Annotated in this window: 53 protein-coding genes and 2 tRNA genes; 28 read left to right on the top strand and 27 right to left on the bottom strand. The window is 72.9% G+C overall.

The features are described 5' to 3' along the window. The coding region (locus tag ABD671_RS12305; RefSeq protein WP_344733675.1) for a hypothetical protein at positions 1–373 on the bottom strand (373 nt) is incomplete at its 3' end. Positions 374–1565: 1192 nt separating this feature from the next. Here ABD671_RS12305 and ABD671_RS12310 point away from each other — a divergent pair. Together ABD671_RS12310 and ABD671_RS12315 are read left to right on the top strand one after the other, a co-directional pair. Further along, positions 1566–3899, top strand: a complete 2334-nt coding sequence (locus ABD671_RS12310) for a molybdopterin cofactor-binding domain-containing protein (protein ID WP_344733676.1) — start codon at positions 1566–1568, stop codon at positions 3897–3899. 13 nt (positions 3900–3912) lie between these two features. Continuing rightward, entirely contained in the window at positions 3913–4392 is a 480-nt protein-coding gene (locus ABD671_RS12315; RefSeq protein WP_344733677.1) for a (2Fe-2S)-binding protein, read from the top strand. An 85-nt stretch (positions 4393–4477) separates the two neighbouring features. Here ABD671_RS12315 and ABD671_RS12320 read toward each other — a convergent pair whose 3' ends face one another. Then, positions 4478–5332: a hypothetical protein gene (locus ABD671_RS12320; RefSeq protein WP_344733678.1), complete on the bottom strand. Its 855-nt coding sequence runs from the start codon at positions 5330–5332 to the stop codon at positions 4478–4480. Positions 5333–5486: 154 nt separating this feature from the next. On the opposite strand from ABD671_RS12320, the gene ABD671_RS12325 reads away from it, so the two are divergent. From ABD671_RS12325 to ABD671_RS12335, 3 genes are all read left to right on the top strand, one after another. Then, positions 5487–6221 (top strand): lysoplasmalogenase, encoded by a 735-nt coding sequence (locus ABD671_RS12325; RefSeq protein ID WP_344733679.1) that lies wholly within the window; start codon positions 5487–5489, stop codon positions 6219–6221. A 153-nt stretch (positions 6222–6374) separates the two neighbouring features. Next, the gene (locus ABD671_RS12330) at positions 6375–7898 is read left to right on the top strand and encodes a DEAD/DEAH box helicase (protein WP_344733680.1); all 1524 of its coding nucleotides are present in this window, start codon (positions 6375–6377) and stop codon (positions 7896–7898) included. Positions 7899–8028: 130 nt separating this feature from the next. Further along, positions 8029–9057, top strand: coding sequence for an intradiol ring-cleavage dioxygenase (locus tag ABD671_RS12335; RefSeq protein WP_344733681.1), 1029 nt, complete (start codon positions 8029–8031; stop codon positions 9055–9057). A 27-nt stretch (positions 9058–9084) separates the two neighbouring features. Here ABD671_RS12335 and ABD671_RS12340 read toward each other — a convergent pair whose 3' ends face one another. Continuing rightward, positions 9085–10335 (bottom strand): PucR family transcriptional regulator, encoded by a 1251-nt coding sequence (locus ABD671_RS12340; protein WP_344733682.1) that lies wholly within the window; start codon positions 10333–10335, stop codon positions 9085–9087. 245 nt (positions 10336–10580) lie between these two features. Between ABD671_RS12340 and ABD671_RS12345 the strand changes: the two genes are divergently transcribed. Genes ABD671_RS12345 through ABD671_RS12370 form a run of 6 tightly spaced genes read left to right on the top strand, consistent with a single transcriptional unit; the run spans position 10581 to position 17162 of the window. After that, entirely contained in the window at positions 10581–12116 is a 1536-nt protein-coding gene (locus ABD671_RS12345) for an AMP-binding protein (RefSeq protein WP_344733683.1), read from the top strand. Further along, positions 12113–12925 carry an ABC transporter ATP-binding protein gene (locus ABD671_RS12350; RefSeq protein WP_344733684.1) on the top strand — a complete coding sequence of 271 codons (813 nt, stop codon included), beginning with the start codon at positions 12113–12115 and terminating at the stop codon, positions 12923–12925. Before ABD671_RS12345 ends, ABD671_RS12350 begins: the two co-directional genes overlap by 4 nt. Next, entirely contained in the window at positions 12922–13788 is an 867-nt protein-coding gene (locus ABD671_RS12355) for an ABC transporter ATP-binding protein (protein ID WP_344733902.1), read from the top strand. Before ABD671_RS12350 ends, ABD671_RS12355 begins: the two co-directional genes overlap by 4 nt. Further along, a complete protein-coding gene (locus ABD671_RS12360) occupies positions 13785–14675 on the top strand; it encodes a branched-chain amino acid ABC transporter permease (RefSeq protein ID WP_344733685.1) in 891 nt (296 codons plus the stop codon). Before ABD671_RS12355 ends, ABD671_RS12360 begins: the two co-directional genes overlap by 4 nt. Continuing rightward, the gene (locus ABD671_RS12365; protein ID WP_344733686.1) at positions 14668–15927 is read left to right on the top strand and encodes a branched-chain amino acid ABC transporter permease; all 1260 of its coding nucleotides are present in this window, start codon (positions 14668–14670) and stop codon (positions 15925–15927) included. Before ABD671_RS12360 ends, ABD671_RS12365 begins: the two co-directional genes overlap by 8 nt. Beyond that, positions 15924–17162 (top strand): ABC transporter substrate-binding protein, encoded by a 1239-nt coding sequence (locus tag ABD671_RS12370; RefSeq protein WP_344733687.1) that lies wholly within the window; start codon positions 15924–15926, stop codon positions 17160–17162. The genes ABD671_RS12365 and ABD671_RS12370 overlap by 4 nt, the downstream gene beginning before the upstream one ends. Positions 17163–17257: 95 nt before the next feature. Here the strand turns inward: ABD671_RS12370 and ABD671_RS12375 are convergent, their stop codons facing one another. From ABD671_RS12375 to ABD671_RS12400, 6 genes are all read right to left on the bottom strand, one after another. Continuing rightward, positions 17258–17797: a VOC family protein gene (locus tag ABD671_RS12375; RefSeq protein WP_344733688.1), complete on the bottom strand. Its 540-nt coding sequence runs from the start codon at positions 17795–17797 to the stop codon at positions 17258–17260. Next, positions 17794–18408, bottom strand: coding sequence for a hypothetical protein (locus tag ABD671_RS12380; protein ID WP_344733689.1), 615 nt, complete (start codon positions 18406–18408; stop codon positions 17794–17796). Before ABD671_RS12380 ends, ABD671_RS12375 begins: the two co-directional genes overlap by 4 nt. Positions 18409–18527: 119 nt before the next feature. Next, the gene (locus ABD671_RS12385; RefSeq protein ID WP_344733690.1) at positions 18528–19370 is read right to left on the bottom strand and encodes a helix-turn-helix transcriptional regulator; all 843 of its coding nucleotides are present in this window, start codon (positions 19368–19370) and stop codon (positions 18528–18530) included. Between the two features lie 98 nt (positions 19371–19468). After that, positions 19469–19594 (bottom strand): hypothetical protein, encoded by a 126-nt coding sequence (locus tag ABD671_RS12390; RefSeq protein WP_344733691.1) that lies wholly within the window; start codon positions 19592–19594, stop codon positions 19469–19471. 1 nt (position 19595) lies between these two features. Then, positions 19596–20201 (bottom strand): hypothetical protein, encoded by a 606-nt coding sequence (locus ABD671_RS12395; protein WP_344733692.1) that lies wholly within the window; start codon positions 20199–20201, stop codon positions 19596–19598. Next, positions 20198–21517 carry a glycosyltransferase gene (locus tag ABD671_RS12400; protein ID WP_344733693.1) on the bottom strand — a complete coding sequence of 440 codons (1320 nt, stop codon included), beginning with the start codon at positions 21515–21517 and terminating at the stop codon, positions 20198–20200. The genes ABD671_RS12395 and ABD671_RS12400 overlap by 4 nt, the downstream gene beginning before the upstream one ends. 20 nt (positions 21518–21537) lie before the next feature. Between ABD671_RS12400 and ABD671_RS12405 the strand changes: the two genes are divergently transcribed. Then, positions 21538–22053, top strand: a complete 516-nt coding sequence (locus ABD671_RS12405; RefSeq protein ID WP_344733694.1) for a MarR family winged helix-turn-helix transcriptional regulator — start codon at positions 21538–21540, stop codon at positions 22051–22053. 42 nt (positions 22054–22095) lie between these two features. Here ABD671_RS12405 and ABD671_RS12410 read toward each other — a convergent pair whose 3' ends face one another. The 9 genes from ABD671_RS12410 to ABD671_RS12450 all read right to left on the bottom strand — a co-directional run bounded on the left by ABD671_RS12410 (position 22096) and on the right by ABD671_RS12450 (position 29399). Next, a complete protein-coding gene (locus ABD671_RS12410) occupies positions 22096–23487 on the bottom strand; it encodes an HNH endonuclease signature motif containing protein (RefSeq protein ID WP_344733695.1) in 1392 nt (463 codons plus the stop codon). Between the two features lie 62 nt (positions 23488–23549). Next, complete coding sequence (locus tag ABD671_RS12415) at positions 23550–23777, bottom strand: hypothetical protein (protein ID WP_344733696.1); 228 nt, start codon at positions 23775–23777, stop codon at positions 23550–23552. A gap of 245 nt (positions 23778–24022) precedes the next feature. Further along, positions 24023–24098, bottom strand: a tRNA-Ala gene (locus tag ABD671_RS12420). 73 nt (positions 24099–24171) lie between these two features. Continuing rightward, complete coding sequence (sepX, locus tag ABD671_RS12425; RefSeq protein WP_344733697.1) at positions 24172–25044, bottom strand: divisome protein SepX/GlpR; 873 nt, start codon at positions 25042–25044, stop codon at positions 24172–24174. An 88-nt stretch (positions 25045–25132) separates the two neighbouring features. Further along, positions 25133–25801 carry a GNAT family N-acetyltransferase gene (locus ABD671_RS12430; protein ID WP_344733698.1) on the bottom strand — a complete coding sequence of 223 codons (669 nt, stop codon included), beginning with the start codon at positions 25799–25801 and terminating at the stop codon, positions 25133–25135. Continuing rightward, positions 25798–26268, bottom strand: a complete 471-nt coding sequence (locus ABD671_RS12435; protein ID WP_344733903.1) for a MogA/MoaB family molybdenum cofactor biosynthesis protein — start codon at positions 26266–26268, stop codon at positions 25798–25800. The genes ABD671_RS12430 and ABD671_RS12435 overlap by 4 nt, the downstream gene beginning before the upstream one ends. A gap of 5 nt (positions 26269–26273) precedes the next feature. After that, positions 26274–26756, bottom strand: a complete 483-nt coding sequence (moaC, locus tag ABD671_RS12440) for a cyclic pyranopterin monophosphate synthase MoaC (RefSeq protein WP_344733699.1) — start codon at positions 26754–26756, stop codon at positions 26274–26276. Next, positions 26753–28018, bottom strand: coding sequence for a molybdotransferase-like divisome protein Glp (gene glp / locus ABD671_RS12445; RefSeq protein ID WP_344733700.1), 1266 nt, complete (start codon positions 28016–28018; stop codon positions 26753–26755). The genes moaC and glp overlap by 4 nt, the downstream gene beginning before the upstream one ends. Continuing rightward, positions 28011–29399, bottom strand: a complete 1389-nt coding sequence (locus tag ABD671_RS12450) for a UTP--glucose-1-phosphate uridylyltransferase (RefSeq protein WP_344733701.1) — start codon at positions 29397–29399, stop codon at positions 28011–28013. The genes glp and ABD671_RS12450 overlap by 8 nt, the downstream gene beginning before the upstream one ends. Before the next feature lie 23 nt (positions 29400–29422). Here ABD671_RS12450 and ABD671_RS12455 point away from each other — a divergent pair, with 23 nt between their 5' ends. Beyond that, the gene (locus ABD671_RS12455) at positions 29423–30028 is read left to right on the top strand and encodes a 5-formyltetrahydrofolate cyclo-ligase (protein ID WP_344733702.1); all 606 of its coding nucleotides are present in this window, start codon (positions 29423–29425) and stop codon (positions 30026–30028) included. Here the strand turns inward: ABD671_RS12455 and ABD671_RS12460 are convergent. After that, positions 29991–32723, bottom strand: coding sequence for a penicillin acylase family protein (locus ABD671_RS12460; protein WP_344733703.1), 2733 nt, complete (start codon positions 32721–32723; stop codon positions 29991–29993). The genes ABD671_RS12455 and ABD671_RS12460 overlap by 38 nt on opposite strands. Positions 32724–32871: 148 nt before the next feature. Between ABD671_RS12460 and ABD671_RS12465 the strand changes: the two genes are divergently transcribed. From ABD671_RS12465 to ABD671_RS12475, 3 genes are all read left to right on the top strand, one after another. Beyond that, positions 32872–33204, top strand: a complete 333-nt coding sequence (locus ABD671_RS12465) for an FmdB family zinc ribbon protein (RefSeq protein ID WP_344733704.1) — start codon at positions 32872–32874, stop codon at positions 33202–33204. 297 nt (positions 33205–33501) lie between these two features. Beyond that, entirely contained in the window at positions 33502–34143 is a 642-nt protein-coding gene (locus ABD671_RS12470; protein ID WP_344733705.1) for an SAF domain-containing protein, read from the top strand. A 51-nt stretch (positions 34144–34194) separates the two neighbouring features. After that, positions 34195–34548 (top strand): large conductance mechanosensitive channel protein MscL, encoded by a 354-nt coding sequence (locus tag ABD671_RS12475; RefSeq protein WP_344733706.1) that lies wholly within the window; start codon positions 34195–34197, stop codon positions 34546–34548. Positions 34549–34569: 21 nt separating this feature from the next. Here ABD671_RS12475 and ABD671_RS12480 read toward each other — a convergent pair whose 3' ends face one another. The 4 genes from ABD671_RS12480 to ABD671_RS12495 form a co-directional block, all read right to left on the bottom strand. Continuing rightward, entirely contained in the window at positions 34570–34788 is a 219-nt protein-coding gene (locus ABD671_RS12480) for a hypothetical protein (RefSeq protein ID WP_344733707.1), read from the bottom strand. Then, positions 34785–35951: an LCP family protein gene (locus tag ABD671_RS12485; RefSeq protein ID WP_344733708.1), complete on the bottom strand. Its 1167-nt coding sequence runs from the start codon at positions 35949–35951 to the stop codon at positions 34785–34787. Before ABD671_RS12485 ends, ABD671_RS12480 begins: the two co-directional genes overlap by 4 nt. Positions 35952–36191: 240 nt before the next feature. Then, the gene (locus ABD671_RS12490; protein WP_344733904.1) at positions 36192–36383 is read right to left on the bottom strand and encodes a ferredoxin; all 192 of its coding nucleotides are present in this window, start codon (positions 36381–36383) and stop codon (positions 36192–36194) included. A 5-nt stretch (positions 36384–36388) separates the two neighbouring features. Next, positions 36389–37714: a cytochrome P450 gene (locus ABD671_RS12495; protein ID WP_344733710.1), complete on the bottom strand. Its 1326-nt coding sequence runs from the start codon at positions 37712–37714 to the stop codon at positions 36389–36391. A 114-nt stretch (positions 37715–37828) separates the two neighbouring features. On the opposite strand from ABD671_RS12495, the gene ABD671_RS12500 reads away from it, so the two are divergent. Further along, entirely contained in the window at positions 37829–38431 is a 603-nt protein-coding gene (locus ABD671_RS12500) for a TetR/AcrR family transcriptional regulator (RefSeq protein ID WP_344733711.1), read from the top strand. Between the two features lie 81 nt (positions 38432–38512). Here the strand turns inward: ABD671_RS12500 and ABD671_RS12505 are convergent, their stop codons facing one another. After that, the gene (locus tag ABD671_RS12505; protein WP_344733712.1) at positions 38513–40693 is read right to left on the bottom strand and encodes an alpha/beta hydrolase-fold protein; all 2181 of its coding nucleotides are present in this window, start codon (positions 40691–40693) and stop codon (positions 38513–38515) included. A 145-nt stretch (positions 40694–40838) separates the two neighbouring features. Here ABD671_RS12505 and ABD671_RS12510 point away from each other — a divergent pair, with 145 nt between their 5' ends. The 6 genes from ABD671_RS12510 (at position 40839) to ABD671_RS12535 (ending at position 45238) form a co-directional block, all read left to right on the top strand. Then, on the top strand, positions 40839–42026 hold the full coding sequence (locus tag ABD671_RS12510) for an ROK family transcriptional regulator (RefSeq protein WP_344733713.1): 1188 nt from the start codon (positions 40839–40841) through the stop codon (positions 42024–42026). Next, on the top strand, positions 42010–42885 hold the full coding sequence (locus tag ABD671_RS12515) for a helix-turn-helix transcriptional regulator (RefSeq protein ID WP_344733714.1): 876 nt from the start codon (positions 42010–42012) through the stop codon (positions 42883–42885). Before ABD671_RS12510 ends, ABD671_RS12515 begins: the two co-directional genes overlap by 17 nt. A gap of 35 nt (positions 42886–42920) precedes the next feature. After that, positions 42921–42993: transfer RNA gene (locus ABD671_RS12520), tRNA-Arg, on the top strand. 1 nt (position 42994) lies between these two features. Continuing rightward, positions 42995–44041, top strand: coding sequence for a hypothetical protein (locus tag ABD671_RS12525; RefSeq protein WP_344733715.1), 1047 nt, complete (start codon positions 42995–42997; stop codon positions 44039–44041). A gap of 22 nt (positions 44042–44063) precedes the next feature. Next, complete coding sequence (locus ABD671_RS12530) at positions 44064–44705, top strand: DedA family protein (protein ID WP_344733716.1); 642 nt, start codon at positions 44064–44066, stop codon at positions 44703–44705. Between the two features lie 89 nt (positions 44706–44794). Beyond that, positions 44795–45238, top strand: coding sequence for an NUDIX domain-containing protein (locus ABD671_RS12535; protein WP_344733717.1), 444 nt, complete (start codon positions 44795–44797; stop codon positions 45236–45238). A 4-nt stretch (positions 45239–45242) separates the two neighbouring features. Here the strand turns inward: ABD671_RS12535 and ABD671_RS12540 are convergent, their stop codons facing one another. Continuing rightward, positions 45243–46226: a glycosyltransferase family 2 protein gene (locus ABD671_RS12540; RefSeq protein ID WP_344733718.1), complete on the bottom strand. Its 984-nt coding sequence runs from the start codon at positions 46224–46226 to the stop codon at positions 45243–45245. A gap of 193 nt (positions 46227–46419) precedes the next feature. Between ABD671_RS12540 and ABD671_RS12545 the strand changes: the two genes are divergently transcribed. After that, complete coding sequence (locus tag ABD671_RS12545; protein WP_344733719.1) at positions 46420–47592, top strand: sulfotransferase family protein; 1173 nt, start codon at positions 46420–46422, stop codon at positions 47590–47592. After that, entirely contained in the window at positions 47589–48542 is a 954-nt protein-coding gene (locus ABD671_RS12550; RefSeq protein WP_344733721.1) for a glycosyltransferase family 2 protein, read from the top strand. Before ABD671_RS12545 ends, ABD671_RS12550 begins: the two co-directional genes overlap by 4 nt. Here the strand turns inward: ABD671_RS12550 and ABD671_RS12555 are convergent. After that, the gene (locus tag ABD671_RS12555) at positions 48499–49380 is read right to left on the bottom strand and encodes a sulfotransferase domain-containing protein (protein ID WP_344733722.1); all 882 of its coding nucleotides are present in this window, start codon (positions 49378–49380) and stop codon (positions 48499–48501) included. The two genes, ABD671_RS12550 and ABD671_RS12555, sit on opposite strands and share 44 nt — an antisense overlap. 213 nt (positions 49381–49593) lie before the next feature. On the opposite strand from ABD671_RS12555, the gene ABD671_RS12560 reads away from it, so the two are divergent. Together ABD671_RS12560 and ABD671_RS12565 are read left to right on the top strand one after the other, a co-directional pair. Continuing rightward, positions 49594–50328, top strand: a complete 735-nt coding sequence (locus tag ABD671_RS12560; protein ID WP_344733723.1) for a M15 family metallopeptidase — start codon at positions 49594–49596, stop codon at positions 50326–50328. Positions 50329–50353: 25 nt separating this feature from the next. After that, positions 50354–50818 (top strand): phage tail protein, encoded by a 465-nt coding sequence (locus tag ABD671_RS12565; RefSeq protein WP_344733724.1) that lies wholly within the window; start codon positions 50354–50356, stop codon positions 50816–50818. Here the strand turns inward: ABD671_RS12565 and ABD671_RS12570 are convergent. Then, positions 50802–51947, bottom strand: coding sequence for an ROK family protein (locus tag ABD671_RS12570; RefSeq protein ID WP_344733725.1), 1146 nt, complete (start codon positions 51945–51947; stop codon positions 50802–50804). The two genes, ABD671_RS12565 and ABD671_RS12570, sit on opposite strands and share 17 nt — an antisense overlap. A gap of 131 nt (positions 51948–52078) precedes the next feature. Between ABD671_RS12570 and ABD671_RS12575 the strand changes: the two genes are divergently transcribed. Continuing rightward, positions 52079–53200, top strand: a 1122-nt coding sequence (locus tag ABD671_RS12575; RefSeq protein ID WP_344733726.1) for a glycoside hydrolase family 3 protein, incomplete at its 3' end; no start/stop codon positions are given.

A 53200-nucleotide genomic window follows, 5' to 3' on the forward strand; every position in this document is an offset into this window, starting at 1 on the left:
GCGTCAACCCCGCCGAGACCAGCTGCACCTCCTGCGCGGCCTTGGCCACCGTGATCGTCTGCGTCGCGGTCTTCGCCGCCGCGTAGCCGTCGCCACCCGCCTGGTTCGCACTGATCACACACGACCCCGCATGCGCGAACGTCACCCGCGACCCCGAGATCGTGCACACCCCCGCCGGCGAGCCGCCCACCGAGAACACCACCGGATTACCAGAGCCACCGCCCGTCGCCGACACGTCGTACGTCGACCCCAACCCAGGCGACGACGGCGCCGTGGAGGTGAACGACACCGCCTGCGCCGTCAACGACTGATACGTGAGGACGATCCGACCGTCGCCCACCTGCACACCGGCCGCACCCGACACGTTCTGCACCGAGGGAGCCGCATAACCGGAGCCGCCGCCTCCGCCGCCCGCGTACGGCCCACCGTCCACGCCCACCGAGATGACCGCGTTGGAGCCACCTCCCCCGCCGCCCGCGCGGTAGCCGCCTCCGCCTCCGCCGCCGCCCCTGCTGGAGGTGGTCGCGCAGGGCTGCGGGGAGCAGGGCAGATCACCGTCTCCCCCTCGACCCCCGGTCGGCACGGACAACCCTCCTCCCAGGACGACGCTGCCGGACCCCGCGGTGGCGCCAGCGGCTCCTGCGGCGCCGTGCGAAGTCGCGGTCGCGGCGCCTCCCCCGGGGCGGTAACCCGATCCGCCGGGGGTGGCGGGCGCATCGCCACCCGCGCCACCTCCTGCTCCGCCGGTCACCGGGTAGTAGCTGAATCCTCCTGGGCGTCCCGCGCCTCCGCTCCCTCCGGCAACCAGCATGAGCGTGTCGCCGACTGCGAGAAAGCTTCCGCCGCTGCCGGAGGACGAGGCCGTCAGGACGCCTGACCCGCCTGACCCGCCCCCACCGAACCCGCCGGCACCACCGACCAGCACCGTGACGGTCTGCCCCGGCGATACCGGCACCGTCCCACTGCTCCGCCCGCCGCCACCGCCCGTGTTCACCGCGAAGGGCCCGTTGTACACGACGGATGCCGTCCCGGCTCCCAGAACAACGGCATCGACCGAGGTGACCCTCGCCGGCACCGTCCAGGTTTCGACCGCACCGGTGTAACCGAAGGTCACCGTGCACTGACCGTTCGCGTCGCACACCGGCGTCGGTGCTGCCGACGCCGGCTGGGCGCTCGCCCCGACCAGGACGACGGCCAGGCCCGAGGAGGTCAGGGCAGCGGAGAGGAGGGTGCCGAGCAGGGAACGCGTACGAGGCATGGGGAGCTCCGGGAGGAGTGAGGGGAGGGGAGTGAGGGGTACGACCGGCCCCGATGCCGTTTCGCACGATAGGCCCGCGACGGGGCCGGTGAACAGGATTTCGGCGGAGTCGTGAAACACCGATTCCGGACGCCGACGCGGCCGCCGTCCGCTCGGGACATTTGGCGTCACCGACAGCGATCCACCCGGAGCGTTGTGGAGCCCCACATAGAGCGCGTTATGTGGCGTGTGCCACAGTGCCCGGAGGTCGTGGTGCTCCTGTGCGGGGAGCGGCGCGGCGCCATGGGGAACCGATCAGGAGATTGCGATGACGACACCGACCGTCGAGTCCGCTGCACAGGAGCAGGAGCCGGGAGGTGTGCCCCGCCGCCGCTTCATCGGCTACGTGCTGGCCGGCACCACGCTCGCCGTGGCCGCCGACCTCAGCCTCGGGGAGTCGCGGGCACTCGCCGCGATCCCGTCGGGCCCGCAGATCGCCGACGCCTACGACCTCGAGGACCTCCAGACCGACGCGGCGCTGCCGACGGCGCAGCTGATCTCCATCACGATCACCAAGAAGGGGATCGCGGAGTTCGAGTTCCCGCGCGCCGAGGTGGGCCAGGGCATCATCACCTCGACGACGATGATCATCGCCGAGGAGCTCGACCTCCCGATGCGGCGTGTCAAGGTCACCCTCGCCCCGGCCCGCCCCGAGCTGCTGCTCAACCAGCTCACCGGCGGCTCGAACACCACGTTCTCCACCTACACGCCCATCCGCGTGGCCGCCGCGATCGCCCGCCAGCAGTTGCTGGAGGCCGCGGCGATCGAGTTCGGCACCACGGCCGACCGCCTCGTCACCGTCGCCGGCGTCGTCCGCGACCCGCTGACCGGCCAGAGCCGCAGCTACGGCGACCTCGCCGTCGGCGCGGCCAGCCAGGTCGTGAAGGCCGTCGAGGTCGCGCTGCGCCCGGAGAAGAAGTTCAAGGTCATCGGCAAGCCGCACAGCCGTCTCGACGCCGAGGACGCCGTCACCGGCAAGAAGCGGTTCACCACCGACCTCCAGGTGCCCGGCGCCCTGCCGACGATGGTGTGCCGCGCGCCCCAGCACCAGGGCACGCCGAAGAAGCTGCGCAACAAGGCGAAGATCCTCAAGATGCCCGGCGTCACCCACGTCGCCCAGGTGCCCACCGGTATCGCCGTGAGGGCCAAGACGTTCGGGCAGTGCATCGACGCCGTCCGCGCGATGGACGTCGAGTGGAACGCCGGTCCGGCCGACGGCGAGTCCGACAAGACGGTGCTGGCGAAGCTGCGCGCCGCGGAGTTCCCGCTCGCCGTGCCGGCCACCCCGCTGACCCAGACCGTCGACGTCGACGTCGCGTTCGCGTTCCGCTCCAGCGCCGCGCTGGAGACCTACAGCGCGATCGCCGACGTGCGTGCCGACTCCGCGGAGATCTGGGCCGGTCTCAAGGTGCCGATCCTCGCCCAGCAGAACATCGCCCAGATGGCCGGCCTCCAGCAGGACCAGGTCAAGGTGCACGTCATCACCAGCGGCGGCTCGTTCGGCCACAAGCTCTTCAGCGACCACGCGCTCGAGGCCGCGACCATCTCCAAGGCGATGGGCGTGCCGGTCAAGCTCATGTGGCACCGCGCCGACGAGCCGCGCCAGGGTCGTCTGCACCCGATGGCGACGTCCCGGGTGCGCGCCTCGATCCTGGCCGGTCAGGTCATCAGCTTCGAGCAGCGCCACACCAGCGTGGTCACCGACTTCAGCCACGGTCTCGGCGAGATCCTCACCTCAACCGCCGACTCGCTGCCGACCGGTCTGGGCGGCTACGGCTTCTCCCAGTCGATCTTCCTGCTGACCCAGCAGCTGCCCTACAACTTCGGCGTCGTCACGCAGCTGCTCAACGAGACCGACTCGAACTACCGCACCGGCTCGATGCGCAACATCTACTCCCCCGACGTCGCCGTGGCCGCCGAGCTGGCGATCGACCAGATCGCCGAGAAGCTGAAGGTCGACCCCGTCCAGTTCCGGCTCGACCACCTCAAGGACGAGCGGGTCAAGAAGGTGCTCCAGACCGTCGCCAAGAAGGGCCGCTGGGGCCGCAAGCTGCCGAAGGGCATGGCACAGGGCATCGCGGTGCACAAGGAGTACAAGGGCTGCAGCGCGGTGCTCGTCGAGATCGACTGCCGACCGCAGACCGTGAAGCGCGATCTCGGCCCCGAGACCGTCACCGGCCCCCGCGTCACCAAGGCGCACATCGCCATCGACCCCGGCCTGGTCATCAACCCGCGGGGCCTGGAGGCCCAGATGCAGGGCGGCTTCATGGACGGCCTCGCCCTCACCCTCACCAGCAGCTGCCACCTGCGCGACGGCAAGTTCCTCGAGGCCAGCTGGGACAACTACTTCTACACCCGCCAGTGGAACGTGCCGCCGGAGGTCAAGGTGCACATCGTCGACTCCGGCAGCTCCACGCCCGGTGGCGCCGGCGAGGCGGCGGTGGGCACCACGGCGGCCGCGGTCGCCTGCGCCTACGCCCGGGCCACCGGCTCGATCCCGGAGATGTTCCCCATCAACCACGACCACATCTCCTTCAAGCCCAAGACCTTCATCCCCCCGATCCCGCAGTCGCCGACCAACGGCCTCAAGACCGCGCGCTGAGCAGGAGAACGACATGCCCAAGCAGACATTCATCCTCAACGGCGAGAAGGTCACCATCGACGTCGAGGACGACGTCCGACTCCTGTGGGTCCTGCGCGACCTGCTCGGCGTCACCGGCCCCAAGTACGGCTGCGGCATCAACGTGTGCAAGGCCTGCACGAGCCACATCAACGGCAAGGCGTTCAACCCGTGCGCGACCCCGGTCGGCGACTTGAAGGCCGACGACGAGGTCACCACCATCGAGGGCCTCGCCGACACCGCGCCCGGCCCCGGGCTGCACCCGATGCAGAAGGCGTGGATCGACCGCGACGTCGCCCAGTGCGGCTACTGCCAGCCCGGGCAGATCATGGAGGCCGTGGCGCTGGTGCGGCGCCTGAAGAAGGAGGGTCGCGCCCTGCGCGACTCCGACTTCGACACGATCCGCAACATCTGCCGGTGCGGCACCTACACCCGCATCCGCGAGGCGATCGAGCAGGGCGCGAAGAACATGTGAGTCCGGCTCACTGAACGACACGAGGCCCGACCCCGGCATCCCGGGGTCGGGCCTCGTCGTGTTCGCGGGCGGTGGGCGCCGGCGGTCAGCGCAGCAGACCGCCGCCCAGTCCGGCACCGAGGCCGCCACCGACCAGACCGGTGAGGACGCCGTCGACGGCGTCGGTCACGGTGTCGACCAGGCTGACGACCGGCTGGGTCACCGGCTCGGTGGCACCGCCCGTGGCGGAGTCGACGGCGTCGGTCACGGTGACGACGATCGGGTCGACCAGCGCGGAGACCGGACCCTCGCCGGTGGAACCGCCGCCGTCGCCGCCACCGTTCGAGCCGCCGCCGTTCGAGCCACCACCGTTCGAGCCGCCGCCGCTGGAGCCGCCGTCGCCGTCCGCGGGACCGTTCTGGTCACCCGAGCCCTTGCCGCCGGTGCGCGGCGGGCGGGCCTCGATGACGGCGCCGGAGACGACGGTGGAGACCACCGGCGCGGTGGTCGGCTCATCATCGTCGAAGGTCAGGCCGTCGAACGGGTTGTCACCGTCGTCGGTCGGGGCGGCCGTGTCGTCGGGTGCGGGGGCGGTCGGCGCCGCGGCGGGCGAGTCCTTCTCGTCGTCGGGGAGCTCGGCCACGATCGCGGCCGCACCGGCGAGCAGCGTGACCGCAGCCAGCACCAGCAGACCCTTGCGGCGCCGGGGCGGCGGGGTGGCACCGACGACGGTGACGGACGGTCCGGCAGCCTCCGCGCCCGCGGCACCCGCGGCGACGGCTCCCGCGGCGACGGCAGCACCACCGCCCTCAGCGGCCGCCTCGCCCCCGGCCTCGGCGCCGGACTCGGCGCCGGCAGCGGCCGCGGCTGCCGCGGCTGCGGCGGCGCCCTCCTCGTCGCCGACCTGCGCGAGGTAGGCCGCGGCGTCGAAGGCGCCGTCGTTCTTCTTCTTGCCGAACATCGGTACTCCTGGGGGAAAGGGGGAGGCGGGGACGGTTACCCGTCGGGGCATTCAGTGCCCATGCTGGCGCAGATCGACCCCGGCGCGCCGGGGTTCTCGCGCGTTGGTGCTGTGACCGCTCTCTCCCGGGCCCGCGACCCGCCATGATGCGCCCATGACGTCCCGCTCCGGCAGCACCTCGACCGACCTGCGCCGCGCCCGCCTCGCCGGCCTCGCCTACGTGGCTCTCGCCGGTCTCGACACCGCGCTCGCCGGCTCCGCATCCGCCTCCCGGCGGCGCGCCCGCGTCCTGGTCAAGCCGCTGCTCATGCCGGCCCTGGCCGCCTCGTTCGCGGCGGCCACGCACGGACGCGCCGACACCCCCGCCCGGCGGGCGACGCTGGCCGCCCATGGCCTGAGCTGGGCGGGCGACGTCGCCCTGCTCGAGCCGGGCGAGACCCGCTTCCTGGCGGGCGTCGGCGGGTTCCTGGGCGCCCACCTGGCCTACCTGCGGGTCTTCGGCGAGCACGGTCGGCCGCTGGGCGATCCGGCCGGACGCCGTGGCCCCCTGGCCGCCGCCGCACTGTGGTCGGTGGCCGCGCCCGTGATGGCGCGCGGCGCCGGCCGCACCGCGCCCGCACTGCGGCTGCCGGTCATGGGCTACATCGGCGTCCTGCTGGCGATGGGGGCCGCCAGCACCCGTCTCGCGGACGACGTCGACCCCCGCGCCGCGGCCACGATCCGGGCCGGCGCGGCGCTCTTCCTGACCTCCGACACCGTCATCGGCACCCGCGAGTTCCTGCTCACCGATCCGGGCCCCCGATCGGACGCCGTCGTGATGGCCACCTACACCGCGGGCCAGGGCCTCATCGCCCTCGGCATCGCGCGGATGCTGGAGAAGCATCGGTGATGGGTTAGCCTGCTGATGCAGGATCGATCCGTTCCGCCCGGTCCTCAGGCGTGTTGCAGCCCCCACGGTTCCACGTCGACACCGATGTCTCTCGGCGGGATCGCCTGAACAGATCGAGAACCCATGTCTGCGCCTACCTTCCGTGATGCCGGCGTGCCCGCATCCCTCGTCCGCGTGCTCGCCGATCGCGGCATCACCACGCCCAGCCCCATCCAGGCCGCCACGCTGCCCGACTCCCTTGCCGGCCGCGACCTGCTCGGCCGCGGTCGCACCGGCTCGGGCAAGACCTACGCCTTCCTGCTGCCGCTGGTGGCCCGCCTCGAGGCGTCCGGACGCCGTCCGGCCGCGAAGCGTCCGCGCGCGGTGATCCTGGCCCCCACCCGCGAGCTGGTCACCCAGATCGAGGAGTCCCTCGCCCCGCTGGCCGGCGCCACGGGCCTGAAGGTCCGCACGGTCTTCGGCGGCGTCGGTCAGACCCCGCAGGTCAAGGCGCTCGCTGCTGGCGTCGATATCGTCATCGCCTGCCCGGGCCGCCTCGAGGACCTCATGAAGCAGGGCGCCTGCGTGCTCGACCGGGTCGAGATCACCGTGCTCGACGAGGCCGACCACATGGCCGACCTCGGCTTCCTGCCCGGCGTGCGCCGCATCCTGGACGCCACTCCTGCCGACGCGCAGCGGATGTTCTTCTCCGCCACCCTCGACAACGCCGTCGGCGTGCTGGTGAAGCGGTTCATGACGAACCCGGTCACCCACGAGGCCGACCCGGCCACCTCGCCGGTCGCCACCATGGACCACCACGTGCTGCGCCTCCAGCGCGAGCACAAGCTCCCGGTGCTCGTCGACCTCGCCAGCGCGCCGGGCCGCACGGTCATCTTCACCCGCACCAAGCACGGCGCGAAGGCGCTGAGCCGCAAGCTCAACGAGAACGGCGTGCCGACCGTCGAGCTGCACGGCAACCTCGCCCAGAACGCCCGCACCCGCAACATGGACGCCTTCCACTCCGGCAAGGCGACGACGCTGGTGGCCACCGACATCGCCGCCCGCGGCATCCACGTCGACGACGTCACCCTCGTGGTGCACGCCGACCCGCCGGCCGAGCACAAGGCCTACCTGCACCGCTCGGGCCGTACCGCCCGCGCGGGATCGGCCGGTCTGGTCATCACGCTGATGACCCCCGACCAGGTCGGCGACGTCCGCGCCCTCACCCGGGCCGCCGGCATCAAGCCGACCACCACGAGCCTCGCCGGCCCGCAGGACGCCGTCCTCGCCGAGCTGGTGCCCGGCGAGCGGGTGCGGCGCACGGTCGAGGAGCTCCGCGTCGCGGTCGCGCCGGCCCGACCGGAGACCTCCGGCGGCACCGGTCGTGGCGGCAACGGCGGCGGCGCCGGCAACGGCGGGAGCCGTCGTCGGCGCAGCGGCCGCGGACGCGGCACCGGCTCGGCTGCAGGCTCGGCTGCGGGCTCGGCCGCGGGCTCTGCTGCGGGCTCCGGCGGCCAGCGCACCGGCGGCCAGGGGTCGGGCGGCCAGGGGTCGGGCGGCACGGGTGGTCAGCGCTCGGGTGGTCAGCGCTCGGGCGGCCAGCGCTCGGCCCAGGGCGGCGCGCGGACGACGTCCGGCAGCTCCTCCTCGCACAGCGCCGCGTCCTTCAGCGGCGGCGGGCGACGCCGAGGTCGCTGACCGCGATCGGAGCGGCCGAGCGTGCCGGAGGCGGCTCCGAGGCGGCTCGCACGCTGCGCACAGGGTTCGCACAGGCTCCCTGGACACGGTGGGTCCCGACCACGACGGACCACTCCCCAGGAGCGCCACGATGACCACCATCCCCGATCCCGACCAGACCCCCGAGGGCCCCGCCTACGAGGGGCGTCTGCTCGCCCGTCCCGCGGACGAGGTGGTCGACCAGGGCGTCGGCTTCGACCTCGGCACCCTGGCCAGCCGCCGCAACGTGCTCGCCTTCCTCGGCCTGGGCGTCGGCTCCCTCGCCCTCGCGGCCTGCGGCGGCGACTCCAGCGGCAGCACCACCGTCAGCACCGGGACGGCGTCCACCGGCACGGCCACGACCGCGACCGGCGAGATCCCGCAGGAGACCAACGGCCCCTACCCGGCCGACGGCACCAACGGCCAGAACGTGCTCTCCGACTCCGGCATCGTGCGCCGCGACATCACCGCGAGCCTGGACGGCGGGACGGTCGCCGAGGGCGTGCCGCTGGAGTTCACCTTCACCCTCACCGACGGCGAGAAGCCCTTCGAGGGCGCGGCCGTCTACATCTGGCAGTGCAACGCCACGGGCGGCTACTCGATGTACACCGCGGGCCTGGAGAACGAGACCTACCTGCGCGGCGTGCAGGTGGCCGACGCCGACGGCACGGTCACCTTCACCACCATCGTGCCCGGCTGCTACCTCGGCCGCTGGACCCACATCCACTTCGAGGTCTATCCCGACGTCGACTCGGCCACCAACGCCGAGAACGCCATCGCCACCTCGCAGGTCGCGTTCCCGGAGAAGATGCTCGACGCGGTCTACGCCCTCGACACCTACACCGGCTCGGCCGACAACCTGGCCCAGATCACGCTGGCCACCGACAACGTCTTCAGCGACGGCTACGACCTCCAGATGGGCACCTTCACCGGCAGCCCGACGAAGGGCTACCGGGGGTCGCTGGCGGTGGCCATCGACACCTCCACCTCGCCGTCGGTGCCCGCTGCGGGCGGCGCGAGCCGCGACCGGCAGCCGGGCGGGACTCCCCCGTCGGGCGGCCCCGGTGGCCCCGGTGGCACCCCGCCCAGCGGCGCCCCGACCGGCACCCCGCCGAGCGGCGCCCCGACCACCTCGTCCTGAGTACGGGCCCCGGGGTCGCCCCGGGAATCACCCGGCGTCGAGCTGCAGCCGCTGCGCCTCGGCCGCCAGGAACAGATGGACGACGTCGAGGGGTCGCTTGAGATCGCGTCCGACCAGCGAGGTCAGCTTCGTGAGCCGGTAGCGCACGGTGTTGGGGTGGCAGTGCAGGAGCCGCCCGGCACCCTCGGCCGACCCCTCGGCGTCCAGCCAGGCGCGGAAGGTCTCGAGCAGGCGCTCGACCTCGCCGTCCGGCAGCTCGCCGAGCGCCCCGAGGACGTCGCGGCGCAGGTCGTCGGCCAGCACCGGCGATCCGAGCAGCAGCCCCGGCACGCGGGCGTCGTCGAAATGGGTGAGCGCACCGGCGCCGGGCACCGAGGCCTCCCGCGCGAGCCGCGCCTGCGCGACCGCGGCGGGGGTCTCGGTGAGACCGGTGTAGACCCGGCTGACCCCGATCCGCCCCAGCGTCAGCGAGGCGAGGTGCGCGGCCAGCCGGTCGAGGCGGTAGGTGGGCGTGAGCATGGCGAGCCCGATCTCGACGTCGACCTCCGAGCGCCAGGCCGACCGCACGCCCAGGGCCGCCAGCGTCTTCTCCACCGACGGCGCGCTGCCGCTCACCTCGGGACCCTCGGCCACCTGCACGCCGCGCGGCCCCTGCTCCTCGCCCCCCTCGGACTCGGCGGACTCGGCCGACTCGGCCGGCTCGCAGACGATGACGACGAACTGGCCGGTGGCCGGCAGCCGCAGCACATCGGCCATCTCGGCCAGCGTGCGGCCCTGCGGCGCGATGCCGCTGAAGATCGCCGCGAGAGCGGCTTCGCGCAGTCGCGCATCGCGCAGCAGCTGCTCGGTCTCGACGTCGCGGTAGGCGGCGGCGAGCTCCTGGGAGTAGACGTCGAGCGCGGTCCACAGCTTCTGCGCGGAGGCGAGCAGGGCCCGTGACGCCTCCGGGTCGGGGCTGCACAGCTCGACGAGGTCGCTCCAGATCGTGATCACGCCGAGCCGGTAGGCGTGCAGCACCGGCGGCAGCGGGACGCCCTGCCCCGCCCGGGTGCGGCCGGTGCGACGGGGCGCCGCGACCGACGCCGTCTCCTCCATCATCAGCGACTGGAGCAGGCCCACCAGGTTGGGGCGCACGGACTCGATGAGCTGCTCCCAGGTGACGGTGGTCAGGTAGATCGGCTCGGCCTCGCGGATCTGATGGGAGACCCGTTCGGTGAGCCCGTCGATGTCCTCGAGGATCCGCTCGCAGGCGGCGACGACGACAGGGGCGGTGACCATCGGCCGACCGGGAGCACGGACGGCGGTTGTTCTCACGAACAAAGATTCCCACACGATGTGATCGCGGTCACCATGGTCCCCACCGGGTGGACGACGCGAAGGTAGGGCCACGTTGTGGTGCAGGTCACCCCGCCCGCACCACGATCCCGCACCGGCCTCCGGGCCGACCCTCCCCTGCCTCACTCACCCCCCTTCACCCCCAGGACGCCGACGCCTGCCGTCGTCGTCCGGTCGGAGCGTCCCCTGTGAACCTCGCCGAGCACCTCGACCGGGCAGCGCTGCTGCACGGGCCGCGGCCTGCGCTCCGCGACGGCGCGACGCTGCTCGACCACCGCGCGCTGGCCGATCGGTCGGTGCGGGCGTCGGTCGTGCTGAGCGGGGCGGGGGTGGGCGTGGGCGACCGGGTGGCCCTGGTGCTGCCCCACACCGCCGACTTCGCGATCTGGTACTTCGCGGTGCTGCGGCTCGGTGCGGTCGCGGTCGCGCTCGATCCGGCCGCCCCGGAGACCGTGCAGCACCGCCAGATCCGCCAGGTCGACGCCGCCCTCGTCGTCGCCTGGGCACCCGCGCCGACCCTGGCCCTGCCGGGCCATCCGGTGCTCGACGCAGACCGGGTCGATCTCGCGTCGGCGTCCGGTGACCCCGACGCTCCTGTGCCGGTCGGGCAGGTCGGGCCGGTCGGGCCGGTCGGGCCGGTTCCGCGCGATGCCGACGACCTGGCCGTCCTCGTCTATACCTCCGGCACGACCGCGCCGCCCAAGCCCGCGGCGCTCACCCACGGCAACCTCGTGCACGACGCGCACCAGGTGGCCGTCGAGGTGCTGGAGCTGACCCAGGACGACGTGCTGCTCGGCCTGCTGCCCTTCCACGGCGCCTTCGGTCAGACCTGCGTGCTCAACGCGGCCCTCCTCGCCGGCGCCTCGATCGCCCTGGCGCCGCGCGAGGAGCCGGCCCGAGCCGTCGACGTGCTGGTGCGCGAGGGCGCGACGGTGCTCCTCGGCGTCCCCTCGATGATGCAGGCCCTGCTCGCGGCCGCCGGGCCCGACGACCTGGCCGCCGCCCGCGTGCGGGTGTGCCTGTGCGGCGGGGCGGCGCTGCCGCTGGGGCTGCTGCTCGACCTCGAGCGGCGGCTCGGCTGCGTCGTCCTCGAGGGCTACGGGCTCTCCGAGGCGGCACCGGTGGTGGCCGCCAACCGCATCGACCGGCGCCGGCTGGGCTCGGTCGGGCTCCCGCTGGACGGCGTCGAGGTGCGCGTCGCGCCGTCCGCGACCGACGGGACCGGGCCCGACGCCGTCGGGGAGCTGCTGGTGAGCGGGCGCACCGTGATGGCCGGCTACTGGGGTCCGCACGGCGTCGAGACCGACACGCTGGCCGACGGCTGGCTGCACACCGGCGACCTGGGGCACCGCGACGCCGACGGCTTCCTGCACGTGCTCGACCGCGCCACCGAGGTGATGTGGCGCGGCGGCCACGCGGTCTACCCGCGGGCGATCGAGCAGGTGCTCTACGACCACCCCGGCGTCCGCGAGGCGGCGGTGGTGGAGGTGCCGGTCGAGCGAGCGGGCGGCGGCGAACCCGACCTGGTCGCCTTCGTCGTCCTCGAGCCCGGGTCGGCGGCCGACCCGGCGCGGCCCGGCGACCTCCTGCGCGACCTCGCCCGGCAGCTCGGCCGGCTGCCCGCCCACGCCCGCCCGGCGCGCGTGGAGATCACGGCCGCACTCCCCAAGACCCGCACCGGGAAGATCCTCAAGCGCGCGTTGCGAACGGCGGTACAGGCATGAGCAGACCCATCCTCGAGGTCCGCGGACTCGCGGTCACCTACGGCGGAGCGGTGGAGGCGCTCCGCGGCATCGACCTCACGGTCGAGCGCGGCCACGTCGTCGCGCTGCTCGGCAGCAACGGCGCCGGCAAGACGACGCTGCTGCGGGCGCTGTCGGGCACGTTGCGGCTGCACCGCGCCCGGGTCGATGCCGGCACGATCACCTACGACGGCACCGACATCACCCGCGCCGAGACCGCGCGCACGGTGGCCGCGGGTCTGGTGCAGGTGCCCGAGGGACGCCGCATCTTCACCCGACTGACCGTCGAGGAGAACCTCCGCGCCGGCGGCCTGGGCACCCGCGACCGCGCCGCCCGCGAGGCCGCGCACGCCCGCGTGCTCGAGCTCTTCCCCGTGCTGGCCCAGCGACGGCACCAGCGCGCCGGCCTGCTCTCCGGCGGTGAGCAGCAGATGCTCGCCATCGGCCGCGGCCTGATGGCCGGGCCGCAGCTGCTGCTGCTCGACGAGCCGTCCCTCGGTCTGGCGCCGCGGGTCATCGGCCAGATCGGCGAGGTGGTGCGCGAGATCCACGCCCAGGGCACCTCGGTGCTGCTGGTGGAGCAGAACGCGGCGATGGCGCTCGGCGTGGCCGACGAGGCGTTCGTCCTCGACGTCGGGCGGGTCTCCCTCGCCGGGCCGGCCGCCGAGCTGGCGCAGAGCGACGCCGTCCAGCGGCTCTACCTGGGCCACGGCTCCGAGCACGGAGCCGGTGCTCCGGACGCCGCCGAGCCCGCCCGTCCGCGCCGCACCCTCTCGCGGTGGACCGCATGAGCGCCCCGGCCGCGGCCCCCGCAGGCGTCGCCCTGCGTCCCGACCTCACCGACCTCGAGGTGCAGGGGGTGACCGTGCGGTTCGGCGCGCTGACCGCACTCGACGACGTCTCCTTCACCGTCGCCCGGGGCGCGATCCACGCCGTCATCGGCCCCAACGGCGCCGGGAAGTCGACGATGTTCAACGTGCTCTCCGGGGTCTACCAGGTGAGCGCCGGCACCGTGCGGTTCGCCCGCCACGACCTCACCGAGCTGGCACCGCACCGCATCGCCGAGCTCGGCATCGCGCGGGCCTTCCAGAACATCGCGCTCTCGGGTCGCCAGACGGTGCTCGACAACCTCCTGCTGGGCCGGCACCGGCTCATGCGCACCGGCTTCCTGGCCGCCGGCCTGCGGACGCCGTCCGCGCGACGCGAGGAGGAGCGCCACCTCGAGCGGGTGCGCGAGATCGCGGAGTTCATCGAGCTGGGCGACAAGCTGCACCTGCCGGTCGGGGGCCTCTCCTACGGCGACCAGAAGCGGGTCGAGGTCGGGCGTGCGCTCGCCACCGAGCCGCGCGTCCTGCTGCTCGACGAGCCGGTGGCCGGCATGAACGCCGAGGAGACGCGGCGCATGGGGATCTCGATCCGGGAGATCCGCGACGCGCTCGGCATCAGCGTCGTGCTCGTCGAGCACGACATGGGGATGGTCATGGGCCTCGCCGACCGGGTCACGGTGCTCGACTTCGGCCGCCGCATCGCCGACGGCACGCCCGCCGAGGTGCAGGCCGACCCCGAGGTGATCCGCGCCTATCTGGGCACGGGCGCCGACGAGCCGATCGAGCTCGACAAGCACGACGAGAAGAAGACGGAGGTGCGGGGATGACCCAGTTCCTGTCGCTGCTGGTCAACGGGCTCTCGCTCGGCGCGATCTACGCGCTGATCGCGCTCGGGTTCGTGATCATCTTCAAGGCCAGCGAGGTCGTGACCTTCATGCAGGGCTCGCTGCTGCTGCTGGGCGCCTACCTCATCGCGCGCCTGCACGACTCCATCGGCTTCTGGCCGGCCGTGATCGTCGGCCTGCTCGGCACCGCGGCGGCGTCGGTCGCCATGGAGCGGCTGGTCATCAGCCGCCTGCGCGGCGCCCCGACCATCAGCCTGGCCATCGTCACCATCGGCGCCGACCTCATCCTGCTCACCGAGCTCACCCGGCGCATCGGCTCGGACATCCTCAGCGCCGGCCACCCGTGGGGCGGCGACTCGATCCGCTTCGGCGGCGTCGGCATCCCGACCAACCGGGTGCTGGCGATCCTCGTCGCCGGCATCCTCATCGGGGCCTTCTTCGCGGCCTTCAAGTACTCCTCCTGGGGCGTCGCGATGCGCGCCGCGGCCGAGGACGGCGAGGCGGCCGCGCTCATGGGCATCCGCCTCGGTCGGGTCTCGATGACGGCCTGGGCGATCGCCGGCGTCCTCGCCGCGACCGCCGGCCTGTTCGCCATCGGCTCCCCCACCCCGGGCGCCACACCGGCGGTCTCGCTGGTGGCGCTCAGCGCCATCCCGGCAGCGATCCTCGGCGGCCTGGACTCCACCGGCGGCGCCCTGGTCGGCGGCCTCATCATCGGCGTCGCCGAGACGATGGCCGCGGGCTACCAGGACGACCTCCTCTTCCTCGGACGCGGCTTCGGCAGCGTCGTCCCCTACGTCGTGATGGTCGCGGTGCTCCTCGTGCGACCCTCCGGCCTCTTCGGTACCAGGGATGTGACCCGTGTCTGACGCCGTCGCCACCGCCGACCCCGCCGACCCCGCCGGCCCCGCCGGCCCCGCCACCTCAGCGCCGCCGATCGACCCGCCTGCCACCGCGCGAGGACGCCGTCCTGCCGTGCTGCGCCTGCTCGGGGGTGCCGCGGGCACCGTCGTGCTGCTCGCGCTGCCGCTCTACGTCGACTCCTTCTGGCTCGACACCGGCTTCGCGATCTTCGCCGCCGTCATCGGCGCCGTGGGACTGACGATGCTGGTCGGCACGACCGGACAGCTGTCGCTGGCGCACGCCTTCTTCCTCGCCGTCGGCGCCCTCACCTACACCTACGTGTCGGGGTCGCCGGGCGGGGTCTCCAAGCCCTACGGCGGCTGGGAGCTGCCGCCGCTGGTCGGGATGGTCGCCGGCATCGGCGTCGCCGGACTCGCCGGCCTGCTCGTGAGCCCGATGGCCGCCCGACTGCGCGGCATCTACCTGGGCATCGCGACCCTCGGACTGGTGTTCATCGGCGAGCACATCTTCAACACCTGGACCTCCGTCAGCGGCGGCTTCAACGGCCGCCTGGTGCCGGCGTTCGAGCTGTTCGGGTTCTCCTTCGCAGGCAACGAGGGCCCCTACCTGGAGGTGCTCGGCGTGCCGTTCGGCCGTTCGGAGCGGCTCTGGTACCTCGGCCTCGTGCTGTGCGTGGCGGCCTGCTGGTTCGCGCACAACCTGCTGCGCTCACGGCCCGGCCGCGCCCTGCAGATGGTGCGCGACAGCGAGGTCGCCGGCAGTGTCATCGGCATCGACATCCAGGACTACAAGGCGAAGGTCTTCCTCGTCTCCTCGATGTACGCGGGCCTGGCCGGCGTGCTGTTCGCGCTCTCGATCGGCTCGATCGCGCCGGAGACCTTCTCGCTGCGGCTCTCGGTGCTCTACCTCGCGATGGTCGTGCTCGGCGGTCTCGGCAGCGTGCGCGGCGCGGTGCTGGGCGCCGTGTTCGTCACCGCGCTGCCCCTGGTCTTCCAGGAGTACGCCGCCTCGCTGCCGTTCATCGTCGAACCCGGCGAGCCCGGCATCATCGCCAGCCAGGCGGCGGCGTTCCTCTTCGGACTGGCGATCATCCTCGTCGTCCTCTTCGAGCCCGGCGGTCTCGTCGGGCTCGCCCACCGACTCCGGCATCCCCGCGGCCGTCGCCCCACCGGGACTCACCCCGGCGGCGGATCGCACCGTGCCGAGAACCCCCCGTCGGCGTCCGCCGACCCGTCACCAGGAGGAAACCCCACGTGAACACCACCACCAACCGATGGTTGGCCACCCTGGCCACCGTCACCGTGCTGGTCGGCGCCGCCGGTTGCAGCACCAAGGCCGACGACGACGCCGGCTCGGGATCGGGCGACGTGAAGACGGGCCGGGGCGTCAAGGGCACCACCATCACCGTCGGGTCGCTGACCGACCTCACCGGGCCGTTCGCCGCGCTCGGCACCGACTTCACCAACGCCCAGGCGCTGTACTGGCAGGAGCGCAACGCCGGCGACAAGGTGTGCGGCACCTACACGGTCAAGGAGAAGGTCAAGGACTACGGCTACGACGTCCAGAAGGGCGTGCAGCTCTACTCCTCGATCCGCGAGGACGTGCTCGCGATGGAGCAGGTGATCGGCTCGCCGCTCAACGCCAGCCTCTCCGAGCAGTACGACGCCGACAAGATGGTCAACATCCCCGGCGCCTGGGCGCAGGCGCTGACCGAGGACCCGCAGAACGCGCTCGTCGGCGCCACCTACGAGGTCGAGATGATCAACGCGCTCAACTACGTGCTCGACCAAGGCCTCATCTCCGACGGCGGCACCCTGGGCCACATCTACTTCGAGGGCGAGTACGGCGAGGGCGGACTCGGCGGCTCGACGTACTTCGCGAAGAAGCACGACATGAAGCTGGTCGAGGTGCAGATCCAGCCCACCGACACCGACATGACCGCCGCGGTCACCAAGCTCGCCGCCGAGGGCGTCGACGCGATCGCGATCACCACCGGCCCGACCCAGACGGCGTCCATCGCCGGAGTGGCCGCGGCCGCCGGGCTCGACGTCCCGCTCGTCGGCAACAACCCGACGTACTTCCCCGGCCTGCTCGACACCCCGGCCGGCCCGGCCCTGCTGAAGAACATGTACGTCGCCTCGCCGGTCAACACCTTCGACGCGGCGCCCGACCTGCTCAAGCGCTACCAGAAGAAGTTCAAGAAGGTGCCCACCATCGGCGCGGTGTTCGGCTACGCCTCCGCCGATGTGATGCGCCAGATCCTCGACAAGGCCTGCGAGGACGGCGACCTCACGCCGGCCGGCGTGACGAAGGCCAAGGAGGAGATGGGCACGGTCAAGACCGGCGGCCTCGCGGTGCCGGTGAAGTTCGCGGTGGGCAAGTCCTCCAGCGACTCGGTCTTCATCCTGCGGCCCGCCGACGTCCCCGGCGGCGCCAAGGCGGCGACCAAGCTCTACACCTCGAAGGACGCCTCGGCGTTCATCAAGGGCTGAGCACCCACCCGAACGGCGACGCCCCGCCCCGTCCCCCCATCAGGGGCGGGGCGTCGTCATGCTCCGGGGGCCCGGCCCGCGATTGCCGGAGCCCCTCAGCTGAGGGCGAACTCCCGCACCGGCTCGGCGCCGTCCCACTGGAGGTGGACGTCACGCACGAGGGCGTGGACGACGCCGAACTCGCCCTGCTCGCCGAGGTCGGAGACCTCCAGGCAGGTGCTGTCGAGCCGCGTCGCGTCGAAGTAGACGAAGCGGGCCGAGCCGGCGATCTGCCCGACCGTGTCGGGACGGCGTTCGGCCTGCTCGGCGGCCGCGAGCGTCGCGTCGTAGGTGGTGCTCCACGCCGAGACGTGCTGGAGACCGGGGCCGCGCTCGTCGAGGAAGTGGCGATAGGGCGAGGGCGCGGCGTTGTGCTGCTGGATCAGTTCGATCTGGAGGTCGCCGAGGTTGCCCAGGGCGATGCTGAGATCGGGGTCGGACTCCCGGCCCAGGTGCAGGAAGTGGCTGAGCGGCAGGTGCCGGATCACGAAGAACGGGCCGGCGCCGAGGCTGACCCAGCGGGCGACGGCGTCGTCGAGGTCGTCGACGACGTACCCGTTCTGCCGCACGCCGCCGGCGGCCAGCAGCCGGCTCATCGGGCGCCCGTGGCGTCGAGCACGGGCACCTCGGGCAGCTCGACGAGCAGCGGCATCAGCTTCTCGCGGGCCTCCTCGAGGGTGATGAACTCCTCGGCGGGGATCTGCCAGGTGCGCCGGGCGACCAGGTGCTCGAAGACGTGCTCGCCGATCATGCGGCCGCGCTCGTCGTAGGGCCAGATCATCGACATGCGGCGCTGGACGATGAAGCAGCCGTCGGGATCGACGCCGGCCGCGGGCTCGGCGGCGAGGATCTGCGCGCCGGTCGTGTAGGTGTGGAAGATCGATTCCGAGGCGAAGCCCCAGTCGGCGACCATGAGCTTCTCGTCGGTGACGACCATGACGGTGGCCTCGGTGTCCTGCAGCGACTGGTAGAAGCCGAGCACCTGCTCGAGGCCGTCGAGCTCGAGGCTCACCTCGGCGCTGTTGACCCAGTAGACCGGGTGCTCGACGGTCATGTCGGGCTCGAAGATGCGCTCCTTGTAGCCGCAGATCTCATAGATCGCGTGGTTGCGGTAGTTGGTGAGGATCCGCCGGTGCAGCGGGTCGTCGAGGCCGGCGATGACGGCGTCGAGGTTGCGGGTCTGGGTGGTGATGTCGAGCTTCGGCACGGGACCGTCCTCGGGTCGGGCGGGCGCACGGCGCCGCACACGGGTATGGCGCCGATCACACTAGGGACGATTCCGTACCGCGCGGTATGTCTCCGTTCGGAGGGGTGCGGGTGCCCAGGTCAGAGGTCGGCGTGGCCGCTGTGATCGTCGGCGTCGCTCCCCAGCAGCCCGAGGCGGTGGGCGGCGTGGATCGCCTCGGCCCGGTTGCCGACCTCGAGCTTGCGCAGGGTGGCCTGCCAGTAGGTCTTGACGGTGTTGGCGCTCAGCCCGAGGTCGTGGGCGATGGCGGCGTTCGTGCCGCCGGCCGCCACGCGGCGCAGGATCTGGAGTTCGCGGCGGGTGAGGGCGGGCGTCGTGGCGGGCTCGGGGGACGGCTCGCCGGACGGCGTCCGGCCGCGCACCGCCGTGCGGCTGCGGTCGACGAGCATCGCCGCCGAGGTCAGCAGGGTGCGCACCTCGACGTCGGCGATGCCGTGCCGCAGCCGTTCGAGACGCCCGCCGATCTCGCCGAGCGCGGCCGCGACCTCGTCGCCGGGGGCGACCAGTCCGCCGAGGTCGCGCGAGGTCAGTCGCACCAGCCGGTCGGTGGCGCGGTCGGTGACCGCGCCGCTGCGCAGGCCGACGGTGAGCACCCCCCGGCGTCCGGCGACCTCCAGCGGCACCGCCACCATCTGGCGCACCCGCTCGGCGGCGACCTGGAAGTCGAAGGCGTGGGCGATGCCGGTGTCGTTGAAGTAGTCGGTGACCGAGGCCGGACGCCGCAGCAGCGCGACCTTGCCGGTCAGGCCCCAGCCGGCCGGCACCCGCAGCCCCTGGAGGGTGTCGGTGAGCTGGCCGCGCACATGCGCCAGGGTCAGCGCACCCCGGTCGGGGAGCGCGACCCAGGCCACGGCGTCTCCGCCGGCCGCCTCGACGGCGTCGGTCAGCAACGACTCGACCTGCGTCGGCGCCGGTTCGCCCATGGCTCCTCCTCGCCACCGATGGTACGGACGCCGGGTCGCCGGGAGCACCCGATCAGGCGGATCGTGGTGCGTAGGTCGGCCCGCGAGCGCCCTCACCCTCAGCCGAGGACGACCACCAGGACGACCGCGGTGATGCTGCCGGCCACCAGCACCGTGAGGCCGACGATCAGGGCGACGGCACGGGCGGGGAGGCGGCGCTCGCCGTGGTGGAGGAACTGCGGCATGTCAGTAGGCGCTGGCGTTGACGGGTGCGGAGATCGTGCCGCTCGCGCTCTTCTCGGCGTCCCGGTAGTCGACCTCGAGACAGAGCTCGTCGCCGACCTCGGTGACGGTGACCTCGCCGGACCCCTCGGTGGCCTGGTTCGCCATCCCGGCATCGCCGAGGAGGACGACGGAGAAGGTGAGGGTGTCGGGCTCGGTGGTGTACGGAACCGTGGTTCCCGCGGCGATCGGCTCGGCGTCGCTGAGCGACCCGAGCGGCGTGAGGTAGACCGTGGCCTGGTGCGACCCTGCGGGCGGCATGACGGTGGCGGTGGTGATGTCGGCGGTCGGGATCTCGTAGTCGCCGACGTAGACGGTGAACGCGCCGCCGTCGGCGAGTTCGACGGCCTGGGCCTCGTCGAGGTCGACCGAGGTGCCGTCGGGGTAGGTGACGGTGAGCGCCGTGGTGCAGCCCGATGCCGCAGCGTCGTCCGCACCGGAGGAGTCGGCGTCGGCGTCGGACTCCGATCCGCCGCAGCCGGCGAGGAGCGCGGAGCCGAGCAGGAGCGAGGCGGGGAGGGCGCGGCGCGGCGCGCGGGGGAACCGCGGTGCGGACAGGGCGATGGTCACGGGAGCTCCTGGGGGGAGGTAGGGAGGGATGCAGGGGAGGTGGGATCTGATCCGGCGACCCGCAGGATGACGTCGGCCGCAGCGGCGGCGCCGTCGACGCCTGCATAGGCCCGGGCCATCGCAGCGGCGGCGGTGCGATGGGACGGATCCTCCAGCAGCCGGCGCGCAGCGTCGACCACCGTCGTCGTGCCGGCACGACGCGGGCCGACCCGCAGGGCCGCGCCGCGTCGCTGCGCCAGAACGACATTGGCGTCCTGCTCGGGCTGGAGAGGGATGCCGAGGAGGGGGACGCCGGCGGTCATCGCGGCCTGGACGGTGCCCTGACCTCCCGCGCCGACGAGCAGGGACGCCCGGGGCACGACCCGATGGTGCGGCAGGATCGGCGCGACCATGAGGTCCGGCCCGGCGAGGGCGTCGAGGGCGTCGGCGTCGGGGCCGCAGGCCGAGACCAGGAGGGGTCGCCGGAGTTCGCGCAGTCGGTCGACCACGGCGCCCACCTGCGCGGCCGGGGTCGAGGTCATCGCGACGTAGACCGGCTCCTTGTCGAGGAAGCGGTCGACCTCGTCGGGGATCGGGAGGTCGAGCTGTGCGAACAGCGGCCCGCCGTACGCGAGCCGGGCGCCCTCGCGATAGGACGCGGGGTGCTGCGGCCTCCAGGCGTCGATCTCCTCACGGGAGAACCCGAACATCTCCGGAACGTCCATCACGAGGGAGACGTCGCCCATCAGGAGCGCCGGGAAGCTCGGCACCTCCTCGACGCCGTACTCGGCGCACACCTGGTTGATCGCGTTCAGGTGGATGCGCAGGTGGGGCATCCGACGGTTCAGGGCACGGGTCGCGATCGGCTTCGGGAGCAGCCGCAGGACCGGCGACGGCAGCGCGGAGGGCAGCGGAACGAGATCGTTCTCGAACAGCGGGGGCAGCATCGAGCCGGCGTGCTCCGCGATCAGGGGGATGCCGGCGACGCGCGAGCTGATCAGGGCGCTCAGCGTCCACCCGGTCACCAGCACCGACGCCCCCACCCGCTCGATGAGCGCCAGCTCGCGCCGCACCTGCTCGCGCAGCTCCTCGACGCTCCACATGTCCTGCGGCGCCCCGCGCATGCCCGGGACGCTGGCGACCAGGCGGCGCTGCCGCTCGAGGTCGATGCTGCCCATCCTGATCAGGTCGACCCCGGCATCGTCGTAGACCGTGGCGAAGGAGCCGCCGTGGGTGGCGGAGACGACGTCGGCACCACGCCCCTGCAGCCGCTGGTGGATCGCCAACATGCGGGAGGACTCCGAGAGGAAGCAGCCCTGGGGGAGCAGCAGGATCATACATGTAATATGTTACCTATATGACGACCCCGTCAAGCGCCCGTCCGCCCGGCAGCCTCCCGAGCGATCCGCCCGACCTCGACCCGGCGGTCCGCGCCTTCCGCCTCGTCCTCGCTGCGGGCCACCACCTCCGGGGAGCGATGGACGCCCACCTGCGCGCCAGCGGGATCACCACCCAGCAGGCCGCCGTGATGTCGATCCTCGAGGCCGCCGAACGCCCCCTCCCCCTCGGGGAGGTCGCCTCCGCCCTGGGCACCTCGCATCAGAACGCCCGCCAGATCGTCGATGCCCTGGCCCGCAAGGGATTCGTCGAGGTGGGTCTCGACGACGCCGACCGACGACGACGCCTTCTCTCCCTCAGCGAGCAGGCCCGCGCCTTCTGGGCCGGGCGCTCCGTCGACGACACCGCGGTCGTGACAGCCTGGTTCGCGGTCCTCGACGGGGACGAACGCCGACAGTTGGCCGACCTCCTCGCCCGACTCATCGGCGAGGGGTCGGCCCTGTCCGGCCATGAGGAAGAGGCCGCGCCGCGATGATCACGCGGGCCTGATCACGCGGGCCTGATCACGCGGGCCTGATCACGCAGCCCGGGGCGGCGGGTGCGTGCGTCGCCCGTCCAGCGTCGGGCTCGGCGATGCGACGGCTCGGGGTGGCGGCGTCCACACAGGTCTCCCGGTGTCGGGATCGATGCGGACCCGCCAGGGTGAGTGGTGCACGAGGCGGTGGTGATGACGGCACAGCATCACCAGATTCGCCAACGACGTCGCGCCGCCGTCGGCCCAGTGCTGCACATGGTGGGCGTCGCAGGCGGTCGACAACCGCGTGCATCCAGGGAAGGCGCAGTGGTGGTCGCGGAGCAGGAGCGCGTTCCAGAGGGCCGGGGTGACCAGGCGGCTCGCTCGACCGACGTCGAGCACCTGCCCCTCGCTGCCCAGGACGGCGGGGAGGATCTCGGCGTCGCACGCCAGTCGCCGCAGCGCGGCCGCGGAGAGCGGGGTGCCGTCGAGGTAGCGGGCTGCGCCGACGCGCCGTACGAGGTCGTCGGCGTCGATGGTGACCATCACCCGCGGGCGGGCACCGTGGTCGCGCGGCAATCGGTCGGCATCGCGCACCAGCCCGCACACCTCGACCAACGCGTCCCACAACCGGGCACCGGCCTCCCGCGGGTCGCGGCCGGTGTGGTCGCACTCCGGGTCGGGGCACGGCACCCGTGGGTGGTCGCGCCGCTCGGCCAGGCTGCGGCCCTCCGCCTGCGGCTTGCCGCCGCAGGCGCCGGGCTCGGTGGTCACCGGGGCGGCAAGCGCATGGAGCACGGAGCGCAGACACTCGGCGTCCTCGACGGTGCCGTAGCCCTTGACCCGCATGCCGCCGAGGCCGTCGGGACTGAAGGAGAGGAAGCGGGCGCGGTGAGCGCCCCGCTCGGCCCGGTCGCGCTCCTGCTCAGCCGCCAGCGCCGCGCCCTGCGGATCGACGGCACGGACGACGTCGGCCACGGCGTGCTGGAGCTCGGTGGCGCCGGCCCCCTGATCGGCGAGCGCGAGGAGCTCGTCGGCGACCCGGGCGCGCAGCACGGGCTCGGCCGGGAGCGAGGCCACGGCGGCACCGACAGCACGCGCCTGGGTGCTCGAGAGCCGGCCCTGCGCGAGCGCGGCCTGCACCTGCGGCAGCTCACGGAGCTGCCGCGCGGTGCGCACCCAGGTGCTGCCCGAGCCGCGATGCCCGCCGGTCAGGTGGGTGAGCAGTTCCTTCGTGCCGGCCCACCCGGCCGCCCGCGCGGCTCCGGTCTCCTCGATCCGATCGGCGAGCGCGAACAGTGCCGCGTCGAGCAGACGCCGCGCCTCGCACAGCTGGTCGGCCGCGGTCAGCAACGGCTCGCCCTCGACGTCCTCCCACGTCGCCTGCGCCCAGCTCCGCGCCGCGTCGAGCAGGCCCGACGCCGCTGGAGCGGCAGAGGTGGCGGTGGGGTTCACCCGCTCAGTAGATCGAACACCAGTTCGATCTCGGCTCACCCTTTCGGGTCGCTTCGAGTCGGTCAGCCGACCTCTCCGTCAGCGCCTTCCGGCTCCGCTGCAACCACGTTCCGTGCTCGTCGAACAAGGAACCATCTCGTCCCTAGAACGACGAACACCGCGATCGCGGCGACCGGCCAGGCCCCGCGGTCCCGGAGGAAGTCAGGTAGCACCATCACGCCGTAGGCGAGGGCCAGAAGACCGACCGAGAGCCTCGCGAGAGTCCGCAGACGGCCGGACGTGGTGATCATCGTTCTCCCTGCGCAGTCGATGGGGTCGGTCGAGGTCGGCGAAGACCCCGACGTCCGGATCTCGGATGAATCGCCTCGCCCACTCGCCGTCGGCCACGACGAAACCTTGCACTGGGCGTGCGAAGGTTCGAACGCCCACCGAAAGTTTCGGCGGCCGACCGCTGAAGCTTCGGCGGTCGGCCGCCGAAGCTTTCGTCCTAGGAAGCAGCACATCCCGCCCGGAGACCCGGACGGGATGAGGAGCCTGGTGGAGCTGAGGGGATTCGAACCCCTGACCTTCTCGATGCGAACGAGACGCGCTACCAACTGCGCCACAGCCCCAGTGCGCCCTGCGGCGCGGTGAGAGGTTAGCACCCGGGGAACGGGCGCTCCGAATCGGCCCGGGCGGGTCGGGTCAGGAGCCGAGGGCGCGGCCGCCGTCGGCCTCGCGGCGGGCGCGGGCGGCGCGCGCGGCCTCCTCGGCCTCGCGGGCGAGGGAGGCGTCGGCCTCGGTGCGACCCGAGGTCCACACGCCGGTGGAGTCGAGGTCGATGCTGCCCACCGTGCGGCGGGCAGCCGGCGGCTTGGCGACGTAGGTCGGCAGGGTGACGGGCACCGGGTCCCACATGCCGGGGGCGGCGACGGGGCTCTCGACGGGTGCAACCGGCTCGGCGTCCTCGTCGAACACGACCGGGACGTCGGCGGTGAGGTCGGGGTCGTAGGCCGGCGCCTCGGCGGCCGGGACGACGGGCGCGGGACGCGGGGCGACCGTGCGGCCGATGCCGCGCTCGCGGCGCACCATGAGCCGACAGGCCACCAGCCAGGCCACCAGCAGGACGACGGGAATCGCGACGAAGCCGGGGTGGACGACCCGGCCGATCGCGAGTCCGGCGACGAGCAGGTTGAGCACGAGCAGGACGCCGAGCACGCGACGTCGCCGCTGGGCTGCGCGACGGGCGGCGGCACGACGCGCCTGCGGGGACGGCGTCCGCAGCGGGGCGGCGACCGGTGCGTCGACGGGGGCGGCAGGCGCCTCGGCGGCGGGCTCCGCGCCGACCTTCGGCTTCACGCTGACCGAGGACGACGAGGCGCTGCGACCGGGCTGGACGACGAGGCGGGCCCGACGGGAGTCGACGGGCTCGCGGCGAGCGAGCACGCGCATGCGGTGGGAGAAGCGGTCGACCGAGCGGCTGCTGGCGCCGTCCTCGTGGTACTTCAGCGCCTTGGGCACCAGATAGGCCGCCCAGGCGATCGCGAGGGCGACGAAGATCAGTGCGCTGAGGTCCACGCCCGCAGCCTAGGAGCGATAACCGATCGTGGGACGGATGTCTACCCGTGTGTCGCGAATTGCTGGTGGGACGAATGTGATAGCGCGATCACGGGGCCGGGGCGTCTCCCCCGCCGCGCAGCCGCTCGGCGATGCCGAACGGCACCTCCTCCTTGGTGATCGCGAAGAGCCGGTGGTCGCGCCAGGCGCCGTCGATGTGGAGGAACCGCGGGGCGTAGCCGATCTCGCGGATGCCGAGTTTCTCCACCACCCGCAGGGAATTGGAGTTCTCGGGCCTGATCGCGACCTCGATGCGATGCAGGCCCAGCTCGGTGAAGCAGTGGTCGATCACGAGCGCCACGGCGCGCGGCATCACACCCCGGCCGGCGAAGCGCCGATCGATCCAGTAGCCCACCGAGGCGAACTGCGCCGAGCCGCGGACGACGTTGTTGACCGTCACCTGCCCGGCGAACCGGCCGTCGACGTCGATGGCGAAGGGGTACGTGCGCCCCGCCTTCGCCTGGGCACGCAACCGCCGCACCAGTGCGCCGAACGTGGTGGGCCGGCTGTCGCCGCCGGGCGGCACGGTGGCGTCCCAGGGGGTCAGCCAGGCGAGGTTGTCCTGCCGCGCCTCACGCCACGCGCGGGCGTCGGAGGGACGCAGCGGCCGCACGACGACGTCGTCCGCGGAGCCCTCCCAGCGCAGGGTCGCCGGCCATCCCGGATCGCCCAGGACGCCGTGGCGCCCCCGGCGACCGCGGGGCGGGCGGGTGCTCAATGGTCGCTCCCGACGATCTGCTCGACGGCGTGCACGAGCACCGGCTCGAGGACGCCGAGCGCGTCCTTCACCCCGCCCCGGGAGCCGGGCAGGTTGACGATCAGGCACGAACCGGCGACGCCGGCGACCCCGCGGGAGAGCACGGCGGTCGGCACGCCCTTGGCCACGCCCGCCGCGCGGATCGCCTCGGCCAGGCCGGGCACCTCGCGGTCGAGCAGCGGCCGGGTGGCCTCGGGGGTGCGGTCGGTGGGCGTGAGGCCGGTGCCGCCCGTGGTGAGGACGACGCGGCAGCCGTCGGCGACGGCGTCCCGCAGCGCCTGCGCCACCGGCTCGCCGTCGGGCACGACGACAGGTGCCGGCACCGCGAATCCCCAGCGCTGCAGGGCCTCCACGATCAGCGGACCGGTCGTGTCGTCGTACACACCGGCCGCCGCGCGGTTCGACGCGACGACGACGCGCGCCGGCAGCCCGGTCACGAGTCGCGCACCCAGTCGCCCGAGCGTCCGCCGGACTTCGCCTCGACGCGCACGTCGGTGATGACCGCGCCCTTGTCGACGGCCTTGACCATGTCGATGACCGTCAGCGCGGCCACGCTGACGGCGGTGAGCGCCTCCATCTCAACCCCGGTGCGGTCGGAGGTGCGCACGGTGGCGGTGATCTCGACGGCGTCGTCGGCGACCACCAGGTCGACCTCGACACCGGAGACGGCGATCGGGTGGCACAGCGGCACCAGCGACGGCGTCTGCTTGGCGCCCATGATGCCGGCGATGCGGGCCACCGCGAGCGCGTCGCCCTTCGGCACCCCCTCGCCGCGCAGCAGCTCGACGACACGCGGCGAGACCAGCACCCGCCCGGACGCCGTGGCGCTGCGGGCGGTGACCGCCTTCTCCCCGACGTCGACCATGCGGGCCGCACCAGAGGCGTCGACGTGGGTGAGGTGGGTCTGCTCGCTCACCGGTGCTGCTCCAACGGGATGACCTCCACGCTGGCGCCGGCGGCGAGCTCGGTGGCGTCCTCGGGGACGACGATGAGCGCGTCGGCCTCGGCGAGGTAGCCGACCAGGTGCGAGCCGGGGCCGCCGACCGGGGAGACCGATCCGGTCTCGGGGTCGTAGGCGGCGCGCAGGAACTGGCGGCGGGCGGGCGGTGACGTGACGGCGTGGGTGAGGCGCGCGGTGACCCGGGCCTCGTCGGCGACCGGCAGCCCCATCATCTTGCGCAGCGCGGGCGCCACGAACAGCTGGAAGGAGAGGTAGCTGGAGACCGGGTTGCCGGGCAGGCAGAAGATCGGCACCCGTGCGCCGCCCGCGGCCTCGAGCAGGCCGAAGCCCTGCGGCTTGCCGGGCTGCATGGCCACCGGGCCGAACCAGACCCCGAGTTCGCGCAGCGCGGCCTTGACGATGTCGAAGTCGCCCATCGAGACCCCGCCGGAGGTGACGACGGCGTCGGCCCGACCGAGCTGGTCGCGCAGCGAGGCCAGGAACGCCTCGGGCTCGTCGGGCACCAGGCCGACCCGGTACGGCTGGGCGCCGAGGTCGCGGGCGGCCGCGGCCAGCAGGTAGGAGTTGGCGTCGTAGATCGAGTCGGGCGCCAGCGGCTGCCCGGGGTCGCGCAGCTCCGAGCCGGTCGAGATGATCACGACCCGCGGACGCGGTCGCACCCCGACCGTCGGGCGCCCGACGGCGGCCAGCAGCCCCAGGTGGCGGGCGGTGAGCTCGGTGCCGGCCTCGATGAGCAGATCGCCGCGGGCGACGTCCTCGCCGGCGGGCCGCACGTGCTGACCCGGCTCGGGAGCCCGGTCGACGCGCACCTGCTCGGCGCCGGCGTCGGTCCACTCGTAGGGGACGACGACGTCGGCGCCCGGCGGCACGGGCGCCCCGGTCATCACCTTCGCCGCGGTGCCGGGCTCGACGACGACCGAGCGCTCGCTGCCGGCGCCGATGGTCTCGAGCACCGGCAGGTGCACCGGCGACTCGGCGGTGGCGGTGACGACGTCGGCGTAGCGCACCGCGTAGCCGTCCATCGCGGAGTTGTCGAAGGAGGGCAGGTCGAGCTCGGAGCGCACCTCCGCGGCGACGACGAGTCCGAGCGCGTCGAGCAGCGGCACCTGGCAGGGCTCCAGCGGCTCGACGGCGTCCAGGATCTGCGCGAGGTGCTGCTCGACGGTGATGGGCGCGAGCGCCGCCTGCCCCAGCGGGTCGGGCAGCGGGTCAGGCATCGGCCTGCCCGGTGAGGACGGCGCCGGGTTCGAGGCGCTGGGCGGAGGTGGAGCTGAGCTCGACGTCGCCCTGCACGGCCACACCCTTGCCGAAGGTGTAGTCGCCCTTGACCACCAGCGAGGTGGCCTCCTTCAGAGACGGCGCGCCCTCGGGGAAGCGCTTGTCGAATTCGCCGACGAGCTTGTAGTGCTTGCCGTCGAGGTCGATGAACGGGATCACCGGCGCGGCCTGGTCGAGCACGAAGTCCGCACCGAGGTCGTAGACGTCGGAGCGCAGCACCAGCAGGTCGTTGGTGGTCTTCACCGGCACGAAGCGGTCGCGGCCGACCTCGATCAGGGTGGCGCCCTCGAAGACCTCGATCGCCGCACCCATCGCGGTCTCGATCTGCACGACCTCGGGGCTGGAGGAGTCGCCGGGGTCGACGGTCTTGACGTTGCGGATCAGCGGCAGGCCGAGGATGCCCTCGCGCTGGTCGAGGGTGGCCTGCATGGCCTCGAGGTCGAACCACAGGTTGTTGGTGGAGCAGAAGCGGTGCCGGTCGAGGTCGGCGAGCGCGGCGGCGTCCTCGGGCAGGGTCTGCGCGGTCTCGCGCAGCACGATGCGGCCGTCGGACTTGCGGCGCGCGAAGTGCCCGCCCTTGCGGTCGGACGGCGTGCGGCGCACGGCCTCGATCGCGAACGGCGCGCCGCTGGCGGCGAACCAGCCGGCCACCCGGGCGTCGGGGACGGCGCCGAGGTTGTCGGAGTTGGAGACGAAGACGTGGCGGTAGCCGGCCTCGAGGAGCTGCGTGATCAGGCCGCTGCCGCGCAGGGCGGTGTAGAGGTCGCCGTGGCCGGGCGGGCACCACTCGAGGTCGGGGTCGGCGGGCCAGCTGACCGGGGTGAGGTCGTCGAGGCGGAGCTTGGGCTCCTTGTTCTGGAGGAACTCCAGCGGCAGCCCCTCGACGGGCAGGTCGTCGTAACGGGCCAGCGCGGCCATGGTGTCCTCGCTGGTGCGGAAGCTGTTCATGAACAGCAGCGGCAGCGGGGCGTCGTACCGCTCGCGCAGGTGCAGCACCTGGCGGGCGATGATGTCGAGGAAGGACAGTCCGCGGCGCACGCACAGCAGCGACTTGGCGCGGTCCATGCCCATCGAGGTGCCGAGGCCGCCGTTGAGCTTGATGACGGCGGTGCGGCGGATCGCCTCGGCGGCCACGTCGTCGGGCACCTCGACGTCGGCGAGGGCGTCCATGCCGACGGGGTCGATGCTCGCCTCGGGGATCATGCCGGTCTCGCCGTGCTCGAGCAGCCGGTAGTAGTGCGCGAAGGTCTCGATCGCCACCGGGTCGAGGCCGGCGGCCTCCATCTTGGCGCGAGCCTGCTGCAGGCCAGGGGAACCCATGGAGCCCACCCTAGGCTGGTCGTGTGACCGCGTCGCAGTCGATGTCCAAACTCTCGCTCCGCGACCGCCTGGTCACCGCGCGCAACCGCACCTCGCTGGTCGAGCGGCAGGCCCTGGCCCACCGGCTGGCCGAGGTGCTGCTCGCGGCTCCCGAGGTGCGCCGGGCGGCCACGGTGGCCGCCTACGTGAGCCTGGGCAGCGAGCCCGGCACCGGTCCGCTGCTCCAGGCGCTGCGGGCGGCCGGCAAGCGGGTGATCCTGCCGGTGCTGCTGCCCGACAACGATCTCGACTGGGCCGTCCACACCGGCGACGCCGACCTGGCGCCGGCCCGCCGCGGACTGCTCGAGCCCGTCGGCCCCACCCTCGGCCCGGACGCCGTCGGCACCGCGGACGCCGTCCTCGTGCCGGGGCTGGCGGTCTCCTTGGACGGCGTCCGGTTGGGGCGCGGCGGCGGGTCCTACGACCGGGCGCTCGGTCGGGTGCCGGTGGGCACCTTCACCTGCGTGCTGCTGCACGACGACGAGGTCGGCCTCGACGTGCCGGTCGAGCCGCACGACCGCCGCGTGCTGGCCGCGGCCAGCCAGGCCGGCATCACCCGGCTGCGTCGGGGTCCGACGGTTCGAGGGTGAGGGTGTCCTCCCCCGCCGCCCGCACGGCGTCGGCGGTGAAGGGCCAGGCGAGCGTCTCGCCGCGTGCCCACAGGTCGGTCTGATCGTCGTAGTGCGCGGAGAACGCGTGCCCCGAGACGCCGGTGAGGTTGATCCAGCGCGAGTCGTCCCAGTCGCCGACCGAGACGACCATCCGCATGGACGGCGCGGTGGTGACCTCGTAGGGGTGGGTCTCCTCGGAGGAGGCGTCCCACGCGGCGGCGTCGACGGCCGAGGTGCCGCCCCCGACCCGCCAGGGCCCGCGGTTGACCAGCCACTCGATCGGCGCGATGCCCGATTCGCCCAGCGTCGGCGAGCGCAGGTCGAGGCGGTGCAGCCGGCCCCAGGTCCACTCCGAGACGTCGCGGGCCATCCGGCGGGTCAGCTCGTCGCGGGCGTCGAGGAGCGCCTGGCGCAGGATGTCGTCGCGGTGCTCGACGACGGTCGGGGTGTCGACGTCGTCCCACCACGCGTCGTCGGGACGCTGGAGCAGCGCGGTGACCACGGCGTACCAGCGCTGGCCGCCGTCGGGACGCACCTCGGAGGAGAGCTCGTCGTCGAAGGTGAGGGCGAGCAGGTTGCGCCACACGGCGTTGAAGTAGGCGGCCGCGGCGCTCTGCGGCCCGTCGGCCGGCTGGCTGAAGTCCCAGCTGGGCAGCAGGTGCGCGGCGGCCCGGTAGTAGCCGCGCGGCAGCTGCCGCACGAGGTCGAGCAGGTAGGGCGTGAGCACCGGACCCATCGGGTTGCGCGAGTCGAGCTGGACGCCGAGGAGGTCGTCGATCGACACCGTGCCGCCGTCGGCGAACCGGGTGGTGAGCAGATCGCGGATGCGCTGGGAGCGGTAGCCGCGGTCCCAGTCCGACGGGCTCGCCAGCCGGTACGGGTAGCCCGGCCCGATGACGGCCTGGTTGGCCGTGACCACGAACCCCTCGTCGGGGTCGAGCACCGAGGGCAGGCCGCTGAAGGGCACGTACTCCCCCGACCAGTCGTTCTCCGGGCGCCAGCCCGCCACCGGCGTGAGCCCGTCGTTGCCGGACTTGCGGATCGGGATGCGGCCCGGCGCCTGGTAGCCGATGTGCCCCTCGCGGTCGGCGTAGACGAGGTTCTGCGCGGGCACCGCGAATTCCGCGGCCGCGGCTCGGAAGGAGGTCCAGTCGGTGGCCAGGTCGAGGTCGAGGATGGCATCGGCGGTGGGCTGCGGGTCGAGGGCCGTCCACCGCAGCGCGACCGCGGCCTCCTCGCCGGGGCGCACGCCCTCGGCGACACCCGAACCGGTGGCCGCCGCCGCGAGGTCGTCGCCGAGCTCGGCGCCCACCTGGGCATCGACCTGCGCGCCGACGTCGGAGAGCAGCGGGCCGTGGCGCGTCGAACGCACGGTGAGGACGACGTCGTCCCCGTCGTGGACCTTGATCACCTCGCGGCGCTCGCGCAGCGGCTGCCGGCGCCCGGCGTAGACGTAGGTGTCGCCCTGCACGCGCTCGACGAAGAGGTCGGTGACGTCGGGGCCGAGGTTGGTGAAGCCCCACGCGATGTCGTTGTTGTGCCCGATGACCACACCGGGCAGACCGGAGAAGGTGAAGCCGGCGACGTCGAGCGGGCAGGCGGAGCTGAGCACCCGGCAGTGCAGACCCATCTGCATCCAGATGCCCGGCATGCCCACGCCCAGGTGCGGGTCGTTGGCGAGCAGCGGCTCACCGGTCGCCGAGTGAGCGCCGTCGACGACCCAGCTGTTGGAGCCGATGCCGTCGCCGCGGCCGAGCCAGGCGGGCATCGCGGCGACCGTGCGCCCGACGCGACGCAGCGCGTCGACCTGGCCCGCGGTGAACGGCGGCCGGGTCGGGTTGCGGGTGACGCCGCTGGGGGCGTCCTGGTCGAAGACGCCGTCCACGACCGCGCCCTGGCCCACGATCGGGGCGTGGTCGCCGTAGGGGTAGTCCGGGAAGAGCGCGTCGGCGCGCTCGGCGCCGACGTCGGCGGTGCTGATCGCCCGGTCGATCTCGTCCTGCATGTTGCCGCGCAGGTCCCAGGCCATCGCCTTGAGCCAGGCCAGCGAGTCGACCGGCGTCCAGTCCTCGGGGGTGTAGTCGAGCCCGCCGGCGCGCAGGACGACGTACTCCAGCGAGATCTCGCTGAGGCTGTGGGTGTGCAGGTAGGCGTTCACCCCGGCGCTGTAGGCCTCGAGGAACGCACGCGTCTCGGGCTTGATGAGGCCGAGCTCCTGCTCGGCGACCCGGCGCCAGCCCATCGTGCGCACCACGGCATCGCTCTCGACGGCGTCGGCGCCGAACATCTCGGCCAGCCGTCCGGCGGTGGCGTGCCGGCGCACGTCCATCTCGAAGAAGCGCTCCTGCGCGTGCACGTAGCCCTGCGCGCGGGCGATGTCGGCGAGGGAGTCGCCGTAGATCTGGGGGATGCCGGCGCCGTCGCGCACCACCTCGACCCGGCCCTCCAGCCCGGGGATCGCGATCGTGCCGGTGGTCTGCGGGAACGATCGGCGCACCACCACGACCCCGGCGGCGGTGGCGGCGAGCAGCACGAGGACGACGGCGAGCGAGACCCACACGGTCCACCTCATCGGGCGGGGCAGCTCGGCGAACCCGCGCCGCAGCTCGGCGATCCGGCGGCGCCGGGGCGTCGCGGGTGGCGTGGGGTCCGGCTCGAGGGTCGCTGAGGCCATGGTCCGGTCATTGTGCCGCCGGGTGGCCCCCTGTCCTAGAATTGGCAGTCGAGGCGTTCGAGTGCCAACGCCGCGCCGGCCCCGTGCCGGCGCGCGAGGGCTCGGCCGCCGTCCGCGATCGAACCGCAGAACTCCTCCGAGGAACCTGATGCCGACCTACCAGTACGCCTGCACCGAGTGCGGGCACGCCTTCGAGCAGTTCCAGAGCTTCTCCGACGACGCCCTCACCGAGTGCCCCGAGTGCTCGGGCCGCCTGCGCAAGCTGTTCAACGCGGTCGGCGTCGTCTTCAAGGGCAGCGGCTTCTACCGCACCGACTCCCGCTCGGGCTCCGGCGCGGGTTCCAGCTCGGGCTCCGGCTCGACCTCCGGCTCCAGCGACTCCTCCTCCACCACCACGCCCGCGGCCTCCAGCACCCCGACCCCGGCCGCAAGCCCGAGCACCTCGGGCTCCTCGAGCACCGCGGGGAGCTCCACCTCCTGATCGGTGCGGCACCGCTCGGTGGTTGAGGTGCGAGCGAAGCGAGCCTCGAAACCCCCGCACCCGAACACCCACCGGTGATTGAGGTGCGAGCGAAGCGAGCCCTGCCGGTGGTTGAGGTGCGAGCGAAGCGAGCCTCGAAACCCCGCACCCGAACACCCACCGGTACCGCACGGCGTCCGACCCACCGGGTGTTCTGCGGCCCTCGCCCAGGGGCTCGGGCACCTCGACGATCGGTGCCGGCCTGACCCCTGTGGAGGAGCCCGGCACGGTGCCCCGATGCCGACCTAGCGTGCGGCCATGGCCTCCTTCCCGACGATCAGCGCGGGCTGGCATCGCGCCCGGCTCGCCGTGCTGCGCCGCCGCCGTCCGCTCGCCGCGCTCTGTGCGGGCGTGGCGCTCGCCGCCACCCTCCAGACGGTGCGGGCCGAACCGCCGCCCGCGGTGCCGGTGCGGGTCGCGGCCCACGACCTCGCGGCCGGCACCCGCATCGGTGCCGGCGACCTGCGGGTGGTCGACTACGCACCCGGCAGCGTGCCCGACGACGTGGTCGCCGATCCGGTCGGGCAGGTGCTCGCCGGCGGCCTGCGCGCCGGCACTCCGATCACCGGGGCCGCGATCGTCGGGCCCGCTCTGGCCGATCCCGGGGCGGGCAGCGTGGCCGTGCCGGTGCGGCTGCCCGACGCCGGGCTCGCCGCACTGCTGCGGGTGGGCGACGTCGTCGACCTGATGGCCACCGACCCCCAGGCCGGCACGACCATGCCCGTCGCATCCGGGGTGCGGGTGCTGGCGCTGCCGGCGGCCGATCCCGAGCTCGTCGCCGGCGGCTCGGTCGCCGGCCCCGGCGGGGCGGCCGTCGTCCTCGGGGTGCCGGCGGCGCTCGCCGACGATGTGACCGACGCCGCCAGCCGACTCTTCCTCAGCTACGTGTGGGCTGGCTAGGTTGCGGGGACGTACCTGCCGTCCCACGTCACGACACCCCAGGGGGAACCCATGCTCGGCGGATTCAAGAACTTCCTGCTGCGAGGCAACCTCGTCGACCTCGCCATCGCGGTCATCATCGGTACCGCCTTCGGCAAGGTCATCGCCTCCTTCACCGCCTGGTTGACCGCGCAGCTGCCGGCGACCAGCGAGACCTTCGAGGGCGCCAAGGAAGGCAGCGGCGCGTACTTCGCCAACGACGTGATCTCCTTCGTGATCCTCGCGGCGGTCGTCTACTTCTTCGTCGTCGTGCCCTACACCCGGGTCAAGGAGCGCTACTTCCCGAGCGCGCCTCCGGGAACCCCCGAGGACATCCAGCTGCTGCGCGAGATCCGCGACCTGCTCCAGGCGCAGAAGCAGGCCTGAGCGAACCGCGGTCGGCGACCGCTAGATCTTCCCGTGGTGCGGCGGCACCTGGTCCTTCAACCAGGTGTCGCCGTCGCGCTTGCGGGCCTCGGCAGGGTCGCGCTCGTCGGAGGTCGTCTCCGGCATCGTGTCGCCGAAGATCTCGGCCAGCCGACGCCGCCTCTTCCACTCCGGCTCGGGCTGGGCCTGGGGCTGGGGCTGGGGCTGTGCCGCGGCCCGCTCGTCGTCCGCCGCGGTCATGCGCACAGGCCCGCGTCGCGGAGCTCGGCGGCCTTCGCCGCATCGGTCTTCGTGCCGTTGCCGTTGGGGACGTTCGCGGCGCTGATGGCGTCGGAGTTGAGACGGCGGGCCAACGGCTCGTCGTTCTTCAGCCGCGACCACACGGTGGCGGCGTCGGGGGTCCACACGAGGTGGTTGGGGTTCTGCGGGTCGACGGTGTTGGGGATCGTCAGGAAGCGGATGTTGTCCAGGCCGATGCCGGCGAACTCCGAGCCGAGCCTGGCGATCTTCACCAGGTTGCCCAGGCCGCTGTCGAGGGTGAGCGACTTCGTGGCGGCGTCGAGGAAGGACAGGATGCGGTCGGGTCGGCTGAGCGTGCCGGCGGAGACGACGGCGTGGGCCATCGAGGCCACGAACGCCTGCTGGCGCTTCATGCGGCCGATGTCGGAGCCGCCGCTGACGGCGTACCGCTCGCGCACGTAGTTGAGCGCCTGCTGGCCGCGCAGCTTGCGGGTGCCGGCGGGCAGGTAGATGCCGTGGGCGCGGTCGTCGATGGTCTCGGGGATGCAGACCTGCACGCCGCCGACGGCGTCCACCATCCCGCGGAAGCCCTCGAAGTCGACGACGACGAAGTGGTCGAGGCGGATGCCGGTGAGCCGCTGGAACTGCTGCACCGTGCAGGCCGGCCCGCCGAGCGCGTAGGCGGCGTTCCACATCTGGTACGTCGCGGCCGGGATGATCGAGCCGTCGTCGGCCTTGCACGCGGGGCGGTCGACCATCGAGTCGCGCGGGATGCTGACGCCGTAGGCGCGGGTGCGGTCGGCGGAGACGTGGAAGAAGATCGTGGTGTCGGAGCGGGCGCCGCCGCCGGTGAGGCCGTCGATGTTGTTGCCGGCGCCGTCGCGGGTGTCCGAGCCCATGACGAGCAGGTTGATCGGCTGCTTGGGACCCTCGACCTCGACCTTGTCGGGCTGCTCGCCGACGATGCGGTCGGAGAGGTCGAGCACGGTCAGGTTGCTGCTGAGGTGGCGGTAGAGGTACGCCCCGGACAGCCCGGTGACCATCGTCAGCACGATCAGCGTGACCATCAGCGCCGTCCCGATGCGGCGCCGCCGCGGCGGCTTCGCCCGCCGCTTGCCCGGGGTCGACGACGGCGTCAGCGGCACGTCGTCGGTGGAGGTCACCCGATCATTGTGCGAGCGGGGCGGGAGCGGAGCCAAAACGGTCCCGGTCCGGGTGCGGGCACTCCTCGATCGCGAGCGGTCGAGGTGCGAGCGAAGCGAGCCGTCCCGGTGGTCGAGGTGCGAGCGAAGCGAGCCGCGAGACCCCCGCACCCGAACACCCACCGGTACCGCACGCCGATTGCCTCACCGGGTCTCGCGGCTCGTCGCCAACGCTCCTCGCACCTCGACCACCGACAGCGATCACTCCTCGATCGCGAGCGCCCCCGTCGGACAGGCGGCCACCGCGACCTGGATGCGGGCCCGCTCGGAGTCCGGGGGGTTCGGGTCGTGGATCTCCAGTGCGCCGTCGTCCCCGATCTCGAAGACGTCGGGGGCGAACGACTCGCACATGCCCGAGGAGCAGCAGCGGGAGGCGTCGAAGGTGAGGCGCATGGCGGTCACCGGCCTTCGGGGGTGAAGGTCACCGGCATCGAGGAGACGGTGTGGAAGAACGTGCCGTGGCCGTAGACGGTCTCGCCGCTGACGGCGATGTCGGGCAGTCGCGTGAGGAGTTCGCGGAAGGTCGCGGCGAGCTGACGGCGCGCGAGCTGGTTGCCCAGACAGTGGTGGATGCCGCCGCCGCCGAAGGAGATGTGCTTGTTCGGGGTGCGGCCGAGGTCAAGGCGCTCGGGGTGCTCGAAGACGTCGGTGTCCCAGTTGGCCGAGGCGTAGAACATGATCACCTTGTCGCCGGCGGTGATCCGCTGCCCGCCGAGCTCGCAGTCGCGGGCCGCGGTGCGGCGGAAGGTCATGATCGGCGTCGCCCAGCGCACGATCTCCTCGACAGCCGGGGCCAGGCGCCCGGCGAGGTCCTCCATCAGCCAGGCGCGCTGCTCGGGGAAGTCGGTGAGCGCCTTCATGCCGTGCGCGGTGCTCTGCCGGGTGGTGTCGTTGCCGGCCACCATGAGCAGGGCGAAGAAGGAGGAGATGTCGGCGTCGGTGAGGCGCTCGCCGTCGATCTCGGCCTGCACGAGAGCGGAGACGAGGTCGTCGCCGGGGTGGGCACGACGCTCGGCGATGATCTCGCCGGCGATCACCTGGAAGCGGGTGAGCGATTCGAAGAGGACGGCGATCGTCTCGTCGGGGTCGCCGCCGGGCAGGTCGCGGTAGGTGGCGATGAGCTCCGAGGTCTCGGCCAGGGTCAGCCGGTGGTGCTCGGGCACATCCATCATGTCGAAGATGTTGTGCATCGGGACGAGCATCGCGACCTCGCGCACGAAGTCGACCTCGCCCTTGGCGGCGATGTCGTCGACGATGCGCCGGGCGTTGGCCTCGATGCGGTCCTCGATGCGCGCCATCTGCTTGGGCGTGAACGCCGAGACCAGCAGCCGACGGATCTTGGTGTGGTCGGGCGGGTCCATGGCGATGAACCCCTGGGCGGCGTCCAGCAGCTCCTTGGGCACCGAGTCGAAGACGATGCCCTCGCCGGAGAGGAAGTCGTCGTGGCGGCGGGTGACCTCGACGAGGTCGGCGTGCCGGACGACGGCCCAGAAGCCCTGGTCATTCGGGTCGTCGATGAGGCGGCCCTCGACCGGCGGGTGCCAGGAGATCGGACGCGCGGCCCGCAGCTCGGCGAAGGTGCGCTCGCGCTCGGCGGCGGTCGAGGACCAGAAGGCCAGCGAGGAGAGGTCGGCCGGGTCGTAGGGGCGCTCGGCTCGCCCGGACGCCTCGGGTGTGGCGGGTGTGGCAGGTGCGGCGGCTGCGGGTTCGACGACGGTGTCCATGGTGGCCTCCGGTGGCGGCATCGGGTGACGTGCGTCTCACGCTCGGACAAAAATAGAAAAATGTCAACGATGGGCGACGGAACCGTCGAAGCTGTCTGGCCTACCCTGATGCCCGTGAAGACCGTGGCCGACGTCCGCGACCGGGCGCGGGCCGGCGTGCGCGACGTCGTCCTCGACGCCGCCCGCGAGGTCACCCTCGACCAGGGCTGGCGAGCTGTGCGGATCGGCGCCCTGGCCACCCAGGTCGGGCTCAGCCGCCAGTCGGTGCACCTCGTCTTCGGCACCAAGGCCCAGCTCGGCAGCGACCTCGTGCACCGCGAGATCGACCAGCTGCTCACCGGCATCGGCGCGGCCCTCGACGCCCACCCCGGCGACCCGCTCGCCTGCATCCGCGAAGCGGCCACCGTCACCCTGACCTCGATGGCCGAGAACCCGCTGCTCCAGATCATCATCAGCGGCGGCGGAGACGAGGACCTCCTGGCCCTGCTGACCTCGCGCGGCGACTGGATCCTGCGCCAGGCCACCGAGCTGCTGCACACCTGGGCGGCCCGCGAACTCCCCGACGTCGAGCCGGCCCGCATCGAGTCGATGGCCGAGCCCGTCGTCCGCCTCTGCCTGAGCCACGGCGTCACCCCGACCCAGCCCATCCCCGATGCCGTCGACAGCCTCGTGCGCATCTCCTGCCTGCTGATCGGCCTGCCCGACCCCGGACCGTGACCGGTCCTCGCCGCGACGACAGGACGGGACCGGGCCACCTGTCGCGCAGCCCGGTCCCGCCCCCAGCGAGCGGATCTCAGCTCATCGCCGGTGGACCCGGATCGTCACGGCCTTGACGCCGGCCATCGTCGTCGCGTTGCCGAGGTACTCGACGACGAGCCCGTGTCGGCCGACCGCGAGGTGTCGCGGCAGCTTCAGCGTCAGACGTCCGTCCGCGAGTCGGCCAGCCGCGATCGAGCGACCGTCGATGCTCGCCGTCACCCGCCCGGATGCCGGCACGTCGTCCGCGGAGACCGTGACGACCACGGAGGCACGACGATCCCGGACGATGCGCGGCACCGCGACCGTGACGACCGGCGTGGCCTTGCTCGGCGCCTGGTCGGTCACCGCCACCCCCTGGTAGCGGGACGTGCCGTCGGCGTCCCGGCTGAACTGGGAGAAGGTCTCGTCCCAGATCCGCCAGCTCTCCTCGTTGATGTAGGCGTGGCCCATGCCGGCGATCGTCGTGCTGACCACCATCGGCACCCGCCCGTTGAAGAAGGTGCGCGTCGTGAACTTCCCGGAGCGATAGACCTGCGGCGCGTCCTCCGTGCCGTCGGCGGCCTTGAAGAAGTCCGCGGTCTTGCGCTGGTAGCTCGCGGCATCGTCGTAGTTCGGGTAGATCGAGTTGGCGGCGTCGGCCGAACCCCCGTAGAAGGCCACCGGCATGCGATCGACCATCGTCGACGCGAAATCGGCCAACGGCTTGGTCGAGGTGTCGTGGATGGACGACGTCGGCGCGATGGCGGCGAAGAAGTCCGACCCGAAGACGCCTGCGGTGATGGTCATGCCGCCGCCGTTGGAGTGGCCGGTGACGTAACGCCGGGAGGCGTCGACCGCATAGGTCTGGTCGATGGAGTCGCTGATCGACCGGAAGAAGTCGACGTCGCTGTAGGTCGGCACGGCCGGATCGCCGGTGACGAGCCAGTCCTGGTCCTTCGTGATGGCGTTCCAGTTGTTGGTCGGGTACCGCGAGTCGGCGTAGTCGCGCGGGTACGCCGTCGGGAACACCGCGATGAAGCCGCGGGCCTCGGCGACCTCGTCCCAGTCGGTGTGCTCGAGGATGATCTCGCCGTTGCACTGCCGCCCGTGCAGCACGTACACGACCGGCACCGGCGTGTCCGGGTGCTGCCGCACCGATGTCGGGACGTACTGGATCCACTGGCGCATCCGGCCGTCGACGAGCTTCTTCTCCACCGAGTAGCCGGGCGCGGTGAGGTCGACGGTGCGCTTGAGGATGCCGCCCGGCTCGCCCAGGAAGCGGCGGACGCCGTGCAGGAAGTCGGGGAAGACCTCGTCGGCGTGCTGGTCGAGCCAGGTCTCATCGACGCCCTCGCTGAGCCAGACCTGCGCGACCGCCTCGGTGTTGCGAGGGTTCTCGTCCGGGCGCAGCCGGGACTGGTAGGCGACGGCCCCGAGCGCGTTGACGCTGGGCGACGACGCGACGTTGGCCGCCTCCTTCCAGAAGTCGACCTGCGCGTCCTGCGCCTGGCCGTGCGAGATCATCCAGACCGGCATGGCGATCCGTGCCCGCATCAGGTCGGGGAAGGCTGCCGAGACCGGTGTCGTCCGAGCGCGGTCGCGCGCGGAGGCCGGCACGTCCGCGGCGTCGAAGGTCGCGATGCCGGCCCAGTTGATGGGCGCGAGCATCCCGGCCATCTGGGCCATCGCCCCACCGCTCCCGTACCCGACCGCGTAGATCTTGCTCTCGTGGACCGCGTACATCTCGTTCTTCGCCGACATCGCCGAGCGCACGGCGTTGACGAAGGCCATGTCGCTGGTGTCGTCGCTGCTGAGGTCCCACGTGCCGTCGGGCGCAGCGAGCACGGCGACCACCGTCTTGTTCGCTTCCGCGATCGCCTTCCAGTGCTCGTCCTCGATGAGCGTGGGCGCGTCGACGCCGTCGCCGGCCAGCACGATGATGCCGGTGGCCGACAGCTGGAAGCCGTTCGGGATGTAGAGGTGGTAGCCGAAGGTCTGCTGGGTTCCGGCGTAGGTCGCGGTGATCGACTTCTGCCACAGCTTCCCGTCGAACTGGCCGCGGTAGGGGTCCAGCGGGTCCACGCGGTCGTAGAGCGCGGGGCGCACCCAGACCGTGCCCTGATCGGGCTGGGCGCGGCCGGCCGCCGAACTCGTGGGAGCTCCCAGGCCCCAGGTGCCGAGGGCGCATGCGGTGGCGAGGGCCAGACCCACTCCACGTCGCATGCGGGTTCCGATCATCATCTGTGACTCCTTCACGTCTCCGCCGGGGCTGGGGGAACCCGGTCGGGTGTGATGGTCGACACAGCAGCGTTCAAGGGTCAATGATCCTGAAACAACGCACCCCCAGGGGGCTTTCAAAGCCTCGATGAGTCAAAGAAGGTCCAGCATGCCGTCAGACCCCGGAGCACGATCCCGCTCGCGGTCGCTCGTCCTCGCCGTGGTCGAGGACCACGGACCGCTCACGCGGTCGGAGATCGTCCGTCGCACCGGTCTCGCACGCGCCACCGTCGCTCGGGCGATCGCCGACCTGAGGGGCTCGGGGCGACTGCTCGAGGACGACGCTGCCGGCGAGATCGAGGGTCGCGGGCGCCGTCCCGGCCTCCTGCACGCCTCACCGGACACGAGGGTCGCGGTCGGCATCGATCTCGGCCATCGACACCTCACCGCCGCGCTGGGCACCCTCCGCGGCGACGTCATCGCCGAGGAGCGGCGCGAGGTCCCCGAGGACGACCACCCGGGCTCGCTCTCCGGCAGCCTTCCCGACCTGCTGCGCTCCCTCCTCGATCGTGCCGGGCGGGCAGCGGACGACGTCGTCGGCACCGTGCTCGGCGTCCCGGCTCCGATCATGGACGGTCGCGTCGTCGACGATCAGATCCTGCCGCTGTGGCGCGGCATCGACGTCCCTGCCCTCCTCGGCACCGCCGTCGGGGGTCCGGTCGCCGTGGAGAACGACGCCAACCTGGGGGTCTGGGGCGAGGTCCGCGGCGTGCGACCGTCCCTGCGCGACGTCATCTACGTCAAAGTGAGCTCGGGTATCGGCGCCGGCATCGTGAGCGGAGGGGTGCTCCTGCGCGGCGACCGCGGGCGAGCCGGTGAGATCGGGCACCTCTCGCTCCGGACCGACGGACGGGTCTGCCGCTGCGGCAACCGCGGCTGCCTGGAGACGGTCTCGTCGGTGCCGTCGATGGTCCGCGATCTGGCCCAGGCGCACGCGGAGGTCGGCACCGCCGAGGACCTGCGGCGTCTGCTCCACGCGGGCGATCCGCCCGCCCGTCGCGTGGTCCGCGATGCCGGCGAGGCCGTGGGCCAGGCGCTCGCCGGGCCGGTCAGCCTGCTCTCGCCACGGGCCGTGGTCGTCGGGGGTGGGGTCGTCGACGTCGGCGACGACTTCCTGGACGGACTGGAGATCGGGCTCTCCCGCTTCGTCCGGCAGGAGTTCCGATCGGGCCTGGATCTGCGTCACGCATCCTTCGGCGACCGCAACGAGATCATCGGTGCGCTCTGGGCCGCTATCGGCCTGCGGACGTCGACCCTGATCGGGCAGCGAGGGGACGCCGATGCCGTCATCGCATGAATCGTCCTCGACCGTCTCCCTCCAGCGCCGCCAGGAACTCGGCCGCTTCCTGCGCGCAGCCAGGGCGCGGGTCCGACCCGACCGTGCGGACGCGGACGCGCAGGGCGACGGCGAGCGCCGCCGCACCGGCGGCCTGCGACAGGACGAGATCGCGGCCCGTGCGGGCATCAGCCGGACGTACTACGCACGACTGGAGCAGGGGCGCCTGGACCGGGTGTCGCCGCAGGTCCTCGGAGCTCTCGCGCGGGCCCTCGATCTCGATCAGGCCGAGCAGACCTTCCTCAGCCGCATCCTCCTCGACACAACGCTCGCCTCCCAGGACGACCCCGGTGGACTGCGCTCCTCGGTTCGATCGCTCGTCGCCGACAGCCGACCCTCACCCGCGTTCGTGCTCGGCCGCGGGATGCGCTTCCTCACCCTCAACACCCTCGCCTGTCGGCTGATGTTCGACGTCGACGAGCTTCCGGCCCGCACCGACAACCTGGCCGTGTGGACCTTCCGGGCACCGGCGGCGCGTCGCCTCTACCTCGACTGGGACGCCGTGGCCGCCGACGTCGCGGCCATCCTCCGGATGGATCTGGCCACCGAGACGCCGCCCGATCGCGCTGCCGCGGACGTCGTCGCCGAGTTGCGATCGACCAGCGCGGACTTCCGGCACATCTGGGCGCGAGGGGAGGTGTCGGAGTGCAGCCATGGCACGAAGCGGTTCGCGCACCCGCGGGTGGGCGAGATGGAGCTCCACTACGAGGCGTTCGGCGTGCCGGCGCGGGTGGACCAGAAGCTGATCGTCTACCGGGCCGAACCGGGCTCGATCTCCGAGGACCGACTCACCGCTCTGGAGGAGCGAGCCTCGCGTTAGGCTCGGCCCGGCCGCGCGACCTCCGCACCGGCCCCGCCCCAGTAGCTCAGTGGATAGAGCAGCCGCCTCCTAAGCGAAAGGTCGCCAGTTCGACTCTGGCCTGGGGCACATGGCCTCCCGCTCCGCGCGTACCCCCGCCGAGACCCTCGCCGCCCGGCTGCTCGACGCCCAGGTGCGCCACCACGTCGAGCGGCTGACGGGGGACGACGCCGCGGCCGAGATCGCCGCCCTGGCGCACGACCTGCTGGCCACCGCCGAGCGGCACCCGATCGCCGACGTGCTGGACGCCGAGGCGATCGCCGACATCGTCGCCCGCGCGCTGCGCGACGTGCCGCCGAGCGCAGCGGTGAGCGGCATCGTGGAGATGGCCCTCGACCTGGTGGTCGCCGGCCCCGAACGTCCGCATCCGCTCGGCGCGCTCGTCGACCGCGACCAGGTGGAGCGGCTGATCGACGAGACCCTGGCGCTGCATCCGCTGCTCGAGCAGCGCCTCGACCGGCTCGCCGATGCGCCGTCCGTCGGCGTGGTCGCCTCCCGCTTCATGGGGCGCATCGTCGGCGAGGTGATCGAGGCCAACAAGGCGGTGGCCGGCAAGGTGCCCGGCCTCGGGTCGCTGGTGAACCTGGGCACGGGTGCCGCCACCAAGCTCGTCGGCGCCGCCGACAAGCAGCTCGACGGCCTGCTCGGCGACGCTGTCGGCAAGGGCGGCAGCCTCGCGGTCAAGCGCCTCAACCGCATCCTGCTGGAGACCCTGCGCGACCCCGCCACCCGCGAGGCCCTGCTCCAGGTCTGGGACCTCGCCGCCGCCGGCACCGTCGACGGCGTCTCGGACGCCGCGGCCCGCGAGCACCTCGGCGGGCTGGTCGACGCTGTCCACGAGATCGTCGTGACCACCGCCGGCACCGAGGAGGTCGCCTCCCTCGGGCGGGCCGTGGTGGCCGCGTTCCTCGACCGGTTCGGCGGCTACACGGCCGCCGAACTGCTCGAGCAGCTCGACCTGGGCCGCGAGGACCTCGTGGCGGACGCCGTCCGGCTGGCGCCTCCGGTGCTGACCGCGCTGCGCGACTCCGGCGATCTCGAGCGTCTGCTGCGGGCGCGCCTGGAGCCCTTCTACGCCTCGGCCGAGGTGCTCGACCTGCTCGCCGGCACCGATTGATCGCCCTGCCTACGCTCTGCGCGTGAGCTCGCAGACGGAGGAACTCGACGGCGTCGCCGGGTGGTCGGTCGAGCTCATGGAAGACCTCGGCAGCCCCGGCGCCGGGCTCGCGATCGCCCTGGAGAACCTCTTCCCGCCGCTGCCGAGCGAGGTGATCCTGCCGCTGGCCGGCTTCACCGCGGCTCGCGGCACCTTCGGTGTCGTCGAGGTGCTCATCTGGACGACCCTGGGGTCGCTGGTCGGCGCCGTCGTCCTGCACCGCCTCGGCTGGGCGCTCGGCCGCGAGCGGATGCTGCGGATCGTCGAGCGGATGCCGCTGGTCAAGGCCGAGGAGGTCGTGCGAGCCGAGGCCTGGTTCGCACGCCACGGCGACAAGGCCGTCTTCTACGGGCGGATGATCCCGCTGTTCCGCAGCTTCATCTCCGTGCCCGCCGGCGTGGAGCGCATGCCGCTGCCGCGCTTCATGCTGCTCACGACCGCGGGCAGCGCGATCTGGAACACCGTCTTCGTGCTCGCCGGCTACCACCTCGGGGAGAACTGGCACGTGGTCGAGACCTACGCGGGCGTGCTCCAACTCGTGGTCCTGGGCGTGGTGGCGGGCGCCGCGGTGTGGTGGGTGACCGCTCGGGTACGGGCCGCCCGCGGCGCGACGCCGTCCACCTGAATCCGCTGCCGTCGCCCACAGCTGGGGCATAGGATCTCGACCAGACCGCCGCACCGGCGGACCCCTCGCTCCCCGATGGAGGAGGCCCCATGGGCCGACACTTCGGATCGGTGATCCTCGTCGACCCGGCGGGTCGCGTGCTGCTCCAGGAGCGCGACGAGCACCCGGAGATCGACCCCGAGACCTGGGGCTTCTGCGGCGGCCACCTCGAGGACGACGAGGCGCCGCTGCCGGGCGCCCTGCGCGAGCTCGCGGAGGAGACCGGCGTCGTGCTCGACCCCGCCTCGCTGCGGCTCATCGCCGAGGTGCCGCTCGACCGCGGGCCGCACCGCGACGACCGTGCCTGGGTCTACGCCGCCCCGACGCGCCTGACCGACGACGACATCGTGCTCGGCGAGGGCCGTCGGATCGTGTTCGTCGAGCCCGACGTGACGCCGTCCCTGCCGCTCTCGACGCTGGCCGGGATCGTGCTGCCGGGCTTCCTGGAGTCCTGCGCTCACGCCGAGCTGGCCCGCGCGGCGTCCCGCGGCTGACGGGTCAGGCCGCGACGGGGACGGCGTGCGCGTCGCGCAGCGCCACCGCGAGATCGCGCATCTCCCGGGGGAGCCGGACCTCCTCGAGCGGCACCGTGGCCGGCGACCAGAACTCGCGCAGGCACTCGGCCAGCATCGAGCGGTACGCCGGCGAGGAGTCGGGCAGGCGGCGCAGGTACTCCGGCAGATCGACGGGCAGGATGCGGCGGTACCAGAGGTCGCGGACGGCGCGGCCGGCCTGCTCCTCGACGTAGGAGGTCGACCAGCGCTTGGTGACGACGCGGTCGGCGAGGTCGGCGAGGTCGCCGCGCTGCTGGCTGATCGAGCTGCCGTCGCGGCGGATGCGCCACAGGTACACCGGCATGCGCAGGGAGTCGATCGATCGGGCCGCCAGCAGGGCCCGGGTGAGCGTCGGCTGGTCCTCGTAACGGACGCCGGCCGGGAACCCCAGGGCGGCGTCGTCCCAGAAGGAGCGCCGGAAGACCTTGTTCCACGCGAAGCAGTCGGCCAGCAGCAGCGGGGCGTCGTCGAGGTCGACGCCGAGCAGGTCGCGCCGGTGGTTCTCCTTCATCAGCGGCGTCAGCGAGGTGCGCCGGCCCTCCCAGCGGTACGCCGTGCCGATGGCCAGGTCGGACCCGGTGGATTCCAACGCACCGATGAGGTGCTCGTAGGCGCCGGGGCAGACGACGTCGTCGCTGTCGGCGAAGGCCAGGTAGCGGCCGACCGCCAGCCGGGTGCCGGCGTTGCGGGCGGCGCCCAGACCGGCGTTGGCCTGGTGGACGACGCGCACGCGCGGGTCTGCGGCTGCGAACCGGTCGGCGATCTCGCCGGTGCGATCGGTCGACCCGTCGTCGATCACGATGACCTCGAGGTCGCGATGCGACTGCTCGAGCACGCTGGTCAGACAGGCGGGGAGGTAGCGGTCCACGTTGAACGCGGGGACGACGACGCTGAGCGCGGTGGGGCGGCGCCGGGTCGTCGAGAGCATGGGGCGACGCTAGGGCGACGGGGTGAACAGCGGGTGGGCTGCGGGCGTCCGCTCGGCCAATGACGGCGGGCCGTCGGCCCCGTCGGCGATCCGTCACCCCTGGGTCGCCCGGAGGCAACCGGACGTTCTCCGGCCGGTCCTAGCGTGCCGAACGGTCGGCGCCGCGCCGTCCGTGATGGAAAGAGGACCCTGCATGCTCGACCACCTGCAACTGCCCGACGATCTGGTGCCGGGGGCGGTGGTGATGAGCGAGGCCGAGGCGCCCGCCGTCCGTGCCGAACGGGACGCCGTCCGTCGTCGCCTGGTGCTGGTCGCCGGGTCAGGACGCAGCGGCACCAGCCTGATGGCGGGCATCCTGCGCCAGGTCGGGTTGCACGTCCCGCAGCCGGAGGTGCCGGCCGACCACACCAACCCGAAGGGCTTCGCCGAGCCGCAGTGGGCCGTGGACTTCCACGACCTGCTGCTGCGCCGGGTCAACGTGCAGGTCGGCGACGCCCGGCCGCAGGCGTGGTTCGAGACCGGCCGCGCCGGCGCCCGCGAGGCGAACCGCGCCGAGCTGACCGAGTGGCTGGCCGCGGAGTTCGCCGGGGCCGACACCCTGGTGGTCAAGGACCCGCGCATCGCCTGGTTCCTCAGCATGTGGCGGGTCGCGGCGCTGCGCTGCGGCGCGGAGACCGCCGTGGTCAGCATGATCCGCCATCCCGCCGAGGTCGTGGCCAGCAAGGGCACGTACTACGGCGGACGGCTCGGCGACATCCACCGCCTCGCCGGCTGGACCAACCTGATGCTCTTCACCGAGCGCGCCAGCCGGCACACGCCGCGCGCGTTCGTGCGCTACGACGACCTGCTCACCGACTGGACGCGCACCGTCACCGGCGTGGGCGACCTGCTCGACCTCACCGAGATCAAGCACGCGAGCACCCAGCGGATGCAGGAGATCCACGACTTCGTCGACCCCGACCTGCACCGGGTGCGCCGCACCTGGGACGACCTCGACGTGCCCGCGGGGCTGCGCGAGATCGCCGACGCCACCTGGGTCGAGCTGAACCGGATGGCCGACCCGGGCCATGACACCGCGGCCGCGCACGCCCGCTTCGACGAGCTCCGCGCCGCCTACGCCACGCTCTACGGCGAGGCCGAGGCCCTGGCCGCGGCCAGCATCGAGGCGGCGGGACCGGCGTTCCTGCGGGCCACCCGCGCTGCCCGGGCGAGCGCCGCCGAGGCCGCCGCGCAGGCGGCGTACGACGCCGCCTCCCCGCCGCGCAAGGCCTACCTGCGGGCGCGGCGCGTGGCCGGACGCGTGCGCCGCCGCTGGCGCGAGCGCCGCGAACTGCGGGCCGGTCTGCGCGCGGAGGCCGAGGCGTGAACACGGCGACCCGCTCCCCCGACCTGGTGATCCCGAGCATCGAGGGGCACCCCGGGTACGACGTCAGCTGGCCGCGGGAGGCGGCGTCCCTCGAGCGCGGCGTGACCGCGGTGCTGCGGGTGCGCAACGAGGCCCGCAACCTGCCGTGGGCGCTGCCGCCGCTGCTGCGCTCGGGCTACCGCATCGTGGTCGTCGACAACGGCTCGGACGACGGCACCGCCGACGTCGCCCGCCGGGTCGCCGCCGAGCACGGCGCGACCGACCGCGTCGAGGTCACCGCCTACCCCTTCACCATCAGCCGCTGCGGCGACGAGCACCTGCGCACCCACGAGCGGTCCGTGCACAGCCTCGCGCACTTCTACAACTGGAGCTTCGCGCACGTGCGCACCGCCTACTCGCTGAAGTGGGACGGCGACATGGTGCTCACCGACGAGGGCGTGGCGACCTTCGCCGACCTCGCCTGGCAGCTCGAGCACGTCGAGGCCGTGGTCTCGATGCCGCGGCACCCGCTCTTCGTCGAGAGCCCCTCGGTGGCCTACCTCGACCGCTACCTGATCAACGTGGAGGAGTACCTCTTCCCGATGGGCGAGGCCTACCGGCACGTGAAGGCCTTCGAGTGGGAGATGCGCATGGTGCCGCGCGGCACCGAACGGCTGCGGCTGCCCGAGGGCCTGTGCGTCGAGCTCAAGCACCTCGACAGCGACGAGTTCGACCACTGGGACGGTCAGGCCGCCTTCGGCTCCACCGAGCGCACGCGGCGCAAGGCGCGGGAGTGGCAGGTCTTCAGCGAACTGCGGGCCGGACGCGGTGCTCAGCTGGCCGGCGTCGAGCGCATCGAGGCGCCCGCGGGCGTGCACGTGGTCGACCACGTCGCCCACACGTGGCTGCCCGCGCAGCGTCGTCCGCTCACGGTGCCGCCGCATGAGCGGGAGCCGCGAACCGCGTCGTGAGACGCGCGGTGAACTCCTCGACGCTGAGACGGCCGTCGGCGACGGCACAGGTCGACCAGGCCGAGACGTCGACGCCGCTGAGCTCCGCGAAGAGCTCGAGGTCGGGGGCGTAGCGCTCGACGAGGCCGGCGATCTGCTCGACCGTCGGACGATCCGGCGAGAGGGCCGGCTTGCCCTTCATCCCGTGCGGCAACGACGGCACGTCGTCGAGCCGCGGCAGGCCGAGGTGGTCGGTCACCCGGTGCACGGTGGCCACGTGGTCGGCGATGAGTTCGCGCATGTCGAGCACCAGGAAGGCCTCGCGTCCGAAGACCTCGATGCCATGGCGCAGCTGGGCGCCGTAGTAGCCGCGCACGACGCCGGAGTGCATGCGGAACGCGTGGACGTTCGTGCGCGGGGGCCGCTGCGGCTGCGGCACCTCGGCGGGGTCGGGGGCGAAACGGGTGAGGAACCGCGCCCAGCTCACCGCCTCGGCAGGCCACCGGTTCGAGATCATCTGCCACTGCGAGACCAGCCGCTCGATCGGGTCGCGCACGAGCACGATGTGGCGCAGCGCGGGGTCGTAGCGGTGCATGCGCTCCAGCGCCTGGGGCCACCACAGGTACAGCGGGGTCGCGTCGCCGGCCATGACCTGGCGGGGGTCGGTGCGGGGCACGGAGTAGTCGGCGAAGTCGTGCTCGGCCCAGCGACGGCTCTCGTCGTCGAAGTAGTGCCACTCCTTGACCGGCGCGGGCGCGAGGTGGGGGTGATGACGCAGCAGCAGCGCGAGGGACGTCGTCCCGGCCTTCTGCGAGCCGGACACGACGTAGCCGACCCGCACGGTGCTGTGCGTGCTCACGCGGGGCGAGGTTACCGCCGCGGGAGCGTCGTCCGGGCGCCTCGGACGGCGTCCCGGCGAAGGTTCACCGTCTGGTCGCCGGCGGTTCGGCACGCCGTCACGACCCGTCTCACGGTGCGAGTGACCCGGGCCGCCGATTCTCGTTGTCACCGGGGCGCACCGCACACTGGAGCGCCCGCCGCCCGCCCGCCATCCCGCCACGGAGGACTCCCCATGCACCAGCGCCCTGTGCTGCTGTGGTGGGTCGGTGCGTTCGCCGTCGTCGGGCTGCTCATCGTCGGCGGCCCGGTCGCGGCCCTGCTGAGCGGGCCGCCCCCGGCCCTCTCGGCCACCACGGCGATCGACCCGCTCACCGGCATGCCGGTCGCCCCGGCCACCGTCGCACCCGTCGGCGACGCCACGGCCGCGGCGCAGGGCAGTGACGGCGGCGCCGCCTCCGAGGTGCCGACCGCGGCCCCCACGGGCGGCACCGGACGCACCTGGTTGACCGGCACCGACCTCGGTGCCCGCATCGGCGGCTTCAGCTACCGCTGGTACCCCGACGGCTCGATCACCCCCGACCCGGCGTGGGTGCGGGCCAACATCGTCACCGAGCAGGTGCCGATCATCGGGTCGATGACCTGCCACCGCCTCATCTTCCCGCAGCTGCGCGCGGCGCTGCGCGAGATCCAGCGCGACGGGCTGGCCTCGCTGATCAAGACCGACCAGTACGCCGGCTGCTACGTGCCGCGGTTCATCGACCGCGATCCGAGCCGCTCGCTGTCGCTGCACTCCTTCGGCATCGCCTTCGACCTCAACACCGCCACCAACCAGCTCGGCACGGCCGGCGACATGGACCCGCGCCTGGTCGCGATCTTCCAGAAGTGGGGCTTCGCCTGGGGCGGCAACTGGACGTCGCGTCCCGACCCGATGCACTTCGAGCTCTACGCGCTGGAGTCCCCGCGCTGACACCGGCTCGCGTTAGCGTGCGCCCATGACCCACGTCGTCGACTTCGCGACCGTCTCCACCGCCGGCCTGGAGTCCTCCCCGGTCGCCGAGGCCCTGGCCGGGCTGCGGGCGAACGAGGCGCGGTACTTCTCCACCAAGTACGGGCACACGTTCGCCACCGAACCGGCGGCCGAGGTCCCCGACCTGGTGGCCTACGTGCACCGCATCCTGGCCGAGGAGCGCGACCTGCACATCGCCTCGACTCCGCTGGAGGCGAGCTCGTTCGAGGTCGAGGGCATCCGGTGGACCCACGTGTTCTACGAGTCGGGCCTGGCGATCAACGTGCTGTGGACCCTCGAGGAGGGCGGCAAGCGGGCCGTCGGCTTCAAGCTCTCCGACGGCATGGAGGTGCCTGTGGAGCTCGCCGACCGGTTCAAGTTCGCCCGCCAACGCTCGAAGCTGGCCGGCACGATCCGCGGCAGCTACTTCGTCATCAAGGGCGAGTACTAGCCGCTCGGCGCGGCAGCGCGCGGCGCAGCGCGTAGGCGAGCGCGCCGAGCACCTCGGCCCGCTCGCCCAGCACCCCTTCGACGACCGGGACGGCGTCGCGGGCGATCGCACCGGCGGCCAACGCCTCGCGCAGCGGGCCGAGCAGCGGCTCGCCGACCCCGGCGAGCGTGCCGCCGACGATGACCACGCCCGGATCGAGCAGGTTGCACACCGAGCCGAGGACGCCGCCGATCGCCCGGCCGACCTCGTCGAGCACGCTGGCCACCGCCGGATCCTCCAGGCGGCCGAGCACCTCCTCGAGACCGCCGTCCTCGACCAGACCGAGGCGGCGCAGCACCGCGCCCGCACCGGCCACCGTCTCCAGGCAGCCGCGGTTGCCGCAGGTGCAGGGCAGTCCCTGCGGATCGACGACGGTGTGTCCGAGCTCGCCGGCGGTGCCGCGGGCGCCGGTGAACAGCTCGCCGTCGACGATGAGGCCGGCGCCGACACCGGTGGCGATCTTGACGTAGAGGACGGCGTCGGTGGTGCCGTGGCCCCGGGTCCACTCCCCCAGCGCGCCCAGGTTGGCGTCGTTCTCGATGTGCACGTCGAGGCCGAGCGCGGCAGCCATCGCGGCCCGGGCGGGCACCCCGCGCCAACCGGGCAGCACGGTGCTGTCGCCCAGGCTGTCGCGGGCCCGGTCGACGGGTCCGGGCAGGCCCATCGCCACCGACACCACGTCGTCCCGGCCGGCGTCGGCATCGGCGAGGGCGGTGTCGACGAGGCCGACGACGCGGGCGATCTGCTCCTGCGCACTCGAGCCCGGCACGACGGGCGCGGCCCGTTCGGCGAGGACGGCGTGCGCGAGGTCGGCCACCGCCACCCGGGCGTGGCTCTTGCCGAGGTCGATGCCGACGGCGAGGCCGGTGGCGCGGGTGAGCCGCAGGTCGAGCGCCGGGCGTCCCGCGCGGACGGCGGTCTCGGTGTCAGCGTCGGCCTGCACGAGGGTGCCCTCGGCCATGAGGCCGGCGACGACCGTGGAGACGGTCGAGTCGGCGAGCCCGAGGCCGCGGGCCAGCGCGGTGCGCGAGGCCGGTCCGGCGGCGGCCAGGCGCCGCAGGATCAGCTCGGTGGCGTCGGCGCGGGCCATGCCTCGTCCTCTCGGTCCTGCGGGCGGGAGGGCCAGTCGTATCACCCTCCGGGCAGGGCGTGACCCGGGGGCCGGAGGCTCGTTGTGACGGTCACCATACTTCGAAACCGAAGAAACGACCCGGAGCTCCGATGTCCCCCTCCCCCCGCACCGCCCTGGCCACCGTCGCCCTCGCCGTCGCCGCCACGGTCTCGGCCACCCTCCTCGCCGCGGCGCCGTCGGCTCCGGCGTACGCCGGCACCGCCGAGACCGCCGCGGCCCGGGCCGCCGACCCGTGCGCCGCCTGGATGGACCCCCGCGACACGCCGTCCCAGCGGGCACGGGCCCTGGTCGGCGCGATGACGCTGGACCAGAAGCTGCACATGGTGACCTTCGGGATCACCCCGCCCTACCTGCTCTACTACGGCACCGCGGGTCATGTGACCGGCCTGCCGGAGCTGTGCGTGCCCGATCTGGTGCTCAGCGACGCCGGCTCCGGCGTCGCCGGACTCCAGATCGCCACCACCACCTTCCCCTCCGGCATCGCCCAGGCCTCGACCTGGAACACGCGCCTGCAGCGCCGGGTCGGTCGGGTCATCGGCGACGAGGCGAAGCGCAAGGGCATCAACGTGATGCTCGGGCCGGGCATGAACATCGCCCGCACCCCCTACAACGGGCGCAACTTCGAGTACTTCGGCGAGGATCCCTTCCTCGCCGCGCGGATGACGGTGCCCTTCATCCGCGGCATCCAGGACAACCCCGTGCTCGCCGACGCCAAGCACTACGCGTTCAACGAGCAGGAGACCGACCGCATGAACGTCGACGCGAAGGTCGACGAGCGCACCGCCCGCGAGATCTACCTCGCCCCGTTTGAGGCGGCGGTGAAGGAGGCGAAGGTCGGCTCGATCATGTGCTCCTACAACCGTTTCGGGGGCACCCATGTGTGCCAGAACCGCAGCCTGCTCACCGACATCCTGCGCAAGGACTGGGGGTTCGACGGCTTCGTGGTCTCCGACTGGGGCGCCGTGCACTCCACCGGTCCGTCGGCCATGGCGGGCCTCGACCTCGAGATGCACGCGGTGCCGTTCCAGACCCCGGCCACCCCGGTCTTCGGCGCGAGCGACCGCTACTTCGCGCCGGCGAAGATGCAGGCCGCACTCGATGACGGCAGCCTGACCATGGCCCGCCTCAACGAGATGGTGCGCAACATCGTGCGGCCGATGTTCCGCGAGGGCCTCTTCGAGCACCCGGTGAAGCCGGGCGTCGCGCCGTTC

Origin of the sequence: Nocardioides fonticola, assembly GCF_039536805.1 — a bacterium.
GTDB classification, from domain to species: domain Bacteria; phylum Actinomycetota; class Actinomycetes; order Propionibacteriales; family Nocardioidaceae; genus Nocardioides; species Nocardioides fonticola.

Coding starts and splice junctions, on each gene's coding strand:
- ABD671_RS12515 (WP_344733714.1), top strand. CDS start 42,010: ATGCCGTCATCGCATGAATCGTCCTCGACCGTCTCCCTCCAGCGCCGC.
- ABD671_RS12525 (WP_344733715.1), top strand. CDS start 42,995: ATGGCCTCCCGCTCCGCGCGTACCCCCGCCGAGACCCTCGCCGCCCGG.
- ABD671_RS12415 (WP_344733696.1), bottom strand. CDS start 23,777: ATGATCACCACGTCCGGCCGTCTGCGGACTCTCGCGAGGCTCTCGGTC.
- ABD671_RS12405 (WP_344733694.1), top strand. CDS start 21,538: ATGACGACCCCGTCAAGCGCCCGTCCGCCCGGCAGCCTCCCGAGCGAT.
- ABD671_RS12335 (WP_344733681.1), top strand. CDS start 8,029: ATGACCACCATCCCCGATCCCGACCAGACCCCCGAGGGCCCCGCCTAC.
- ABD671_RS12315 (WP_344733677.1), top strand. CDS start 3,913: ATGCCCAAGCAGACATTCATCCTCAACGGCGAGAAGGTCACCATCGAC.
- ABD671_RS12375 (WP_344733688.1), bottom strand. CDS start 17,797: ATGAGCCGGCTGCTGGCCGCCGGCGGCGTGCGGCAGAACGGGTACGTC.
- ABD671_RS12350 (WP_344733684.1), top strand. CDS start 12,113: ATGAGCAGACCCATCCTCGAGGTCCGCGGACTCGCGGTCACCTACGGC.
- ABD671_RS12480 (WP_344733707.1), bottom strand. CDS start 34,788: ATGACCGCGGCGGACGACGAGCGGGCCGCGGCACAGCCCCAGCCCCAG.
- ABD671_RS12385 (WP_344733690.1), bottom strand. CDS start 19,370: ATGGGCGAACCGGCGCCGACGCAGGTCGAGTCGTTGCTGACCGACGCC.
- ABD671_RS12460 (WP_344733703.1), bottom strand. CDS start 32,723: ATGGCCTCAGCGACCCTCGAGCCGGACCCCACGCCACCCGCGACGCCC.
- ABD671_RS12560 (WP_344733723.1), top strand. CDS start 49,594: ATGCACCAGCGCCCTGTGCTGCTGTGGTGGGTCGGTGCGTTCGCCGTC.
- ABD671_RS12535 (WP_344733717.1), top strand. CDS start 44,795: ATGGGCCGACACTTCGGATCGGTGATCCTCGTCGACCCGGCGGGTCGC.
- ABD671_RS12505 (WP_344733712.1), bottom strand. CDS start 40,693: ATGATGATCGGAACCCGCATGCGACGTGGAGTGGGTCTGGCCCTCGCC.
- ABD671_RS12570 (WP_344733725.1), bottom strand. CDS start 51,947: ATGGCCCGCGCCGACGCCACCGAGCTGATCCTGCGGCGCCTGGCCGCC.
- ABD671_RS12320 (WP_344733678.1), bottom strand. CDS start 5,332: ATGTTCGGCAAGAAGAAGAACGACGGCGCCTTCGACGCCGCGGCCTAC.
- ABD671_RS12490 (WP_344733904.1), bottom strand. CDS start 36,383: ATGCGCCTCACCTTCGACGCCTCCCGCTGCTGCTCCTCGGGCATGTGC.
- ABD671_RS12340 (WP_344733682.1), bottom strand. CDS start 10,335: ATGGTCACCGCCCCTGTCGTCGTCGCCGCCTGCGAGCGGATCCTCGAG.
- ABD671_RS12510 (WP_344733713.1), top strand. CDS start 40,839: ATGCCGTCAGACCCCGGAGCACGATCCCGCTCGCGGTCGCTCGTCCTC.
- ABD671_RS12390 (WP_344733691.1), bottom strand. CDS start 19,594: ATGCCGCAGTTCCTCCACCACGGCGAGCGCCGCCTCCCCGCCCGTGCC.
- ABD671_RS12400 (WP_344733693.1), bottom strand. CDS start 21,517: ATGATCCTGCTGCTCCCCCAGGGCTGCTTCCTCTCGGAGTCCTCCCGC.
- ABD671_RS12545 (WP_344733719.1), top strand. CDS start 46,420: ATGCTCGACCACCTGCAACTGCCCGACGATCTGGTGCCGGGGGCGGTG.
- ABD671_RS12360 (WP_344733685.1), top strand. CDS start 13,785: ATGACCCAGTTCCTGTCGCTGCTGGTCAACGGGCTCTCGCTCGGCGCG.
- ABD671_RS12475 (WP_344733706.1), top strand. CDS start 34,195: ATGCTCGGCGGATTCAAGAACTTCCTGCTGCGAGGCAACCTCGTCGAC.
- ABD671_RS12325 (WP_344733679.1), top strand. CDS start 5,487: ATGACGTCCCGCTCCGGCAGCACCTCGACCGACCTGCGCCGCGCCCGC.
- ABD671_RS12450 (WP_344733701.1), bottom strand. CDS start 29,399: ATGGGTTCCCCTGGCCTGCAGCAGGCTCGCGCCAAGATGGAGGCCGCC.
- ABD671_RS12355 (WP_344733902.1), top strand. CDS start 12,922: ATGAGCGCCCCGGCCGCGGCCCCCGCAGGCGTCGCCCTGCGTCCCGAC.
- ABD671_RS12470 (WP_344733705.1), top strand. CDS start 33,502: ATGGCCTCCTTCCCGACGATCAGCGCGGGCTGGCATCGCGCCCGGCTC.
- ABD671_RS12495 (WP_344733710.1), bottom strand. CDS start 37,714: ATGGACACCGTCGTCGAACCCGCAGCCGCCGCACCTGCCACACCCGCC.
- ABD671_RS12310 (WP_344733676.1), top strand. CDS start 1,566: ATGACGACACCGACCGTCGAGTCCGCTGCACAGGAGCAGGAGCCGGGA.
- ABD671_RS12565 (WP_344733724.1), top strand. CDS start 50,354: ATGACCCACGTCGTCGACTTCGCGACCGTCTCCACCGCCGGCCTGGAG.
- ABD671_RS12465 (WP_344733704.1), top strand. CDS start 32,872: ATGCCGACCTACCAGTACGCCTGCACCGAGTGCGGGCACGCCTTCGAG.
- glp (WP_344733700.1), bottom strand. CDS start 28,018: ATGCCTGACCCGCTGCCCGACCCGCTGGGGCAGGCGGCGCTCGCGCCC.
- ABD671_RS12540 (WP_344733718.1), bottom strand. CDS start 46,226: ATGCTCTCGACGACCCGGCGCCGCCCCACCGCGCTCAGCGTCGTCGTC.